This window comes from Chryseobacterium carnipullorum (genome assembly GCF_900142785.1).
GTDB classification, from domain to species: Bacteria; Bacteroidota; Bacteroidia; order Flavobacteriales; family Weeksellaceae; genus Chryseobacterium; species Chryseobacterium carnipullorum.
On the sequence record NZ_FRCD01000001.1, the window covers coordinates 115,344 to 172,710 of the forward strand.

Genomic DNA, 57,367 nt, shown 5'->3' on the forward strand with positions numbered 1-57,367 from the left:
GCGTAGGATGCTGGTGAAGGTATTCTGCGATGGCCCATGCAATGGAAACCCCATCGTAAGTAGATGTTCCACGACCGATTTCATCTAAAAGAATCAGACTGCGTTCCGAAATATTATTCAGAATATTGGCCGCTTCGTTCATTTCTACCATGAAAGTAGATTCACCCGCCGAAATATTATCGGTAGCCCCTACCCTTGTGAAAATTTTATCTAAAACCCCGATCTCAGCATACTTTGCAGGAACAAAACTTCCGATTTGAGCCAAAAGACACACAATCGCTGTCTGGCGCAGAATGGCCGATTTACCGGCCATGTTGGGTCCCGTAACCATAATGATCTGCTGTGAATCTTTATCTAAAAAGATGTCGTTTGGAATGTATTTTTCGCCTAAAGGAAGTGCATTTTCAATAATCGGGTGTCTGGCTTCTTTTAAATCGATAGCATATCCCTGATTAAGAACAGGTTTGGTATAGCTTTCAGAAACAGCCAGTTCCGATAGCCCTGCCGCTACATCAAGCTGTGCAATGATATGAGAATTTCCCTGAATCTGATCCATATAGACCATGGTTTCGGCACATACATTTCTGTACAGTTCATTTTCCAGAACCCCTATTTTTTCTTCGGCACCAAGGATCTGGCTTTCATATTCTTTGAGTTCTTCGGTGATATAGCGCTCTGCATTGACAAGAGTCTGTTTTCTTAACCATTCTGCAGGAACTTTATCTTTATGGGCATTCCTAACTTCTATATAATACCCGAAAACATTATTAAAATCGATTTTAAGGCTTGAAATTCCTGTTCTTTCTATTTCTCTCTGGCACATTTCATCCAGGAAACCACGGCCTTTATTCTGAAGGTTTCTCAACCTGTCCAATTCTTCAGATACATTTCCTTTGATGACATTTCCTTTTGAAATATTCACAGGAAGTTCTTCGTTCAGCTGGTTCTGTAAAAATTTGATCAGTTCCTCCATATCAAACAAAGGTTCCAGCCAGGCCAGGACATCGGCATGCGGATGAAGCAGGGCCTTTATCTGATGGATATTGATCAGACTCTGACGCAGATAGCCCAGTTCCTTCGGTGATATTTTTTCGGCAGCCAGTTTTCCCATCAATCGGTCAAGATCTGAAATAGATTTCAGGAGCTGGCAAATCTCATATTTCAGATGATCATTTTCATTCAGGAAATCGATCAGAGAGAGCCTTCTCATAATTTCATCCACAGATTTTAGCGGAAGAATAATCCTTCGTCTCAACAACCTCCCTCCCATCGGAGTAGATGTTTTATCTATAATATCCAGTAGCGACTTTCCCTGTGGGTTGCTTGGATATACAATTTCAAGATTTCTCAGGGTAAAATTATCCATCATCAGATAGTCTTCCTGCGGAATGATCTGAAGCTTTGTAATGTGAGCAAGGAGATTGTGATGGGTATCTTCTACCAGATAAGCGAAAATGGCTCCTGCTGCTGTAATAGCCAACGGAAGATTTTCTGTACCAAACCCTTTTAAAGAATTCGTTTTAAAATGGGAAGTCAGTTTTTCATAAGCAAAATTATACTGAAAGGCCCAGTCTTCCAGCTTAAAGGCACTTTTATTTTTAAGTTGTTCCGGCAATTGAACACTTCTCTGATAAACAATTTCGCTGGGATCAAAAGTATTAATGATGTGCAGGATCTTTTCTAAATTCCCTTCGCTTACTAAAAATTCCCCTGTGGAAACATCTACCATGGCAATTCCATACTTTTCCTTTTCTTTATGAAGCGAAAGCAGGAAATTATTCTTTTTCGAATTTAAAACCTGATCATTGAATGTTACTCCAGGTGTCACAAGCTCTGTAACCCCTCTTTTTACAATCCCTTTGACCATTTTAGGATCTTCCAGCTGGTCGCAGATGGCCACTCTCATTCCGGCTCTTACCAGTTTCGGCAAATAAGAATCTACCGAGTGGTGTGGAAATCCTGCAAGCTCTATATGCCCGTCTCCATTGGCTCTTTTAGTAAGAACAATCCCAAGGATCTGGGATGTTCTTACGGCATCCTGCCCAAAAGTTTCATAAAAGTCTCCAACTCTGAACAGCAGCAGTGCATCAGGGTATTTTGCCTTAATGGTATTGTACTGCGTCATTAGCGGAGTTTCCTTCTTCGTTTTTGCCATAATAAAAAATGAGCCCCAAATTTAAATAAAATAAATTCAGGGTTGGGATTTGTGATACAATTAATCTCGCTTTTGGGATCAAAAATCGTACTTATGTATTTCAGAACAAAATATTTATCGTATTTTTAAGTAAAATAATTGATATGATCTATCCGGTTTTAGAAACTGAAAGACTTCTTTTAAGACAACTGGCCCCCAATGACGCAGAAGATCTCTTCGAATACTTTTCTCTGGATGAAGTCATGGAATATTATGATCTGGAAACCTTTAAGAACCTGGATGATGCCCGAAATATCATTAATTATTTTAATACTGAATTTGAGAAAGGAAAAGGCTTCCGCTGGGCTCTGGAACTGAAATCTGAAAAGAAGGTGATAGGAACATGCGGTTATCACAATTGGTATCCTGACCATTTTCGGGCCGAGATTGGCTATGAGCTTAATCCTAAATTCTGGAGAAAATCTTACATGAAAGAAGCTATTCTCCCTATTCTGACATTCGGATTCGAAAGCATGAGACTTCACCGGGTGGACGCATTTACAAATCCCTCCAATCTATCGTCTGAGAAACTTCTCCAATCATTAAATTTTAAAGAGGAAGGAATACTCCGTGATTACTTTTTTGAAAAGGGAAAATTTGTAGATGCTAAAATTTTCGGACTTATTAATGAGTAGGATAGAAGATGGGGTCGGAAGATGGAAGTTCGGTATTGGAAACGGAAAACTTTGTGATTCAATTGAACTATCCATGTCAAGGTTTAAAACCTTGACATGGATCCCAACAGCAATTTGCAGCCTCGTTCTTCGTGCTTCCATCTTTTTATCTCCTTCCAGATTTACTCTTCTTTTCAAAAGCTTCCGTTCCTTTCTCATACGCCCACTTCTGTTTGTAATTCACCCACTTAGCCTTAAATATTTTACGAAGAAGCTTATCTGTATACCTCATGATAAAAACATGGTACATCATATTGGCAAATACACCGGGTTTATTGGGAAGTGCTCTGAGTGACATTGAAAAGCCAGGTTCCAGATAGCGGTTGAAATGCCAGAATGCACCCGGAATGAAGAGTGCATCCCCATGCTCCATAAAAATCTCGTACCCTTTTGCATATTGCAAGGCCGGAAACTTTTCATAATCAGGGTTTTCATAATCTATATCGTAAACAGTATGAACAGAAAGCGGTACCTTATATAAGAATGCAGACTGTTTCTGATCAAATAAAAGAATTCTCTTTTTTCCCTCGAAATGAATGTGAAGAAAATCTCCGAGATCAACATCGTAATGCATCAGTACGTGGGCATCACTTCCACCGAAAAAAAGTGTAGGAAGCCGCTTAAAGAATCTGATTCCCAGATCAGGATAGGTGAAGTTTTTCAGCAATTCAGGAAGTCTGTCCGTGATGATATAAAAAAAGATACGCAGATCCGAAGGTCCGCTTTTGATCCTGTCAATGTAATCCTTCATCTTCATGTTTGTCACCGGAGCGTCTGAACTTTTGGAAGCATCAGCCGGTTTATTGTCGTACAGAGGTACATTCTGGTCTCCTGCTTTTTCACGGATGTAGGCAAGATTCCATTGATCAAAGGCATCCCATCTGGCCGCAAAATTTTTGATCAACAGCGGCTTGTGCTTTTTGAAATAATTCTTCTGAAAATCATCTTTACTGATATCTTGAACTACATCTACGTTGTCGAGGATCATCTTATTTTGTTATTTAATGCAAAATAAAAATAGTATTTTTTTCAAATCTGTGAAAATTAAAAAATGGTATCGGGCACTTTGGAAGCCTGATTTAAATCACAAAAGTGACAAAAGTTTTTAAACACTTTAGTTATTTTAAGTAAAATGTATTGAGGATAAAAGTGCACTTAAGCTTGAAAAATCACAGATTTTTCTAATTGAACCATTAAGGAGAATTAAATTTTTAAGATCATTAAGAGAGCTTCGCTTTAAAGACTACAACTTAAAAAATCTTTAGATTTTCTCTTAACTTTTCTTACCACCTTCAATGCTCTTAATGTTTCAAAAAATGATTCGCAATCCAGAAATTTATGGCAAAAAGAAAACAAATCACAAAAGAAGCAATCGATTTTTAAGAAACTTGATGGTTTAGTCTCTTTCATCTTGCATAAGCCAATTCACCCTTTGCCTTTTTAAACTTATTTTAAGCTTCCCGATAAAGCAGAGCTCAAATGAAAAAATTATATTTGTAAGACTAAGCGAATTTATGAGAGCCTACAATACCAAACATTTCCTGAAAATCCTTTTCAGCTTACATAAAAGTGATACTTTGAAAATCCTTTTTCCAAGCATGATTCTTGTGGGGTTATATTCCTGGGGTATTCAATATTTGGAAGTAGAATATCTTCACCTCACGTCAAAATCAGGAGTAAGCAATGTAGGAATGATTCATTCTTTATTGGGTTTTGTACTTTCTTTATTATTGGTTTTCAGAACCAATACGGCGTACGACCGTTGGTGGGAAGGCAGAAAACTCTGGGGTAAACTGGTGAATGACACCCGGAATTTTGCGGTAAAAATCAATGCTATTTTAGGGGACGACCGCCAGAATGCAGAACAGATCTCAAGATATTTAAAATATTTCCCCCATTTCCTGGCCAAACATTTGTCTAAGGAATCTACAAGACTGGCTCTGGATGAAGATTATTCTGAAATTGAAAAGTCTCTTAAACATCATGGGCCAAGTGAAATTGTTATTCTTTTGACCCATAAACTCACGCAGCTGAAAAAAGAAGGAAAGATTTCAGATATCGAAATGTTGTACCTGGACGCTCAACTTTCAGGATTTCTCGATGTTTGTGGGGGTTGCGAGAGAATTAAAAATACCCCGATTCCCTATTCTTACTCTTCGTTTATCAAGAAATTTATTATTCTTTACGTTTTTGCTTTGCCGATTGCCTATGTCATCAACATCGGACTCTTCATGATTCCCTTAACAGTTTTTGTTTATTATGTATTGATGAGTCTGGAAATGATCGCAGAAGAAATTGAAGATCCATTTAATAATGATGAAAATGATATTCCAATGGAAGTACTGGCGCAGAATATCGAGAAAAATGTTCATCAGATTATGGGACTAAAAAAATAAAAAAATCAACCTTAAAGGCTGATTTCTTTGAGTTCTCCCTCTTGTTTTATTTCAACAAATTTACTCTCACGGTTTGCGGCAGAATATCCGTAGAAAAAAGTCTGGTAGATCGGTGAGGAATAAAGATATCCACCATAGGCATTGTAGGCATCGGATCTTCCGGTTTGCTGCTGATAACTTCCTGTTGCTGTAAAGTTTATAATGGTTTCGATATAATATTTCCCGGGTTTTAATTTTTCAAATTTAAATCTTCCGTAATCATCCGTCAGAGCTTCAAGTCTGTATTTAAAAGCATCTTCAGACATATATACCGTAGTTTTTTTATTCTCATATTTTCTTCTCATGCTGTAAAACTCATCGAAATAAGGAGTTACAGGAAAAAGCATAACAACAGTCCCTTTAGGAGCATAATGTTTTTCACCAAGTAAAGGCTTGATCCCGAATTTCCCTTTCTGTTTGGTGGATGCCACTCCTTCAATGGTAGAATTTCCGAAACTCAGCATCTCACGGGCCATCTTTTTATCGAAAAAAACTTGAGGGTAATAGGTGTTTTGGGCTTGTGTCAATATAAAAGTGAGTACCAACAGCAGTAAAGTGGATATTTTTTTCATATTCTATTTTTATTTCAAATATAAGTATTTTGCTATTTTTGAAATAAAAATATCTATGAAATACATTTTTCTGCTATTCATCGCTGCATCGTCGTGGGCAATAGCACAAAAACCGTGTGGGTTTAAAGACGGACTTCAGGAGGGATCATGTAAGGCCTTCTATGATAACGGACAGGTAAAACAGGTTCTGGAATGGAGAAAAGGAAAGGTGGATGGAGACGCTACTTATTATCATGAGAATGGAAAACTTCAGGCTAAGGGCGAATATAGAAAAGATTTTAAAGTAAAAGAATGGGTTTATTATAACAAAAACGGTGTTCTTACGTCTAGAGAAGTGTTCAGAAATGGTGATAAAAATATTTATGACAACAGCTTTACCGCAACTTTTTATACTCCTTCCGGCATCGTGTCGGAAATTTCTAATTATAAATTCGCTAAATTACATGGTGAAAGCAAAGTCTTTTATGAAAACGGGAAGTCGGTAAAGCAGATCGGGCAATATGAAAACGGGCTGGCTGTAGGAAAATGGAAAGCACTTTATCCATCTGGAAAGGTACAGCGTGAAACGGAATTCGCTAACGATAAATGGAACGGAACCAGGGTTCATTATCGTGAAGACGGAAGCGTGGAAAAGATAGAAATATATAAAGACGGAAAATTAATCTCAACAAAATAAAACAATTGGTACAGAAATTAAAACTGGAAGAACTTAACAGAATCGATGTAGAAACATTCAAGAAAGTTGAGAAAATTCCATTGGTCATCATTTTAGATAATCTCAGAAGCATGCATAATGTAGGGGCATCTTTCAGGACAGCTGACGCTTTTCTGATTGAAAAGATCATTCTTTGCGGTATTACTCCTCAACCCCCGCACCGTGAAATCCATAAGGCGGCGCTTGGAGCTACAGAAAGTGTGGACTGGAGCCACGAAAGTGATATCAATACGGCCATCAGCGATTATAAAAACCGTGGATACGAGATTATAGGAATCGAGCAGACGACAAACAGCATGATGATCACTGATTTCAGCATCGACCGCTCAAAAAAATATGCTTTAATTTTAGGCAATGAAGTGGAAGGAATAAGTGATGAGGCTCTTCCCCATATTGACACATTTTTAGAAATTCCGCAGTTGGGAACAAAGCACTCTCTGAATGTAAGTGTATGCGGTGGAATCGTGATGTGGGAATTTGCAAAAGCCCTAAAATAAAAAAACTGCATATGTCCTTAAAAGACAGTGCAGTTTGAAATAAATCTAATAAAAAGTAAAAATGAAAGGCGACAAAGGTACTTTTTTTTTCTTTACAAACAAATTTTAACATCATTTTTTTTAATTTTCACGAAAAAAAGTGATGTTTTGGGAAAATGTTTCATTTAATTTTTTATAAATTAGCACAATGTTTATCAAGGATTATATCTCAAAAGACTTTCCGTGTTTTAGCCTTACCGACTCAATAGAATCGGCAAGAAATACATTGGAAGATTTTGGATATTCCCATATTTTCATTAAAAAATCCCATCACTTCTACGGTGCTATCGCAGAAGATTTTCTTTATGAAGGCGATGGGATCTTGAAGGATCTTGAACATCAGATCGAACGTTTTGCTATTCTGGAAGACAATAATATTATGGACAGTATCCGTCTGTTTTATACTTTCAGTTCAAATGTAGTCCCCGTGATCAACAAAAATGAAAAATATCTCGGGTATATTACCTGCGAGGATATTTTTCAGAATTTTTCGCGTTATCCACTGTTTTCAGAGACCGGAGCTATCCTTACGGTAGAAATACCGGCGAGAAGATATTCGATGACAGAGATCGCCAATATCGTGGAAAGCAATAATTCGAAATTTTACGGTGGATTTATTACGTCCATGTCTGATGAAATGATCCAGATAACCATCAAGATCAGCAATGAAAATCTATCCTCTATAGATGCTACTTTTGACCGGTATGATTACAGAATTGTTCAAAAATACTATTCTGATGAAAAATCAGATCTGTTTAATGACCGGTTCGGATTTTTCCAAAAATTCATAGAAATATAACATGAAGGCAGCCATATATTCTCAGAAAAAAGACCTCGATACTTTTTTATATTTAAGCAAGTTTATTTCAGAACTTGAAACCAGAGGCGTAAAATCTGTTCTGTATGATGAAATGGCTGAAGCACTTCAGTTCTCCAAAATATTTGAAACATTCAACAGCAAGCAGGACCTTCTAGATAAAGAGGTAGACCTGTTCTTTACTTTTGGAGGAGACGGAACCATTGTGAATTCCCTGACCTTTATTGAAGACCTGGAAATCCCTATTGTAGGAGTAAATACAGGAAGATTAGGGTTTCTGGCCAGCTTTACGAAAGAAGAAGCATTCAAAGAACTTGACTCAATTTTAAAAGGTGATGTGAAAACAAGCCGCCGGGCAGTGATTGAAGTGGTTTCTCCAAAATCCGGCGATTTTTTCCCGTATGCACTAAATGATGTTACGGTATCCAGAAAAGAAACAACCTCCATGATCACGGTAGATTCATATATCAATGATGAATTTTTAAATGTTTTCTGGGGTGACGGGGTTATTGTTTCCACCCCTACAGGATCTACAGCATATTCACTAAGCTGTGGTGGACCTATCATTTCTCCAAACAACGAAAATTTTGTCATTACGCCTATCGCTCCTCACAATCTGAATGTGAGACCTTTAGTCGTGAATGACCGGGTGGAAATCAAGTTTAAGGTAGAAAGCAGAGTCCCTCAGTATTCTCTTTCACTGGACTCCAGATTGGTGCATATAGAAACCGACAAAGAAATTATCATCAAAAAGGCAAATTTCCAGATCCTTCTGGTACAGCCCAACCATTTGAGTTTCTACGAAACGATCCGTCAGAAGCTGCTTTGGGGAAGGGATAAAAGAAATTAGTAATTCCTCAAAAATGATTACCTTTACAGGAATTTTAAAAACGCCTAATAATTTAAAATAAAAAGTAAAACATGAGTAGAATTTTTCCGGCAGGAGTTGCCACAGGTCAATTAGTTACCGATATTTTTCAGTATGCTAAAGAAAACAAATTTGCACTGCCTGCAGTCAATGTAATTGGTTCAAGCAATGTCAATGCTGTTATGGAAACTGCAGCAAAATTAAACTCTCCTGTCATTATCCAGTTTTCAAACGGTGGAGCAGCTTTCAACGCAGGAAAAGGTTTAAGCAATGACGGGCAGAAAGCGGCTATTTTAGGATCTATCGCCGGAGCAAAACATATTCATACTCTTGCAGAAGCTTACGGAGCAACTGTTATTTTACATACAGACCACTGTGCCAAGAAGTTATTACCTTGGATCGACGGATTATTAGATGCCAGCGAAGAGCATTATAAGCAAACGGGAAAATCTCTTTATTCTTCTCACATGCTGGATCTTTCTGAAGAGTCTTTGGAAGAAAATCTGGAAATTTCAGCTCAGTATTTCGAAAGAATGGCTAAAATGCAGATGACTCTTGAGGTGGAGATCGGTGTTACAGGAGGTGAAGAAGATGGAGTAGACAATTCTGATGTAGACAACTCTAAATTATATACTCAGCCGGAAGATATCGCCTATACTTACGAAAAATTAAAAGCTATTTCTGACAACTTTACCATTGCTGCGGCTTTCGGTAATGTACACGGAGTTTATAAGCCAGGAAATGTGGTTCTTACCCCAAAAATCCTTGACAATTCTCAGAAATTTGTTCAGGAGAAATTCGGAACAACTGAAAAGCCAATCAATTTCGTATTCCACGGAGGTTCTGGTTCTACTTTAGAGGAGATCAGAGAAGCGATCGACTACGGAGTGATCAAAATGAATATTGATACTGACCTTCAGTTTGCTTACACAGAAGGAATCAGAGATTATATGGTGAACAATATCGATTATTTAAGAGCGCAAATCGGAAACCCTGAGGGAGAAGAAAAACCTAATAAGAAATTCTACGATCCAAGAGCTTGGGTAAGAAAAGGTGAAGAAACTTTCTCTGCAAGACTGGTTAAAGCGTTTGAAGACTTAAATAACGTAAATACTTTAAAATAATTTTTTGTAAAAAGTAAAATGTATAAAGTACAGAGTAGATTTAATGCTTTTGTCTTTATACATTTTACCTTTTACATTATACATTAATACAGACAAAAAATGGCATTCGACTGGTTTAAAAGAAAAGCAAAAAACATTACCACCTCTACTGATGAAAAAAAGGATGTTCCCAAAGGCCTTTGGCATCAGACTCCATCAGGAAAAATAGTGGAGCATGATGAATTGAGAAGAAACAGCTACGTTTCTCCTGAAGACGGATTTCACGTGAGAATAGGAAGTGCAGAATTTTTTGAAATCCTTTTTGACGAAGGTAAGTTCACTGAACTGGATGCCAATGTGGAAAGTATTGATATCTTAAACTTCAAAGATACAAAGCCTTATAAAGACCGTTTAAAAGAAGTAAGAGCAAAGACAAAGCTTACAGACTCCATCAGAAATGCTGTAGGAACCGTAAAAGGAACTGAAATGGTAGTTTCTTGTATGGATTTTGCTTTTATCGGTGGATCTTTGGGTTCTGTAATGGGTGAAAAAATCAGAAGAGCGGTAGACTACTGTATCGCCAACAAACTTCCGTATATGATCATCTGTCAGTCCGGAGGGGCGAGAATGCAGGAAGCCACTTACTCTCTGATGCAGCTTGCTAAAGTACAGGCTAAACTGGCTCAGCTTTCTGAAGCAGGCCTTCTGTACATCGCTTACCTTTGCGACCCTACTTTTGGAGGAATCACCGCTTCTTTTGCTATGACAGCCGATATTATCATGGCTGAACCGGGAGCGTTGATCGGTTTTGCAGGTCCCAGAGTGATCCGTGAAACCATCGGAAGAGATCTTCCGGAAGGGTTCCAGACCTCTGAATTCCTACAGGAAAAAGGATTTGTAGATTTCATCGTAAAAAGAACTGAAATTAAAGATACGGTAGCTAAAACAGTGAATTTATTAGCTGTAAACGCTTAAGATCTGTAACAAACACTATACAATCTCTCTCTAATTAGGGAGAGATTTTTATTTATGAGGACTTTCAAGATATTTTTTAATACCATCCGAAGCATGAGCCTGAAAAAGATCATGCGTTTGTTATCGTTGCTCCTTCCCCATCCACTTTTTGCATTATTAAGTTTTCATGCAACGGTACAGGCTTTTGCCATTGCTCAGAAAAAATTCCCCAAAACAGCCTCTAATAATGGCATTGGTAACGCTTTCAGACACGCGCTCTGGTGCTGTTTTATTATGATGTACTGCTGCAAGGTATCTTCTCCGGAAAAAGCACTGGATTTCTGCAAAAGAATAACGGATATGCATGAGGAACTTTTTCCCAATCAGCCTTTGGAAACCAAAATGGATCTTCACAACAACAAAATCGGCATGGACTATTTCATGGAGCTTCTTCCTGGAATCCACCGCCAGTTTTTTGAGAAAAGCTTTTTTATTGACAGCCTTGCTAAAAAAATGGATGATGCCAAGGTTTTAAAAAACCTGGATGATGACTTTGAGGGATATCTGGTTTATCTTGAAGAATAATTTCCTGTATTCAACCACAAACGTCTTATTCAAAATAACACTTTAGAAATTTTAACGGGTTTAATATAATTCTTGATAAGACGTCCCTATTATATGAAAATTTTAGATTTTCAAATACTTAAATGCTCTTATCAGTAGTATGACAGTAACTTTATAGAATCTTAAGTGTTTAAAAACTTATGCCTCTTTGTGGTTTAAAGTTTTTTTGATAAGTTTAACAATCTTAATTCAATAAAATGGTCCTCAGCAGAATTTGGTCGGCTTTTATTATCATTGCCATTGGCATTGCCAGCATTAAATACGTTTCGTCTGGCCACTACAAAACCATATTTAACGATATGGTGGTAGGAAAAGGCGGTGACACGGTTCAGATCGCTTCACAACCGATGAATTTGCTTACTCCGATGGTGAGGGACAGTCTCATGAAAAAAAATGATTTTGCAGACCGCAGGATCCATTATAAAACAGATTCTTTAAAACAGAATGTAAAAGTCTACAGAGTTCAGGAATCAGACGGGGTGATCGGGACTTCGGAAACCGCAGTGAAGATCTGTATCGGCCTGATCGGGATCATGACCCTTTTTATGGGATTCATGAGTATTGCTGAAAAAGCTGGCGGAATTAATCTTTTAAGCCGTTTTATCCAGCCTTTTTTCTCGAAGTTATTTCCTGATATCCCTAAAAACCATCCGGCTTTCGGGCATATGCTGATGAATTTCAGCGCCAATCTTCTTGGACTGGACAATGCTGCTACCCCGTTTGGATTAAAAGCCATGGAAAGCCTTCAAACGTTAAATCCCAATAAAGATACCGCCAGCAATTCACAGATCATGTTTCTATGTCTCCATGCAGGTGGAATGACGCTTATTCCGGTATCTATTATTGCCATCAGAGCCTCAATGGGATCTAAAACTCCGACTGATATTTTTCTTCCCTGCATGATTGCTACTTTTGCAGCGACAATGGCAGCTATGATCATTGTATCTCTTTACCAGAAGATCAATCTTCTCCGCCCGGTAGTGATTGCTTATGTAGGAGGAATTTCAGCTGTAATTGCTCTACTCGTAGTTTATTTGGTTCAATTAAGTAAAGATGAACTTGATACTTTCAGTAAGGTTTTAAGTAACGGATTAATTCTTTTTATTTTCCTGGCTATAGTTCTTGGAGCTGTTTATAAAAAAATCAATGTTTTTGATGCTTTTATTGAAGGTGCGAAAGAAGGATTTACAACCTGTGTTAAAATTATTCCTTATTTGGTAGGAATGTTAATTGCCATTTCACTGCTTAGAACGTCAGGAGTTTTTGATGTGATTATCGACGGAATGAAATGGGTGGCTTCTGTTGTGAATTTCGATCCCCGTTTTGTGGATGGCCTTCCAACAGCATTGATAAAGCCTCTCTCCGGTTCGGGAGCCCGTGGAATGATGGTTGATACCATGTCAACTTTTGGTGCGGATAGTTTCCAGGGCAAGCTTGCAGCGGTACTTCAGGGAAGCTCAGATACAACGTTTTATGTTATTGCAGTTTACTTTGGAGCAGTCGCTGTAAAGAATACGAGATACACGGTAATTGCTATGCTTCTGGCCGATTTAGTTGGGGTTGTTACGGCGATTGCGCTGGCGTATTTGTTTTTTGCTTAAAAAAAGGGGGCTTCGTATCAATATAATTTAAGTGAAGATATCATAAAAACGTACTCTCTTGTAGATGATTGAACCTTAAAAATCAGCAGATCAGAGTCCATCAGTTAAAAAATATTTAATAATAAAACATCATCAAAATTCAGGAATCAATCTTCTGCATTAATTTTAGACTATAAACTTCAAATCAATTATGATCACAGATAAAGAATTCACATTAAGATTAATACGTCAGCTAAGTCAGGCATTGGAAAAACTGATCTTAGATAAGCCTGAGGAAAGTTTGATGCAGAAAGAATTAGACTTCGATTCCTTGATGAAAGATATTTTCAAAATAGATTTCACCGAAATTTCTTCAAAATCAAAAGAAGAGATTATCGCCATTGTCAATGAAAGACAGGAAAGAGACCACAAAGATTATTACGAAATGCTGGGCAATCTTTTCTATTTTAAAGGCAAGCAGGATGGCAATAAAGACTTCTTAGACAAGTCCAAAACGTTCTATGAACTTTATCTCCAGACCAGCGGTATATTTGCGCTTCCTGTGATTAACAGAATCAACGAAATGAAAAAAGCACTTGAATAAAGTGCTTTTGTATGTTAGAATGTGATTTTATAAGTTCCGGTGGAGGATGTACTTGCTTTCTCCGCTTTTACATACTTTTTAACCCAGGATACTCCGGTAGAGGAAATACATGGATCTGATGCTCCTCCTGACCGTCTTGCAGAAACTACATTTCCAGCTTTATCCACCGTATAGGCAATAGTGATGGTTCCGCTTGCCGTACAGCTATTACTTGGCTGTGCACCACCTCTTCCCATGGTTCCGGGGATATATCCTATCAGCTTTCTATCGATTCCTACTTTGCTGTCTCCGTTTCCGTCACCACCTAATGGATCTCCGGCGTTTCCGATTCCTTCACCTGTTCCCTGGCTTCCGGCTTTTGTTCCTCTTCCTCTGATCAGATTTCCGATGGCTGCAGTTCCTTTTCCGTCACCGTTGCCTGTTTTAGAGTTAGCTGTTGCCGCACCTGATTTTTTAGTATTCTTGGAAGCACTTGAGCTTGTAGCGGTTTTATTATCTGTTTTTTTAGATTCTTCCTTTTTGGGAACGCTTACTTTAGAATTGTTTCCGGTAATCACCTTTTCTTTAACCTCTGTTTTCTTTGGTTCCGGTGCCGGTTCAGGTTTTACCACTGTTTTAGTTTCAGGAACCGGTGTTTCAGCGGGTTCGGGAGTTATTTCTTCAGTAGCGGCAGCTAAACTTCCCGGTTGATCTGCAGGTTCTTCTATACCCTTCCCGTTTCTGTTATCCCCAAAATTGACAAGCATGGTCGTCACGACTTCATCAGGCTGTTTGTCTAGCTCCGGTTTTAATTTATAAAGAAAAACAAAAAGCAAAATTCCAGACCAAATAAGGATAGAAAGTATCGCACTTTTTATCCTGTCTCTGTTTTGCTCGTTTTTGTTTACCGTGTAACTTTTCATTTTAAATGCTTGTTTCCGACTGTTTCGGAGTCATTATTTATCTTTAACTGTTGCGATCGCAATATTAAATTTATTCTTTTCCGCAATTTCCATGACAAAGACCACATCTTTATGCATGGTATTTTCATCTGCACGAATGGTAAAAGACCTGTTGGTTTGATTGGTTAATTTACTCACAATCAATGGTTCCAGTTGTTCTCTTGTCACAGGCGTATCATCTACAAAATAAGATCCGTCCGGTTTGATGCTCACTGTCAAAGGATTGGGAATATTATCTTCTACCGCTCCCGCTTTTGGTAACTTTACATCAATCGCACTTTGATTGGCGGCTGATGAAGTGATCATAAAGAAGATCAGCATCAGCAAGATAACATCGGTCATCGCTGCCAAACTGAATTCGGGATTCGCTTTATTTCTTCTCTGAATTTTCATCTGTTTACTTTTACTTTTTTATTGGTCAGATGGAATTGCTTAATCCCTTAGTATTTGAAAATATTCTGGTAAGCAATTTCATAAGAAAGATCTATAAAGGTTTGTTGATAAGGTCTAAGAATTCTCCAGACATATTCTGTGCTTTTAATACAAACCTGTCAATTCTGGTTAATAGGATATTGTAGAAAAAGTTAGCAGGAATTGCTACTGCCAAACCTACCGCCGTCTGCCCCAACGCCGTATAAATACCTTCAGATAATGTTTTCGGAGAGAATGAGCCTGTTGCATGAGATAGGTTAAAGAAGGCGATAATCATCCCGATAACCGTACCCAGAAGTCCCAACATCGGAGCGATACTTGGTACCACCGCCAAAAGGTTAAGATTTTTCTCCATATTGGCCACTTCTACCTGAGCCTGAGATTCCATGGCACTTACAATATCAGAAACAGGACGTCCCAGTCTTGAAATCCCTTTTTCCAGAATTCTTCCTTCCGGAGAGTTTTGCTTTTTAGCATAATCTGCGGCAGATTCTATCTTTCCTTCTCTGATAAAATCTTCAATATTCTCCATAAAATTGGCATCTGTTTTTGAAGTCAGTCTTTTAATAAAGAAAAAACGTTCAAAAAACAGGTACAGTGAAAACACACCTAAAGCCAAAACGACAAACATCACTATTTTAGCAAAAGCCCCTCCATGAAACATGATTTTCCAAAATGAAAATTCTAAATCGTCTGTTGCCACTGCAGGAGCAGTAATCTGTGCAAATAAAATCTGAGTAAGTTCCGTTAACAGCATTAATGTGAATTTTTATAAAATTTTAACGACAAATGTAGTGGAATATTATGAATTGCTCTCTTAAAAATTGCTTAAAAACAACTTAAAGTTTGTTATGATTATAAGACAGCAAATATCTTTCCAAAAGAAATTTTGAAAAGATATTCGATATAAAAAGGATGAGAAAACGACTAGTCCTCGTCTATATTGATAGCATCCTGCTTAAATTCGCATTTTAAACGGAATGGAATCGGTGTATCTGATCCTGTATAGAAATCGTCAATAGTCCCTTTCCATATGACCTGAAGCTCGCCTTCCTCGTTCGTCTCAAACAGGAGCTCATTATCATAGATAAAAGCATCCTCGTCATCGAATAAATCAACTTCGGTGTAGGTTTCTTCCTCAGAATCATCAATCCTGATTAATTTTCCTTCGATATCCTTCGAATCAATAGGGAAATCAAAAATTTCAAGTGAAAGCTGCGGAAAGTTGTACTGTAATGAATCATCATCTACATGATCCAAACTGTCATCCGTTAAAATTTCAACTTCTAAAAAGTGCTGTTGATTGCTGTAGACCGCCTTACAATAAGTGTTTCTAATATTGTATTTTAGGGTCTCCTCCGGATGGTAAATTTTTAAAATCCCTTTCATTATTTCTTAAAAAAGAGCTGTAATAATATGATTGTTAAATGTTATGGACAAAGATAAAAAATTGATTCAAAGTTGAAAATATTTTGAAAATTATTTTTTTAAATCATTATGATTGATTATTCCGTATAAGCCAATAATACTTACTTTTGCTGCATAAAGATTCTGAAAATGAAAAACATTTTATCAAAAGGTATTTTAGGACTGGGACTGATCATCAGCCTCGCAGCCTGTAAAAAATCTGATTCTCCACTGACGAAGGTAACCCCTACGAATATGGATTCTATAGCATCCAGCTATTACGAGCAGTATCTTAAATTATATCCACTGGAAGCTACTTCGCAGGGGGATACGCGATATAATGACCAGCTTCCCATCAATATAGACAAAGATTTTATTTCGGGAGAGGTGGCCTTTTACAACTCTGTACAAAAACAGCTGGAAAGTGTTGATTACAAAGACCTTTCAGACGACGATAAAGTAGTGTATGATGTGCTGGACTATACTTTAAAAGATAAAATTGAAGCTTATGCTTATCATCCGGAATACATCCCTTTTACCCAGTTTGGAGGACTTCCTCTGAATTTCCCTCTGTATGGAAGCGGAGAAGGAAGCCAGCCTTTTAAAACAGAAAAAGACTACAGCGACTGGTTGAAAAGAATGGAAAAATTCCCTGAATGGATGAATGCTGCCACAGAAAATTTCCGTGAAGGAATTAATAATAAGGTAGTTCTTCCTAAGAAACTGGTGGTAAAAATGATCCCTCAGATGAGATCAGAAGAGATCACAACCTCCGATATGGACAAAAATATTTTCTACGGACCGATAAAAAATTTCCCTAAAAGCTTTACAAAAGCTCAAAAAGATAAATATTCGGCGCTTTACGCGGATGCCATCAGCAAAAAGATTATTCCTGCCTACACCAAAATGGGGGTATTTCTGGAGAAAGAATACCTGCCAAAAGCCAGAGATACAGATGGCTACAATAGCCTTCCGAATGGAAATGAAATTTACAGATATTATACCAAAAGCTGGACAACAACCAAGAAGTCACCTGAAGAAATCAATAAGATCGGACAACAGCAGGTGGCTATGCTTCGGGCAGAAATGGAAAAAGTAAAGCAGCAGGTAGGTTTTTCAGGATCTCTGGAAGAGTTTATCAATTTTGTAAAAACAGATCCTAAAGCGATGCCTTACAAAACTTCAAAGGAAGTTCTGAATGGATTCAACAGTATTCTGGCTAAGATTACACCTAAGCTGAAAACAATGTTCAGCGTAACTCCAAAGACCAAATTTGAGATCAGACAGACCGAAAAATTCAGGGAAGCAAGTGCCAGTGCAGAATATATTCAGGGAACTCCCGATGGAAAAAGACCGGGAATATTTTACATGCCACTTCCGGATCCGGCCAAATTCAATGTAACTTCAGGAATGGAATCTCTTTTCCTTCACGAAGCTATTCCGGGACATCATTATCAGGTTTCTCTTCAGCAGGAGAATACGAAGCTTCCTAAATTCATGAGATTTGGATGGTTTGGAGCTTATGGAGAAGGTTGGGCGCACTATTGTGAGACGCTAGGTCCTGAATTCGGGCTTTATACAGATCCTTATCAGAAGATGGGCTATTTGAGCGATCAGATGCTGAGAGCCGTAAGATTGGTGGTAGATACCGGAATTCACACGGGAACGATGACCAGAGAGGAAGCGATCAAATATTTCCTGAGCAACATTTCGTATGATGAAGCCAGCGCTACTGCTGAAGTGGAAAGATATATGGCGATGCCGGGACAGGCTTTAGGCTACAAAATCGGATCTCTGAGAATCCGTGAGCTTAGAGAACAATATCAGAAAGAGCTTGGAAAGAAGTTTAATCTGGCAAGCTTCCATGACGAAATCCTAAGCCAGGGATGTCTGCCGCTTGATGTTTTAAACAGAAAGATGGAGCTTTGGGCTAATAAACAAAAATAGAAAACATTTTATATAAGGTAACAATGGTACAGATGGGATGATTAATTTTAATGTCCCATCTTTTTATTTATTTTTTGAGTGGGATGACGTAAAAATCACAAAGATCAACAGAAAAAAGTTCTCATTAAAATCAATTAATATGATCATAGCAAGCTTAAGATCTCTCTACAGAAGAGATTTAAATAAATTGAAAATCGAAATAGAGTCTTATCAGAATGAAAGTTCTCTTTGGAAAACGGATGAAAATATTTCCAACTCAGCAGGCAACCTTTGCCTCCATTTGGTGGGAAACCTCAACAATTTTGTAGGCACGGAACTTGGAAATACCAGCTATATCAGAAACAGGGAACTCGAATTTTCATTAAAAGATATTCCAAGATCAGAACTTATTGAAAAGGTTGCAGCAACAACATCCATGGTAGATGATGTTCTTAGCCAGCTGACACCGGAAGACCTTGAAAAAGAATATCCTCTTATCGTTTTCGAAGATAAAATGACCACGGGCTACTTTTTAATTCACCTGATCACGCATCTGGATTATCATTTGGGGCAGATTAATTATCATCGAAGACTATTGGATATTTGATGATCTTTATTAACTACCCCGTCTTTCTACTGCGCAAAAATCCATCCCTTCACTGAAGTGGAATTAGTGCACAGTAAAATTATTTTTCAAACAGCATTTTCGTAATAAAATCCTTCTCTCCTTTTCCTCTGGCCGGCGAGTATTCTCTTCCGTAGAAGATGATCTGCAAATGAAGCTTGTTCCAAACTTCTTCGGGAAATATTGCCTTTGCGTCTTTTTCCGTTTTTACAACGTTTTTCCCTGTGGTAAGCTTCCACTGTGTCATCAGTCTGTGAATGTGTGTATCGACCGGAAAAGCAGGAAATCCGAAGGCCTGGCTCATGACAACAGAAGCGGTTTTATGGCCTACTCCGGGAAGAGCTTCAAGTTCTTCATAAGTTTGGGGAACAATACCATTATGTCTTTCCAGTAAAAGTTCAGCCATTCGTTTAAGGTTTTTGGCTTTTGTGTTAGACAAACCTATCTCTTTGATCAGTTCTTTGATTTCAAACTCTTCCAGTCTGGCCATCCTTTGCGGGGTTCCTGCCACCTCAAAAAGATAAGGAGTCACCTGATTTACTTTTTTGTCGGTCGTCTGTGCAGAAAGGGCTACTGCAACCATTAAGGTATATGGATCCGTATGATCTAAGGGAATAGGTACGGTAGGGTATAATTTTTCCAATTCTTTCTGAACGAGTTCAGCTCTTTGCTTTTTTGTCATTTAACCGTTAAATTTGAACAAAATTAATTCATTATGTTGAAAGTTGGAGATAAATTACCTGAATTTGAAGGAACAAATCAGGACGGGGAAATCATATCCTCATCAAATCTGATGGGAAAGAAATTAATCATTTTCTTTTATCCTCAAGCCAGTACACCTACCTGTACCGTGGAAGCCTGTAACCTGAGCGACAATTACTCAAAGCTTACAAAAGAAGGCTTTCAATTGCTTGGAATAAGTGGAGATGGCATAAAGAAGCAGAAAAATTTTCATAGCAAATTTGCTTTTCCTTATGATCTTATTGCTGATGAAAAGCACGATGTCATTGAAAAATTTGGTGTTTGGCAGGAAAAAAAGACATTTGGAAAAACGTATATGGGAATTGTAAGAACAACGTTTATTTTTGATGAAAACGGAATCTGTTCAAGAGTAATAGAAAAGGTGACTTCAAAAACGGCGGCCGAGCAGATTTTGGAGGGATAATATAACCTTATATAAGTTCAACCCTTGATCATCTTCATTCAACCTGTTAAGATGATCAGGGCTTATTTTTTTCAAATCACATTCATCGTGATCAACACCACTGAAAGATGAATGAAATCTATTCCGTTTCGTAATACATCAGTTCTTCCTCATCATCAGGAATTGTAACATAATTTTTGAATGAAAGTCCCAGTTTTACAATAAGATTCTGGGAAGAAAAATTATCTTTGGTCGTAATGGCAGAAATTTTATGTAAGCCGAAGATATCCATCCCGATAGATTTTACCTTTTGAGCCGCTTCAAATGCATAGCCTTTCCCTTCAAATTCCTCCAGAAGTGAAAATCCTATATCCACCACATCAAGACCTTCTCTTTCAAAGATCCCGACTGCCCCAATTTTTTCGCCTTTATCTTTTGTCAGAATCAGATAGTTCCCGAAACCTAATCTATCAAATTGCGGAAGAAATCTGTTTTTGATATAGTTTTCTGCATCAGAAATGGTATTGATCCCACGGTCACCGATGTATTTGATGAACTTTGGTCTGTTGTAAAGTTCAAATACAAATTCTTTATCATCCACTGATATCTTTTGGATCATCAGCCTTTCCGTTTCATAAACGTTATTTTCGTTGGGTAGATTTTTTAGGCTCATCTTTTGGTTCTTCTTTTTTCTGGATTTTTAAGAGTCTGGGGTTATTGGCGCACTTTTTATTGTACAATTCAATGTAAGTTCCGTTATCTTTTATCTTGGAGACAGCTCCTGAAGACTTATTGACCGTAAGCGTAAAATGGGTTTTCTGGTAAGGACATTCCTTTGAGGTAAGCTTTCCCAGATCTAGGTAATAATTGGCAGGATCCTCATAATAGTTTCCTGCAACATCTTTAAATTCCTCATCAACCATATAGCCTTCCGTTGTCAGAACAATAGCTGCTTCTTCGGCATTGTCAATTTTTCCAACGAATTTCTTCAGACCTTCAAGATCTGTAATATAATTCATCTTTCCTCCCGTAAAATAAGCGATATAATAAAAGCTGTCTTCGCTTGGGAACAGATTGAATCCTGAAAATTGCGGAGTATAATCTTTTTTCCCGCCGGACGTTCTGATCTCCTGGTTTTTTCCATAACTGTTATAAACCAGTACCCAGGAATCTATCCTGTCGTTGGGAATGATTTGCTGTAAAATAGTCGGAATATTGGAAAAATTTTTCTTATCCTGAGAATACCCAAAGAATCCCAGAAGAATAAATAGAAGAATCGTTGATCGGATAGCGGTTTTTATCATACTTTAAAAATCAGCAGAAAGATAACCATTATTTTACATGAATTTATCTCCTTTTTTGAAACTTTTCAGGTCAAGAACATAGTCTTTGATCAGCTGATCATTGTCTCTAGGGCAAATCAGCAATGCTTTATCCGTATCTACAATAATAAAATCTTCAAGCCCGTCAATAATCACGGCTTTATTATTATTCTTCATGCGGATAATATTTCTCTTCGAATTATAGTTAAGGAAATGCTTGAGTCTTACCGCATTTCCGTCTTTATCTTTTTCAGTATTTTCATAGACGGAAGTCCACGTCCCAAGGTCACTCCACCCCAGGTCTGAAGGAATTACGTATACATTTTTGGCTTTTTCCAGAATTCCGTTGTCAATAGAAATCTTTTGAACTTTAGGATAAATGGTTTCAATGCAGCTGTCTTCCTTTTCAGAATTATACTCGCAAGCCATAAAATGCTGCATCATTTCAGGGAGATACAGTTCAAATGCGTGATGAATACTCTTCACATTCCAGATAAATATTCCGGCGTTCCAAAGGAAATCTCCGCTTTCTAAAAAGCTTTGTGCAATCTCAAGAATAGGTTTTTCCGTAAACGTTTTTACTTTAAAATAATCTGAGCCTTTTTTTTCTACAAACTGAATATATCCGTATCCTGTATCAGGCCTTGTAGGCGTGATTCCAAGGGTAACCAGATACTCATGTTTTGCAGCAAGATCAAAAGCTAACTCTACTTTTTCCAGGAAAATATCTTCCTTTAAAATCAAATGATCGGCCGGAAGCACAATCATCGTAGCATTGGGATTAATTTCAGCAATCTTGTTGGCCATGTACAGGTTACAGGCCGCTGTATTTTTCATCAGAGGTTCTCCCACAATATTTTCTTCAGGAATTTCCGGAAGCTGCTGGTGCGAAAGCGCGACGTATTCTTTATTCGTGATCACGAATATCTGTTCCTTAGGAATGATCCGACTGATTCTGTCATAAGTCTGCTGAATCATGGTACGCCCGGTTCCTAAAATATCCTGAAACTGTTTTGGAAATTTCTGTGTACTCATTGGCCAGAACCGGCTGCCGATTCCTCCCGCCATGATGACACAGTATCTATCTGATTTTAACATTCTTGCCTACATTTTTCAACCCTTGCCAGAGGCTTGAAAGAATACTTCCTTCCCGTAGCCAGGTTCTTACAAAGATAGTTTTTTTTAATCAGACCTTCTAATAAATACTTTTCGTTCCGATACATAAAAAATTCTCCCTTTTGAAGTTCTTCAATAAAGAGCAACCTATCATCTTGTTTCTCAGTATGAAAATATCTTACAAGATCCGGACTTGCCATAAAATTGGCCTTTGGAGATTTTGAAAACCTGACGATAATCGGTTTTAGATCGTCGTCATACACTTCAAGACTTTCAAGAAGCATGTTTCTGAATGTTTCCTTCCACTCGATTCCGTGTGGTGATATTCTACGTCCATATTTTTCAAAGGCGATCAAATGAGCCAGTTCATGCGTGAGAACGAAGAAAAAAAGCGGTGGAGTCAATGTTGAATTCACCGTTATTTCATGGGATTTATCGGGAAGTTTTCTGTAATCTCCCAATTTAGAGTTCCTGCTGCGCGTCACTTTAATATGAATAAAATGATCTGCAAACCAAACCTTTAGGTATTTTAGCGTATTTTGAGGTAAATATTTTTCTAATGATTGGATAGGCATTTTACAAAGCTAATGGAATTCCTGCATAGAAGTTCAGCAATTTAAGACTGAAAAGATAATTGTATTTCGCCTGTGCAACCGATCCCTGAGCGTTGGCATAATTATTTCTGGCTACATTCACATCGTAAATCGTGGTTCTTCCTGCGGTATAACTTTTATCAGCAAACTCTAAAGCCAGCTTTGTACTCTTCTCTGTTTCAACGGCTGAAAGGAAGGTCTCATAGTTGGCGTCTACATCAAACTGTGCCTTCTGTACATTTTGTCTCACCGTCTGTTTCTGTTGTTCCAGAGTGATCTTTGCCACACTTTCGTTTATTTTAGACTGTTCTACCTGCAGCTTCGTAATTCCTTTATTAAAAATAGGAACGTTAAGTGAAATGCTAGCCTGTTGTCCAAAATTATCTTTATACTGTCCGAATAAATTTCTTTCCAATACAAGATTTCCTGCAGAATCAATTCCTGTGGTATTGGTAGTTAAAAGATTATTGTAAAAACTTCCTATTCCCACACTTCCCGTAAGCGTCGGCCAGAAAGCCGTTTTGCTCACTTCTGTCTGAGCTATGGCAGAATTAATCCTGCTTTCTGCCGCTTTTACCTGTGGCTGGTTTTCAAAAGCTGTGGTAAGAACTTCATCCACTGATTTTAATTGGGGTTGCAGCTGGTCCGGAACTTCTACATATTCCACATCAAAATCTTTATAATCAGGAAGCTGTAAAAGTTGTGCCATAGCAAAAAGACTTCTCCCGACATTAATTTCAGCAGTCTTAAGGTTTTGTTTTTCTCTCGCCAATGCCGCTTCTGCTTCCGCCAAAATAGTTTGCGCTGTAGTTCCCACCTGCGTTGTTATTTTTGCTCTGTCGTATTGCTTTTGAGCATTCTCCACGGCACTCTCCGAAATCTTTACGATTTCTCTGTTCAGCAAGGTGGTAAGATATTGTTGCGCAATCTGTAGGGAAATATCATTTTTAATCGTTTCTACATCATATTGACTGGCCTCAACATCAAACTGGGTTTTTCTGATTGTTTTCTCCAGTCTCCCGTTGTTGTACAGTAAAATATCTGCTCCCAGATTAGCACTGTTGCTGAATCGGTCGTTCCTCAAACTTCCTGTTCCGAATGAAGTTTGTCCAAAACTTACGCTGTTCGACATACTTCCGGATACTGAAGGGAGATACTGATTTTTTGCTATTTTAAGATTGGAATCCTGAATCTGTTTAGAATATTGATTTTGGATGACCTGAAGATTATGCTCCACGGCATAGTCTACACATTCTCTTAAGGACCATTTTTTCTGAGCGCTTAGTCCCAGATAACTCAATCCAAAAACGATAATCCAAACTTTTTTCATATTAATAATTTTCAATATTAGACGAGCCAAATATAAAAAAGTTACAGTTTTAATAATTAATATTTTATTTTAAAAAAACTTTTGTGAATTTTGCACCATGACAAACGGACAATATCAGGAAGCTGTAGACTGGCTTTTCGTACAGGCTCCCAACTATCAGATCGACGGCCTGAAGGCCTATAAACCTGGATTAGAAAACATTACAAAGTTGTGTGATTTTTTTGGAAATCCTCAGGAAAAAATAAAATGCATCCATATCGGTGGCACAAACGGCAAAGGATCCTCCAGCAATATGCTGGCATCTGTGCTACAGGATGCCGGCTATAAAGTAGGTTTATATAATTCCCCGCACCTTATTGACTTCACAGAGCGGATCAAGATCAACGGGAAAAACTGTGATAAAGAGTTTGTGTATCATTTTATTCAGAAACTACAAACCCTTCCCGAAGATATCCTCCCTTCTTTTTTTGAATTTACAACCATCATGGCTTTTGAATATTTTTATCAGCAGAAGGTAGATTTTGCTATTATTGAAGTGGGACTTGGCGGAAGATTAGATTCAACGAATATTATTAAACCTTTGGTTACAGCTATAACGAATGTACAGTTGGACCACCAGAATATTTTAGGAGATACGATTGAAGAAATTGCTTCAGAAAAAGCAGGAATTATAAAGCCTCACATTCCTATCATTTCTGGAGAGGAAACTGATCTGGTTAAGAATATCATCAGACAAAAAGCTGAGAACGAAAATGCGCCTTTTATAGATGCTACAACCATACAAACAGACCTCATCTCCGATCTTAAAGGAAACTATCAGAAAAAAAACATCCGCGTAGTTCTTGGCTTGATCGACGAGTTAAAAAAATTAAATATCCCTGTTTCTGACAAAAATATAGAGAACGGATTATTGAATGTGTACCAAAGCACGGGCTTTATCGGCCGATGGTTTGAGTTTTCCAAAGATCCGCTTACCATTTGTGATACGGGCCACAATCAGGCCGGACTGGAGTATGTATTTTCGCAATTAAATTCTATTGACAGGCATAAGCATGTCATTCTGGGATTTGTGAATGACAAAAAAATAGATGAAGTCATGGCTCTTCTTCCTGAAAATTCTGAATTTTATTTTGCAAAACCTTCCATCAACAGGGGAAGACACCCGGAAGATTATGAAAATCTACTGCAGGAAGCAAAAATTTTTTATAAAATTTTCGATTCGGTACAGGAAGCGTATCTTTCTGCAAAACAACAATGTACAAATGAAGAAATGATTTTTATTGGTGGAAGTAATTTTGTTGTGGGAGAATTTTTAGAAAAAAATTTGGAGATTTCTGAATAAGTCGTATATTTGCACCACTCTAAACGAGGAAACAAGTATAGGGGCTCTTAGCTCAGTTGGTTCAGAGCATCTGGTTTACACCCAGAGGGTCGGGGGTTCGAATCCCTCAGGGCCCACACAAAGGTAACTGAAGCCTTTCAAAAAAAATTCAGGGCTCTTAGCTCAGTTGGTTCAGAGCATCTGGTTTACACCCAGAGGGTCGGGGGTTCGAATCCCTCAGGGCCCACAAAATCTCTCAGGAAACTGGGAGATTTTTTTATTTACAGATATTCTTTACCTTTGCCCTCTGATAGCCTAAAATACGTTGTTTTTGAAAGAACTCCATCTTATAGCATTCAATTACCCCTATCCTCCCTCTTACGGAGGTATTATTGATGTTTATTATAAGATTAAAGCGTTGTCAGATCTTGGCGTACAGATCCATCTTCACTGTTTTGTAGACGATATCCCAGAGAAAATTGATCCGGAAATTAAAAACATTACGGAAAATGTTTTCTTCTACAAAAAAAAGAAAAATCCACTTCTCTATTTTTCACGAGTTCCTTTTGCTGCTGTCATAAGAAATTCCGAAGATCTTCTCAAAAAACTGGCGAGCATAAAAGCGCCTATTCTTTTTGAAGGACTGCAAACCTCCAATAGTATCAACGGACTAAAAGATAAAGGTTACAAGCTTTATCTGCGCTATCACAATAATGAAGCTGAGTATTATAAAGGCCTATCTTCTTCAGAAAAAAATATATTCAAAAAGATCATTTACAAAATCGAATCTTTTAAGTATTCTACCTATCAAAAAAGAACTTTAAAAGAATTTGAAGGTATATTCTGCCTTTCCGAGAAGGAATTTAATGAGGTAGATTCATATTCGAAAAATGCACATCTTATTCATATTTTCCATGGTAACGAATTGATAAAAAGACTGAACAAAAAAGGAGATTATTTTCTTTTCCATGGTGACCTCAGTGTGTCTGATAATAAAAAAGCATTGGGGGAAACCATAAGCTTGTTCCAGAACCTTCCCCAGCACAAACTTATCATAGCATCCGATCGTGCAGGTAAAGACCTAAAGAAGAAGATCAGCAGTATCGCCAATATAAGCCTCGTTCCTATTGAAACCACAGACAATCTTCATCGTCTTTTTGAAAATGCCCATGCTAATATTCTCCTCTCCTATCAGAATTCCGGCACGAAAGTAAAGTTATTTAATGCACTCTATAACAGCAGATTTGTCATCATCAACGAAAATATAACAGATGACAGGACTTTAATGAGTTTGTGCTATCTGGGTTGTACCTCCGAAGAGATCCGCGAACAAATCATTGCTACAGCAACAAAAGACTATACTGAAAATGAGACCAGAAGCGAAGTTCTGGAAAAGAAATATTCTGACTATTCAAAAGCTGTAGAAATGGTCAAAATTATTTTCAAAGATTGACAGTCTGTACGATTTTCTGTACATTAAGCTCTTCAAGGCAAGCCCAATCGCCACGATAGCATTCTTTATCTCCAAAAACAGAACATGGCCTGCAAGTGAGATCTACTACCTGAACCACATCATTTTCGCTCTGGCCGAAGCCTAAAAATCCAGCGTAAGGATGCGTAGCTCCCCAAATAGAAACACATCTTGTTCCCATAAGACTGGCAAGATGCATATTGGCAGAATCCATAGAGATCATCAATTCCAGTTCTGAGATCTTGATAAGCTCTTCTGAAAGGGTTAATTTTCCGGAGAGACTCTTGGTGTTGGGAATCTCACTTTCCCACTTCTCAAGGGTTTCGGTTTCTTTTTTTCCACCTCCAAAGAAATAGATGGGATGTTTTTGCGCTAAAATTTTAGCCAGTTCATACGTTTTTTCCAGCGGAAGCATTTTTCCTTTATGCTGTGCGAAAGGGGCTAATCCTATTCCGGATTTCGGTACCTGCAAAGGCCTCAGCTTATGAGAAAGCTCTACTTTAAACCCCATGGCACGGAAAACATCCGCATAACGCTCAACCGTCTTTTTCAACTGTACTTTATTCAGGTTCCAGACATCAGTCAGTTCTTCCTTTTCTTCTTTTCCTTTATTTATTTTAAAAACTTTAAGTCCTTTTCTCCTGTTGATCTTATCCAGGATCTTTGTTCGGATCACATCATGAAGATTGGCAACAAAATCAGGGTTAAATTCATTGATCAATTCATTGGCGAGCCTCCTCAGGCCAAATAGACCTTTATATTCATCAAGATTGACTCCTTTAAAAGTAACATTTGGAATATCAGCAAATAAGCTTTCAAAATTTTTCCTGGAAACCATGATAATTTCCACATCAGGATTCTGCTCCAGAAACTCCCTGAAGACAGGTGCGGTCATCGCAACATCACCAAAAGCGGAAAAACGATATGCTAGAATTCTGGTCACGGCTAAGATTTTAGCTGGTAGGCAACTGCGTAAAACTTAATCTGCTTGGTCATCGCCATTAATCCATTGGCTCTGGACGGCGAAAGAAATTCCTGAAGTCCGATTTCTGAAATAAACTCAAAATCAGAATCTAAAATTTCCTGCATAGAATGCCCACTGTAAATGCTTACTAACAGAGAAACGATTCCCTTAGGAAGAATTCCGTCTGAATCGGCATCAAAAAAAAGCTTTCCATCTTTAAATTCAGCATCAATCCAAACCTTACTCTGACAGCCTTTGATGAGATTGTCATCGGTCTTTCTGTCTTCGGGGAGACCTTTCAATTCTTTACCAAGATCAATAATATATTCATACTTTTGTTCCCAGTCATCAAGAAATGCAAATTCTTCGATTATTTCCTGCTGTTTTTCTTTAATGGTCATGTTTTAACAATTATCTTCTGCAAAGATAACCATTTTTATAAAGATTAATATTCTGATGCTTTTTCAAATACTTCCAAAAGTTTCACTTCTTCATTTTCCCAGCAAAGTGCTTTCGACGCTTTTTGAAGTTCTACCTGGTAGTTTTTCCTTCCCTTATTCAGAATTTTATGAACCGAAATGGCAATATTTTCTGGTTGATGGTCTTGGATTATTTCTCCTACATCAAATTGCTTTTTGATATTTTGCATCTCCGGCAGATCTGCCAATAATACAGGAACGCGTGATTGAATATAATCCAAAACTTTATTAGGCAGAGAATACAGATAGCTTTCTCCTCCGTTTTCCTCTATGCTCATACCCACATCTGCCACTGCCGTAATCTTCCTTAAATCTTCAGGCTTCAGTTGGCCCAAAAACTTAACTTTATGCTGAAGATTTTCTTTCAGTACAAGATTTTCATATTCTTTTTTTCTTGGTCCGTCTCCCGCTATCTTTAAAACTACTCCATCGAGATGATGCATTGCCATGATAGCCTTATCGATACCGCGAAAAGGATTAATGGATCCCTGATATAAAAATATTTTAGGGTTGTTTTCAGGAATTTCACAGATAAAATCTAAACTTCTCGGTGCATTCTGAACCACAACAGCACTCACTCCATATTTTTTGTGGAACCATTTTGCATAACTTTCACTAGCAGTAATCATCCATTTAAGCCTGGGAACGATTTCTTTTTCTAAATACCTCCACAATTTTTGTGACATTTTGCCCTGAATAGCAGGCATTTCTGAAAAAATCTCATGGCTGTCAAAAACAAGCGGAATATTGAGTTTTTTAGAAATGAGATAATTGGGAAGCAAAGCGTCAAGGTCATTGGCATGAAGAATGGTATTATGATCGGCTTTTTTCTTTAATTGATGGTACAGTTTCCAGTTAAACTCAAAATAAGCTGTTTTCAAACTTTTAGAAGTTAAATGTATCCTGGAAAAAGGATAAGGACGCTCCATTTGTTCTGCCCCTTTCCAGTCATTCCCGATCAATTCTATCTCATATCCATTTTCGTAAAGGGTCCGGCATACCTTCTCTATACGCTGGTCTGTATACAGATTACTGAAAGCCGAAGTAATGATCTTTTTATTCATTACTTTTTCTTTCCGGCCATCAAATAATACACCTGAATAAAGCAGATCAGTCCGTTCGGAATGATAACAGGCCAAAGCATTCCATTGAAGATACCATAAATGACAAAGCAGATACACCCTATCATATTGACTATTCTAATTTTTCTTACATCTTTCAGTATAAAACTAAGTACTATAAAAATTGATGCAGAATATCCAATATAAGTCGTAATTTCGGGATTCATGGGGAAATTTTAAAGGATAACAAACTTAATCATTTTCAATAAGATAATAAAATTTTTTCTGCCATAAAGTCATTAATTGATTTTTGGTAAAATATTTGTAATTTAGATAATGAATAATTGGCACCGCAGCCATTATTCTAATGAGATATATTATGGATTATAAGTTTTCACAAGGTTTGAGCCAAGTGTTCAAACAAAGCAAGAGCGAAGCTAAAAGGCTGAAAAGTGAATTTCTTAATACAGAACACCTACTTTTAGGTATTATAAAAACGGAAAACTCTGCAAAAGAAATCCTTCAAAGCCTTAATGCGGATTTAACACAAATCAGAAGAAAAATTGAAACTTTAAATACAGCAAGTCTTAATCCTATTTCTGAAGAGGTTACCAATATTTCTTTCACCAAGATGGCAGATCATGCGATCAAACGTGCAGAGCTCGAATGCAGACAATATAAAAGCAATGAAATTAATACCGTTCATCTGCTTTTAGGCATTCTTTATAAATATGAGGATCCTACTTCAAATGTTTTAGGCGCTTACGATATTGATTATGAAGGAGTTTCAAAAGAATACCAGACCATGCTTAAAAATTCCGGTCAGGCACCCCAAATGAGTGCTTATGACGATGATGATGACAGAGAGGAATTTGAGCAGATGAGAAAGCCTACAGGAAATTTAGGCTCTGCAAAAAGTAAAACTCCTACATTGGATAACTTTGGCAGAGACTTAACTTCTTTGGCCAGAGACGGAAAATTGGACCCTGTTATTGGTCGTGAAAAAGAAATTGAGCGAGTTTCTCAGATCTTATCACGAAGAAAGAAAAACAATCCCCTTCTTATCGGTGAACCCGGAGTTGGTAAATCTGCTATTGCAGAAGGACTGGCTTTAAGAATTCAGCAGAAGAAGGTTTCAAGAGTTCTTTACGGAAAGCGTGTCATTACTTTGGATCTTGCGAGTTTAGTAGCAGGAACAAAATACCGTGGTCAGTTTGAAGAAAGAATGAAAGCAATCATGACTGAGCTGGAAAAGAACAGAGACGTCATCTTATTCATCGATGAGCTTCACACTATTGTAGGTGCCGGAAGTTCTACAGGAAGTCTGGATGCATCGAATATGTTCAAACCTGCCCTGGCAAGAGGTGAAATTCAATGCATCGGGGCAACAACCCTGGATGAATACCGTCAGTATATTGAGAAAGATGGTGCTTTGGAAAGAAGATTCCAGAAAGTAATGGTAGAACCTACCAATATTGAGGAAACCATTCAGATTCTGAATCAGATTAAAGATAAATATGAAGAGCATCATAATGTAGTGTATACGCCTGAAGCGATTCTGGCTTGTGTCAACCTGACATCAAGATATATTACAGACCGTTTCTTACCGGACAAAGCTATTGATGCCATGGATGAAGCGGGATCCCGTGTTTACATCAAAAACATGAAGGTTCCTACCGAGATCATTGATTTTGAGAAAAAAATTGAGGAGATCAAAGAAATGAAGCAGAAAGCTGTCAAAGCTCAGGATTATCTTGAGGCCAGAAAGCTTAAAGATGAAGAGGAACGTCTTCAGATGGAACTCAATTCTGCTCAGGATAAATGGGACAAAGATGTAAAAGAGAAAAAAGAAACCGTAACGGAAGAAAATGTAGCGGAAGTGGTTTCTATGATGAGTGGTGTTCCGGTAACGAAAGTGGGTAAGAATGAGCTTGATAAGTTAGCTCAGATGGATGAAAAACTAAACGGAAAAGTGATCGGTCAGGAAGATGCTGTGAAAAAGGTTGTGAAAGCAATTCAGAGAAACAGAGCGGGACTTAAAGATCCAAACCGTCCGATTGGTACCTTTATTTTCCTTGGTACAACCGGAGTTGGTAAAACTGAGCTGGCTAAAGTAATGGCAAGAGAGCTTTTCGAATCTGATGAATCTCTGATCCGGATTGACATGAGTGAATACATGGAGAAATTTGCCGTTTCAAGATTGGTGGGTGCGCCTCCGGGATACGTAGGATACGAGGAAGGTGGACAGTTAACTGAAGCGGTAAGAAGAAAGCCTTATGCTGTGGTTCTTTTGGATGAGATTGAAAAAGCTCACCCAGATGTATTCAATATTCTGTTGCAGATCCTGGATGAAGGTCACGTTACGGATAGTTTAGGTAGAAAAATCGACTTTAGAAATACGATTATCATCCTAACATCCAACATTGGAACAAGAGATCTTAAAGATTTCGGAGACGGTGTAGGATTCGGAACTTCGGCTAAAAAGACAGGGACTGATACAAGAGCAAGAAGTACCATTGAAAATGCCCTTAAAAAAGCATTTGCACCGGAATTCTTAAACAGAATTGATGATATTGTGATCTTCAACTCTCTGGTACAGGATGATATCAAGAAAATTATCGATATCGAACTGAACAAGCTTTACGGCAGATTGGAAAAGTTAGGATACAAAGTTGAATTAACTGAAGATGCCAAAGACTTTATTTCTGAAAAAGGATGGGATAAGGACTTTGGAGCAAGACCATTAAAACGGGCAATCCAGAAATATATTGAGGACTTATTGGCAGAAATGCTGGTCAACAAACAATTAAATGAAGGAGAAACCGTGGTTCTTGAAGTGAATGAAGCTAAAGACGGCCTGACCGGAAAAACGTCAAAGCCTAAAAAAACAGCTGAAAAGTCTTCTTAGATTAAAACAAATAATATAACAATAGTGAAAAGCACCGGAATTTTTCCGGTGCTTTTTTGCTTTTAAGTGTTTTGGTTAATTCAATTTTTTATCAGCAGATGGACAAAAATAAAACAGACTGAAGCCCGTTTCATTCTATATAAATCTGCTATTTCATTATCACAGATTTTTTATCGGGAGCTTAGGAAGCTATAATCCTACCACAAAACCTATGTTCGGAACCAGCCCACTCGAGAATACACTAGAATTTTCTTTCCAAAGTACATTATACATCAAACCCAGCTGCATAAAGGAGTTCCCTCCTATTCTTTGCATATATCCGCCACCAAGATATAAAGCGGTTTCCTGCTCGTTCACTTTATAATTGTAAAACTTGTCTTTATAATTGATAAAATACTGCTGAAGATTGGCTCCTACATAAAATGATCTGGCAAAATAATAATTGGCGAATGGCCCTACACCCAACATCGTAGATTTATAATAATTAGAAGTCTGCCAGGAAACGCTGCCTACAACACCTGCCTCTAGATCATCAGTAAGTCTGTATCCCACTCTTGGTGAAGCCTGCAGATAGAATGCGCTGTTGCTTCCGAAACCCAATCCAATTCCTCCACCAAATGTCCAGCGGTTAACTTCTGATGTTGGTGTTCCTACTGAAACCTGGGAAAATAAAGATAGGGAACACAAAATAGATAAGGTAAGAAATGTTTTTTTCATAGGGTATGATTTGGTCTTACAAATTACTAAAATTTAGGTAATCAGTTTTTCTTTTTATTTTTCATTTTAAATAAGTACCATCCATTTCCTATTTCCCGGATAAAAAGCATACCGCCAGGATCCATGACCGGGATTTCATTCTTCTTATCAGTATAAAGATATCCTACCGCATTATTTTCCATATTACAGATCACAAATGCCAGTGTATTTCTTGTAAAAGGAAGGTATTCATTAATATCAGAAATGGTCAGTTGATAATACGTGTTCATAAACTTCTGACTCTTTTGTAGATCAGTATCATCTTTATTTAAATTTCTAAATTTTATAAATTCTTCTTTTAAAGCATTGAATTGCGGTTTCAACTTGACAAAGTGGTCTATCAGTTCATCGTCAGACCGGTTTCCAAGGTCATCTATCCTTTTTATATAACTAAATTGTTTTCCGGAGGTAAAAAGTTTCTGCTCATCTTTACTTTTCAATACATCTTCCACCTGTTCTTCGGTAAGATCTCTTGCAAAAGCTACATAAGCAAATGTGATGTTCGGAAGTTTTTGCGCCTCAAAGATTTTTCAGTCATTTTTAACTTTCCTGAAATACAGGTAGAAATCATATTGCGTCCCGTTTTTATCTGTTGCTGTAACATCTATAACCTTGTAGTTTTCACCGGCATTAAATTCTCTGTAGCCTAATCCGTAATTCGTATTTTTATCTCTTTCATACTGCAATTCAATATCCCTGTTATCAAAAAGATACTTCTGGTATTTTTCCTTCTGGTCCCGATTGGACAATATCAACTTTGAGATTTCTATAGGCGTATTTTGAGCAGAAAACCAGCCGGAAATCAGACTTAAGATGATAATGAGTATGTTTTTCATGAAAAATTTGATCAACTATCGTTTTTATCGATGGTTAAAATTATGGTTTTTTTACGAATTTTTTTAATCGTATTTTTGCCGGGTCAAACTAAGAACTCCCGTTAAGAGTTTCGTAAAATTGAAATAAAATGAAAGTAGTAGTAGGATTATCTGGAGGTGTAGATTCCAGTGTTACAGCGTATTTGTTACAACAACAAGGCCATGAAGTGGTCGCTTTGTTTATGAGAAACTGGAATGATGCTTCGGTAACGCTGGAGGATGAATGCCCGTGGATTGAAGACAGTAATGATGCCCTGATGGTAGCCCAGAAGCTGGGAATTCCTTTTCAGGTGATTGATATGAGCGAACTTTACAAAGAGCGCATCGTAGATTATATGTTTGATGAATATCAGAAAGGAAGAACTCCGAATCCTGATGTTTTGTGCAACAGAGAAGTAAAATTTGACGTTTTCATGAAAACTGCCATGTCTTTGGGCGCTGATAAAGTAGCTACAGGACATTATGCACAGGTTAATTCCACTTTTGATGAAAACGGAAAGGAAATTTTTCATCTTTTAGCTGGAAAAGATAATAATAAAGACCAGTCGTATTTTCTATGTCAGCTGAGCCAGGATCAGTTGTCGAAAGCTTTGTTTCCTATCGGAGAGCTTACAAAACCTCAGGTAAGGGAAATCGCTAAAGAGATAGGACTTGTTACTGCAGATAAAAAAGATTCTCAGGGATTATGTTTTATTGGAAAGGTAAGTCTGCCTCAGTTTTTACAGCAGCAGTTGGTTCCCAAAGAAGGAGAAATTGTAGAAATATTCAAAGACTCCCCTTTATTTTCAGTGGAAAAACCTGAGTTTTCTTCAAAGGAGGAAGAACTTGAGTTTTTAACCCGGAAAATCGATTATAAAAAAACGGACGGTAAAGTTATCGGAAAGCATCAGGGTGCCCAATTTTTCACGATCGGACAAAGTAAGGGACTTGGTATAGGCGGACATAAGGAAAGCTGTTTTATCATCTCCAGAGACATGGAAAACAACATTATATTTGTAGGTGAAGGTCACAGTTCTCCAGGTCTGCACAAAAAAGCATTAAAAATTGACAATTCAGAATTGCATTGGGTTCGTGAAGATTTGAAGCTGGACAATGGTGGTTCTATGGAAGTCATGGCAAGATTCAGATACAGACAGGCTCTTCAAAAAGCGGTTCTGTATCATTTTGAAAATGCATCTTATATTGAATTTGAAGAACCTCAGTCAGCCATAGCAGAAGGTCAGTTTGCAGCCTGGTATCTTGATGATGAATTGATTGGAAGCGGCGTTATTGCATAATAAAAGGTTTTTGAAAATTTTATGTAACGAATTTTGAGTTGTTAGATTGACTCTGTCATAACAATAAAAAATACTCCTGTGAAAACGACTTCAAAAAACGACTCTGCATTGATCAATCTCTTTTTAATGCCGCTTGTCACTGCCGTTTTTGGCTATAATTTTTACCCGGTGATGATACATCCGTAAAAATCAAATATTGCAGAAGCCCTTATTCTTGTAGTGATCATTTCTTTGATGGTCCGCAAATAGGGATCCAAGCCTTTAAAAGAAGAATACAAATAATAAATCAATCTCATTGATCTCTATAAATCCCGAAGCATTCATGTTTCGGGTTTCTTTTTTTATTAATGAGTATTTTTAGGTTTGATCTTATGCTTGAAATCAGTTGACATAAACATCATAAATACAATAATTTCCGCAACAAGAATACTGATTAAAACTCCCACTGGCCGGTCTATACTTAGTCCTCTGATTAATTTCACGACACCCAGAATGAAAATAAACAACATGAAGTACAGAGAAACAGTTGAACGATTTTCTCTGAAGAGTTTTAAACAGAAAACAGAGATGTAGAATCCTAAGAGCATTATTACATAAAACTTCAGGAATTCCGGGCCTCTTACCATAATAGGATTGAGCGTATGGCAGAATATTTCCAGCCCTGTAAAGCTCACCACGATAGGTACAGAATGAATGATCATCTTTTTCATAGCGCTCCATTTTTTAACCTCCACATCCTCCACCGCAACCTCCACAACCGCCGCCGCATCCACTACTGCATCCACTTCCTCCTCCATCTCCGCTGCAACCGGAACTTCCTCCATCACTGCTTCCTCCGATACTGCCGTCATCTTTCTTTTTACTGGTATTATTTTCGATGTCGACCTGAAATGCGCCCACAACATGAAAGAAAATGAAAAAGCCTATGAAGGGTAATGCAAATAATGTTAATGATCCCAGAACTTCTCCCAGACAGGACGACAACATGAAAGGCGCGATCAATAACGGGATGATCCTCAGTCTTTTCAGCCAAATTGTCAGAATTCCTTTTTTTTCTTTTTCATACCAGATCTCTTTGGGAGCTTCCTGCTGAAAAACGTCACGATAATTTTTCAAAGTATCTGAAAACCATTTCTGATGTTTGTTTTTTTCTTTAAAACCACCTTTTGAAGGATGGTGATGAAGGGATCTTTTAAGGACCTTAGGACAGAATTCTTCCCAGTAGTTCTGGGTGTAAATCAGGTGCATATGCCATACTTTATCGACGGTTTCGCTTGGAGACGCTCCATTGGGAAGGATGCAGCAGAGGTACACAAATTTTTTATACTCCTGAATGGCTTTCTGGGCAAAATCTAATGTCCAGCGTTCTTCTTTAGCCAGTTTTTTTGAAAAAGGAAAATCAGCATCCGAAGCATCCAGTGAAAAGCTTTGAATCCTGTTCCAAAGGGTTTCGTCTTTTAATAAGATTGTTGTTTCCATTGTGTTAACTTTTATTTTTCTACTCAAATATCATTTGATTTCAAAATATAAAAGTCTTTCATCCATCTTATGTAGATGTATAAAAATCTTATATTAGTCTTATAAAATAAAAGAATGAAAAAGGAAGATATTCAGCATCTGGAGAAACTGATGAACTTTTTAAGTCAGCATTTTTTAAAGAAAAATCATTGGGAAGGGGTGACCAAGACGGAATGGTCCTACATCAGCGCAGAACTCAACGATTTGATTATTAATGATCATTCGGACAAAGGCATCAAAAAAGAACCGGATCTCCTGGGATCAAACTATCTCTATGAACATCTGATCATCAATAAATTAAAGAAATACAAGCAGCATGAAAATGCAGTTTTAAGCAGGCCAAATCTAGCTAAATTAAGTCAGATCGTAAAAGTTTTAGGGTATTCCCATTACATTGATTTCATTAATTCCAACACAGACGCATTCAATTTCAATGATCTGAGGATCGATATGAATAATGTGAATCAGAATACAGCCCTTTTAGACCGCCTGACGGGCTGCTGGTATTCCTACAACAGAAACCTTCCGGAGAACCCTTTAATGGCAAGGGAAGAGCGTATATGGAGGCCTGCAATGGAAATCTACAAATCTGAAACTACCGGTGAGTATTTCATCGAAAGAAGTGGCGGAGATCACCATAAATATTTCGGAAAAGTAACGGCGTACTCAGATTATGTGTTCATTATCATGAACAGCAATACGTTTATTCGCCAGCGACATTTTATCTCAAGGATAAAAGATATCAAGGAAAAACTCAAAAATCCAGAATATAAGCTCCATGAAGTTCATTTTATAAGTACATGTATTAGTTTTAATCAGGAGCCGATAGCCCTGTTTGAAATATTTCAGAAAGCAGACCGAAAAACTTTTATTTCTGACTCGATCAGCTTCCCGATTGACAGTGATGAAATCCCACCTTCTATTATAAAACAACTTGAGGACACTGAGTCTAACAGAATAGATTACAGATAGGTAATTTTGATGTTTTGGAAAGTGATGAGTTCTTTGGTGCAGGATTTGGAATGACTTCCTATCACATTTCACCAGTGTCGTAAAATTGCCCAGTGACGCTCCTCAACCTCAACCTAAAATCGGACATTTACATAAAAACTCACCATTTAATTGCAAAGCAAAATTCACCATTGACGTTCATCAATCTAAGCCTTAACTTAAATGTCTGAAATCTGATGTCTTGTGTATGATATCTATAATCTTACTCTACCCCACCAGCCATTCCTTAAAATCCTTAACCCTATCTCTGCTCACGGTTATTTCTTCCTGTGGCTGAAATTCCATCTCGACTTTATAATAAGGAGAAGTATGGATGTTTTTTATGTAGTCCGAATTGATAATAAACTGTCTGTTGACACGGAAAAACTTCTTTTCTTCGAGAATGTCTTCCAGTTCATCGAGTGTGAAATCTGACGGATAAACTCTCTCGTCCGTCTGGAGATACACAATTTTGTTTTCACTGAAAAAACAGCTTATTTCCTGCGTCTGAACAATCTTCAGGTTGTACCCTATCTTTACCAGAACCCTTGAAAGGGTAGATTTCTCTTTTCTGATGAGCTGTTTAATATCTTCAGAACCGGCTGTATTATTGGATGGAATGAAGGATTTAAACTTCTCCACGGCCCCTGAAAGATCTTCTTCCAGAATAGGCTTCAGAAGGTAATCGATGCTGTTTAATTTAAATGCTTTCAGCGTATACTGATCAAAAGCTGTTGTATAAATGATAAACCCTTTTGTAGGTACTTTTTCGAAAATATCGAAAGAAAGGCCATCTCCCAGAACGATGTCAGAAAAAATCAGTTGCGGGTGCTCATTTTCAGAGAACCAAGCGACCCCTTCTTCTACTGATTCAATTTTGCCAACCACTTCTATTTCAGGAAAATTACTCAGCATTCTTTCTAATTTTCTTGAAGCCGGTTTTTCGTCTTCGATAATGACAGTTTTGATCATTGAGTGACAGTTTTTAGTTTAATTCGGGAATAAAAGTAGATAAAAAATAAACAGCTTAAAAATCAATGTTCTTTTTGCCCTTTCTCATCTCTTTTTCCATAACCGTTCTTTCCCATTCCGCGTCCAGCAGAAATAGCTTTACCGCCTTTACCGTTAGAAAAATCCCCCAAATGACCAGAATAAAAGATCCATCAAATAAAGAGAAATTAAGTGATCCGTTTTCAAAAAGGTCATCAAAAAAGATAATTCCGGCCACTATTCCAAACCAAAGAAGGCTTTTGTAAAATTTTTTCAGTTGGGTGACTCTTTCGTAGGCGCTGTTGTAATCCATGATCGTTATTTTTTTATCCGTTAATTATAATGTTTTTGTCTTTCCCTGATCCTGTCCCATCAATTCCTTGATCTTTTTTTCTTCCCACGTTTTCCCGATGCCAAATACATTCACCGCGTGCGCTACAATTCCTATTCCCCACCCCAGCATTGGCCAGTAAAACCATAAATGACCGGGAGATGTTAATAAATTCAATGCAACTAAGAAAGGAATAACAAGACAGTATGAAGTAAGATTACCATAGAATCCTTTCAGCTCTTTTACTCTTCTGACTGCTTTTTTGTAAGCCTGCGTTTCTTTTGTGTATCCTATTGTTTCCATAATTTTAATTTTAAAAAAGGTTAGTTTATCTTTTTGTTGAATCAAAGGTAGATCAGAAATGGGCCATCATTCAACTTTATATAACTGAGCCGTAGAATATGCTTTCTGAATGGTAAAAAGTTGGATTCAGCAGTTATTGGCATAAAGAAAGACGTATTTTTTCTTTTATAAATTGTATCGAGCATAAAATCCTTGAGTCTTTAACGTTTAGCCAACATACACCACATTAATTTTAATCTCCCACAGATTTTGCGGATTACGCAGATCATTGCGTTGGAATGATTGATTTTGAAAATGGGATCAGTAAATGAAAGGAATGAGTTTTTTCGTCTTTTTTCTATATTCTAAGTACTCATCTCCAAACTTTTCAACCAGAGCCTGTTCTTCCACTTTTATCCGGTATAGGAAAGCAAAAAATGGTGGCAGGAATGCAAGAAACAGGGAAAACCAGTTATTAAGATACAGACCCAATCCTAAAGAAGTCAGCAGTGAAAAGGCATAGGATGGATGTCTCAGATATTTGTAAAAACCTTCCTTTTTGATCTGATGATCGTTTTTTATCGTTACGTCAACCGTAAAATACTTACCTAAAGACCTGATAATAATCCATCTGAGGACAATTCCGATGAGAATGAATGCTTCGCCAATATAGAAGATCCAGACCTCTTCAGCTATTGGAAATCTCGTCATATAAGATGTTGATACAGAAGCCGCAATAGAAAAAGGAATCGCCAGCCATAAAATATTCAGGGTAGATTTATCTTTGTCCTTCTTATCTTCTTTACCGGATTTTAGCATGTTCTTATACAGGATTTCGGTAAAAAACCAAACAACCATTGAAATGTAAAACAGGATTTGTAATGAATGCATACTTTTTATTTTAAGATTAAAACATCAATCGGTTTCTGAACCTCATCACTCCACAACCATTTACTTTTTATTTTTTTCCATCAGTTTCCTGATTTTCTTTTCTTCCCAGTTTCTTACAAAGCCAATATTGGGTAAATAAACCGCTATCGCATGAGCGGCCAGACCTATTCCCCAGAATGTAGCTGTAAAGAAATTTTTGAACTGAAAATAGCTTTCTCCCGGTTCCAAATGCCTGATATTATAGACCACAATCATTGCATTCACGGCAATGTAGGCAAATAAGTGTCCGTAAAACCCTCTCAACCGCTCCACCTGCCTTCTGGCCTGCTCGTAACGGATATTATTTTCATCAGAAATTTCCATTATCTCTATTTTTTTGTTTATTCATTATTTCCCTGATCTTCTTTTCCTTCCAGGATTCTCCAACCCCAAAAACCTGAAATGCATGAGAAATCACCCCAATTCCCCATCCCAGCATCGGAAAATAAAACCAAAGATTTTTAGGAGACGTAATCAGGTTTAAAATGATCAAAAAGGGAATGATCGTACAGTAGGAAATCAGATTTCCATAAAAGCTTTTCAACTCCTTTACCCTTTTTTTAGCTTTTTCGTAGGATTCGTCGTCATCTTCAGTTTTTACACTGATTGTATTGGGTTTACTGGAAAGTATCGGAACTTTTACTTTAAAATAATCAGCCGATTTTTCAATGAAAACATTCTTTTTGGTAAGAAGGGCATAACGCTGAACAATATTGGCCAGTCCAATTCCGGCACTTTCCTTCATCTGCTCTCTTGCCTGGAGGTTATTTTCAATACAAAGCGTATCATTATCTGAAAATATTTTGATGATTAAAGGTTTTGAAGAAGTAGCAAAATTATGTTTGATACAGTTTTCCAGCAACAGCTGAAGTGATAACGGCACTACATACCTTTTGTATTCTTCTTTTTTTACATCAAAAACAAAATCTACACTGTCCTCAAATCTGGTTTTCAAGAGGTCACAATAGGTTTTCGCAAATTCGATTTCGTCTTCCACCGTTACCAGCTCTTTATCTTTCTGTTCAAGTACATACCGGTAAATCTTTGACATAGAGGCCGTAAACTTCTGCGCCTGATTTGGATTTTCATCAATGAGAGAACTTAAAACATTCAAAGAATTAAAGAGAAAATGAGGGTCCAGCTGATTTTTCAGACTTTCAAACTGTGCATTGGCCGACTTTGCGATCAGCTTCTGTTCCACCACTTCTTTTCTGGAAGTCTTCTTGAGCTCTTCCATGAATCCTTTTGCATGAAGAAACGCCGAAATCAAAAGAGCAATATTGATCATGAACCAGTTGGTCGTAGCATATTCTTTAGAAAAAAAGGCCTCTGCTGTAGCCACTTGCTGAATCTCAACAAAATTGATATAGTTGCATACATAAACCAGAATAAAATTTCCTGCAATGATAGAAACCACACTTAAGGCAGTTCTTATTCCTGTTGTTTCAGACCAGGGAAACTTTTTATTAAGAAAATCATTAATAAAACCATTTCCGCATCCCAGAACAAAAGAATACATGGTAGAGATCGAAAGCGAAATCAAAAAATTGTGGAAATTCTTCTCTTTTGTAAAAAATAAGAAGAAAAATAACGCTGTTCCCAACGATACCCAAAGTAAGATTATAAGTCCTTTACGTTTCATTATCGATTTTCTTGGTTCAAAATTAGTCTTTAATAAAGGTATCAAAAATTATTATTTACTGAAGGGCATCTTTTTCTTTCTGAATGGAATAAAAAAGCCTTCCGTTTAAAGAAGGCCTGAATTCTATTGTTATTTTTCCTGCATACTCAGGAAATATTCCGCTTCTGCTTTACCCCAGTTAGGATCTAAAGATGTTTTTGGCTTGTAAGCGTTAAATTTTGCCAGTGCCTCTTTAAACATTTCCATTCCTTTTGTCTTGCTGCCGCCGTACTGTTCAGGTGTGAAATAAATGTCTTCTGCTTTGATAAGAGCGATTCTTGGGTTGGCCGGATCCAATTTCTCTGCAATACCAAGTTCTTCCGTAGCTTTAGCACCATCGGTCATGTAACGCTGAGGAGGGTTCACCATCATTCTTAGAGATGCTGCCATTTTTCTCAACAAATGGATCTCTGCATTATCCGCTCCGGCAAGGTTTTGAGCACTTGCCAAATATTTATCTGCCTGTTCAGCGGTTTCATCCAGCGCCTGCATATTTCCGCTTCTCATCATCAGTCTTCCTTTTTGAATTTGTGAAAATGCAGCATAATAGGGAGGAAGCCATTTTGAACTTTCTTTGCTTCCAATTCTTTGAAAATCGTTCGCTAATGTCTGAAACTCTTCAGGCGTTTTACACGTTTCTGTTTTGGCGATTTTTTCAGCCATTATTTTTTCGTAATCTGTCTGTGCAAAAGCTGTTAAACTCATAAAAGCTAAAGCAAAGCTTAATAGGTATTTTTTCATTGTATCAATTTTTTAAAGTTAGTTAATTGTAAATCCGAAGTTATGTATTTTGTAATGATTGTGAGATTCGTTGTTTCTATTTATAAATTATTATTGATGGCATCCTGGGTTCTGTCTACTCCAAAGCTAATGAAGGCTCCCACAAATACAAAGGTATTGACTGGTGGAACTACGGATGAGCTTCTCGTTCCGTCGAGAGAAAAATTATAGCCGTAAATATTTTTTGATCCTAAAACATTGGAAACACTTAATACAAGAACAGTAAATGCTTTCGCATCTTTCTTTCCCAGGTTTGGAAGATAATTAAAGCTGATATTAAGGGCATTGTAGTCTTTTAATTTTCCTTCATTTCTGATGTAATTGACCACATTGCTGTTTTCCGTTTTCGTTGCAATGTCATAGTAAGGGCGTCCTTTAGAATAGGTATAAGATAAATTGACCCCTAATTTCCATTCCGGAATAAATCTTTTGGCAACAGCAGAAAGAGTATGGGCAGAAGCGAAATTTGGCCTTAAGCTTACCGGATAATTGGTAAAGTCTCTTTTTGAATCAAGGAAGGAATAACTGATCCAGTAATCAATGTTTTCAAGCGTCTTTTTATCTCTCCAGAAAAGTTCCAGTCCTTTGGCGTATCCGTAACCATTATTGTTCAAAGCAGTTTGTACCTGCTGATTCTGTTCCTTATTCGGCGTGATATTATAGGTCTTGATCAGCTGGTCGTATTTTTTATAAAAAGCTTCAAAACGAAGGTTTCTTCCTTCTGATGATCTTTGAACCTGGAAAATATAGTGTTGTGACTTCTGAAAGTCAAGATCTGCCGGTCCGTTGATGTATTTACTTTCAGGATTCTGATAAAACAATCCGTAGGCGAAGGAAGTCGTCCAGTCTTTTGCAAGGCGGTAAGCCAGTGCGAAACGTGGAGCAATATTACTTTTTTCCAGAAAAGAAGAATGTTCTGCCCTTAGTCCTATTTTTGCAGACAATGCATTGCTGAATCCAAGATCTGTCTCTACAAAAGCAGCGGATATCAGATCTTTATAATCTTTCTGTACTTGTCCAAAGTTCAGTTTTTCATCCGTATTATTCATTTCAAATCCTGCTCTTAACGCACTGATTTTATTCATTTTCCTTTCAAGAACAGCTTTAAAATTAATATAATTTCCATCTGTTAATAGTTTCGTTGCTTCTGACTCGATGTCATTCTTTTCTGTAGAAAAGTTAAGGTCCGATCTGTTGTAAGAATAAGAAGTTCCTGCATTCAGAAGATACTTCCCGAATTTCTGTTTAAAAGAGAGGTTGTGGTACGTATTCTTTCCTTTCAGCCTTATAAGAGCAAAATCATATCCCGGTTCTAATCCTTCTGTTCGCACTCCCATTTTGTTGGAGTCATACATTCCATAGTATTTGAAAAATCCCCCGGATTTGGTTTTGATTCTGAAATTAAAATCACCGTTTAAGCCTTGTGGAGCATTGATAAAGTCTGTATTAAAATTAAAAACCTTCTGCATAACACTTAGCAGTGAATAGCCTAAACTCGCTCCGAAAGAATGGGTTTTATCATCACTGAGTTTCTGAAATCCTGCATTCAGAAAAATAGGAGAAATTCCCAGATCATAAGAACTCTGGTCAGGAAGATCTACACTTTCCAGCATCAGCGCGCCTGAAAGCGCCTGACCGTATAATGCAGAATATCCGCCACTTGAAAAAACATTCCCTTTGAAAAGAGAGGTATTGAAACGGTCTCTTCCTGCAATTCCCGGAACGGAGTTGGAAAAATAATTGTTGATCAGGCTTCCATCCATAAAGATCTTGGACTCTGTTCCTGTTCCTCCTCTGATGAAAAGCCCTTCTGTTTCGCCCACTTTCTGAACGCCCGGAAGGTAATTTAAAGCCGAAGAAATCTGGCCATCAGCTCCTGCCGTCGTGTAGATATCAATTGGAGTAAGCAATGCGGTGGCTCTCTTCTTGTCACTGGCTTCTATAGAACCTGCAGAAACGACGACCGCATCGATTTCGCTGATCTGTTCTTTAAGTTCTGCATTGACTGAAATATCCTGATGATCAATTACTATTGATTTTTCAACATTCTGGTACTTGGGATGGGTAAATGTCAGAACATGATTTCCCTTTTCTGAGGTCTCAAAAGAAAAGTTTCCCTGTGCATCAGTGGTAGCCCCATCATAGGTGTCTTTTAAGGTTACATTGATTTCATTGACCCCTTTACTTTTAAAAGTGACCTTTCCTGAGATCTTAATCTGCGAATATCCTGCAATAAAGGATAGAAATGCAATCAGAAGTAAAAGTTTTTTTCCTTGTGTGTTCATGGAGTTAATTTTCGGATCAAAAATAGGACGCAACAGGCCTTTCTTTATAATAAATTTTACTGAAAGGCATACTTTGACCACTGAATGGTAAATTAGTGAATGGGGATGCAGAAATCTACCTGCATTTTACCTTCGGGATGTTCTTTAAAATTTGAATGATAGATCTCAAAAGGGAACGATTTTCTCATGGAATAGTGATGCTCGTTCATCCATAAAAACAGGGAAACCCAGCATTGTTCGAAGTCATCAAGTGTACATTCTCCGCTTCCTACAATATATTTCCCGGCATCAGTGGTCTCTGAAAAAACAACTCCATTCTGCTCCTCCAGTTTTTCATCCAAAAGCATACACGCATGAATTCTTACCTTGTCAGCGGGAGTTACTTTGAAACTATCATGGTACACGGAAATCATTTTGACATTGTCACGGGGAAATAAATGTTTCTTTTTCGCCCATTCTATGAGCACATTAAAAGAAGATTCCACATTAGCAACTCCTAAACTCATTACTGAAGCCAGATTCATTTCCGGCAGTTCTTTTACTTCAATCTTTAAATTCATTTTTGTCCATTTTAACAGGTTTTCGACATGGCAAATGTATTGACTGAAAACTGTATCAACGTGTCCGTTTTTGCCAGATATCTGTAAAATCTTGTGAAACGTTTCGGGAGCTGAGTTCCGGAATGCAGAAGGAGCCATTCCATAGTATTTTTTAAAAGTTTTACTGAATACAGAATGATTGGAAAATCCAAGATCAAGATAGATCTCTTTCATTTTCATATCCTTCTTTACAGATAAGTAAAAGGCGCTTTTTTCTGTTTTCTTTCTTATGATATAGTTCTGGAGCGTCTCTCCGGTAATAAGCTTAAATATCCTGTGAAAATGGAAGGAAGAATACATCCCGATTTCTGCAATTTTTTCCAAAGAGAGATCATCCTCCAGATGATTATCAATATAACGGATCGCTTTTATGATTCTTTTTTTGTGTTCTTCCATTTTAAAAAGGTGCTGATGGGTAAAGGTATCAAGATACACAGAATTTCACTTGTCCTATATTGCTGTTTTTGAAAAAAGGATTGAAATCATAAAGTGTTTCGGAAAATGTTTTATAAATTTAACGGTATAATCACTTTAAAATCATTTAAATGAAAGTACAAACATTAGGACTATTGGCGGGTTGTGCGTTTTTAGCGGCTTCATGCTGCACGACAAAAACGTACAATGTCAACGCTAAGAGTGGAACACAGACTGGCGGAACCGCCAAGTTTACCCAAAAAGGAGAAGAGGTGATCATGAAACTTGAAGTAACAAGTCTTACCCCAGGTATTCATGCCGTACATATCCATGAAAAAGGCGACTGCTCTGCAGCGGATGGAACTTCTACAGGAGGGCACTGGAATCCAGCTAAAGACGACCACGGAAAGTGGGGTGCTGAGCATTTTCATATGGGAGATATAGGAAATTTAACGGCTGACCAGAGTGGAAAGGCTGTCCTTACTTTCAAAACGAATAAATGGTGTCTTGGATGTACGGATGAATCTAAAAACATCATCGGAAAAGGCCTTATCATCCATGCTGCGGCAGATGACTTCCATACCCAACCTACAGGGAATGCAGGAGGAAGAGTGGGATGTGTAGAAATTAAATAATACCTCTATGCCATAAAAAAAACCGCTGATTTCCATCAGCGGTTTTTTTGTTTTTATGATTTTGTTCCCATATCGGAAACGATATTCATTGCTTCCTGCAGGTATGGATCTTTTTTGAGATTTTTGATCCACATTTCAGATTTTTTCTTGAAAGCTTCATCTTTTTTCTCCCTTTCGATCTCGCCAGGGAACATCGTGAACTTAAGACCGTTCTCAAACTTGCTTAAAGCTTTGAATTTCTCGATCTGAGCTTTTCTCTGCTTCATCAGTTCATTGAACTTATTGATATTAAGCGTGATGTTTTCTTCTTTATCAAGCTTTTCTCTCCACTGGGCAGATTCAAGAAGAAGCTGATAGTTGTTATTTTTAGCCATTCTGTCGGCACTTGCTTTTTCCAGAGCCTGAATATTAAAATAATTCAGTTTTTGGAATTTAGTTCCCGGAATTTTATCCCATGCTAAGGCAAAATCATCATATCGCTCTCCTACTTCTGCATAGGTAAAGAAATCTTTCATCTGGATATCAGAAACAATTCCTTTTCTCTGCGTAGATTCTCCTGTGATTCTGTAGAACTTCTGAATCGTCAGTTTTAAAGATCCGAAATCATCTTCTGTATTTAAGAATCTGTTCAGATCTACAAAAGTCTGTACGGTTCCTTTTCCGAATGACTGTGGCGAACCAATGATCATTGCTCTGCCGTAATCCTGCATTACTCCTGCCAGAATCTCAGAAGCTGAAGCGGAAAGCTCATTCTGCATAATCACCAATGGTCCGGTCCAGATAGGCGTTTCATTTTTATTCTTCAAAGTCTGGATCTTTCCGTTACCGTCTTTTACCTGAACATAAGGTCCTGCATCCATGAAAAGTCCCATGATATCCCCTACTTCAGTTAATGATCCTCCTCCATTATTTCTAAGGTCAAGAACAATTCCTTCAATATTCTGTCCTTTCAGTTTAATGATTTCATTTTTGATGTCGTCCGAAGCATTTCTTCCTTTAGCATCTTCAAAATCAGCATTAAAGCTTGGTAAATTGATAAATCCGTATTTCTTGCCGTTTGGAGAGTTCACTACAATACTTCTTGCGAAGGTATCTTCAATCGCTACTTCCTCACGGATCATGGTAACATCTTTTGTTGTTCCGTCTTTTTTCTGAACAGTAAGGGTTACAGGTGTTCCTTTTTCTCCTCTGATCAGTCTTACTGCTTCATCGGAAAGCATTCCTACAACATTGACGGCGTCATCTTTCGGCTTCGATTTTACTTTTAAGATCTTGTCCCCCTCAGAAAGCTGTTTAGATTTCCAGGCTGGTGCACCAATCGTTAAAGCCCCGAGATACAGATTTCCTTTTTTCTCCTGAATAATAGCTCCGATACCAATCACTTTTCCAGTGAATTGAGTATCAAAATCTTCTTTATCTTTTGGAGAATAATAGTTCGTGTGCGGATCGAAAACTTCTGTATATGCATTCATATACACGGTAAACCAATCCATTTTCTTTCTCTTTTTGAACCTTGTGAAGGTGTCTTTTACAAGGTCTTTCACTTCATCAGTTGCCTTTTTGATCTTCTGATCCTGGGTAAGCGGCTGATACTTGATTGTATCTTTCAACTTGTATTTCTGAACAGAATCTTTCTTCTCTTTCTGAGCTTCTTCTTTGCTGTTCATAGACTCAACCTCCTGAAGAATATTATACTTAATATATTTTCTCCACTCATTATACTGTTCCTGCTTATTGGCAGGTACTTTTTTAAGCTTCGGTTCAAGCGTCAGTGATTCTTCTTCCTGAAGATTGATGGGCTTGCTGAAAATATCCTGAGTTATCTTATCTATTTCATCTACCCTCTGATACAATCTGTCGATGGTCAGTTTATAGAATATCAGATCTCCCTGGCTGATATAGTCGTCAAGCTTTGTTTCATGCTTGCCGAATTCGTCCATATCCGACTGAAGGAAATATCTTTTTGCGGGATCTACCAGCTCAAAATAATGTTTATAAACGTCCTTGGAATAGGCATCATTGATGGGTTTCGGGCTGTAATGTAAATAAGAAAGTGTATTCTTTACACTCACCATGATCGTCTGCATCTTTTCATCGTCATTCTTTGGCGAGTTGAAACAAAACATTAGACTTGTCAATGGAATTAGGAGTAAAAATTTATTCAGTTTGAAATTTTTCCACATAAACTGTCTTTATTTATTGATTTTTTTAAAAATATATACTACAATTAGTAGCAGCAATTAATTCGCTGTTACAAACTATCAAATTTAATACCTTATTTACAATTATCGGATAGTTTTGAATGTTTTTTATTAAAAGCAGAGCAGTGCAATAACTGTTATTTGAAACTTATTGAATTACTGAACTTATAATCAACAGATTATAAACCATTTGAATCAATTCTTAATATTTTCCCGATCTGTTGATCATTAGTGAATTCCAAATATTTATTCATCAGATAAGTTTAGGCTAAATACAATCTTAAACCTATTAAAAAGACTCTTTTCCACCATTGCTTTTTCATTCTTTTTCCTGTCCGGGACAAACGTATATTTTATGAAATTGCATTTATCTTCAAAACTTTTTAATTAAATTTGAAGGGTGGGAATTTTTCTTTTCTGTCAAAAAAGACAGAGGAAAGGTCCTTATCTGAGCAATTTATGCTAAAATTAAACTTATTTTATGGAAAGACCGCTTATTCTGGTTACTAATGATGATGGAATTACCGCACCAGGTATCAGAAACCTTATACAATTTATGAACGAGATAGGAGATGTTATTGTCGTTGCTCCTAACTCTCCCCAAAGTGGAAAAGGCCACGCTATCACAATCAATTCTACCTTAAGCTACGAAGAAGTAACGCTTGATGGTCCGCAAACTGATTTTTCATGCAGCGGAACGCCTGTTGACTGCGTAAAAATGGCTCTTGACAAGATCCTGACGAGAAGACCGGATATCGTGGTTTCAGGAATTAATCACGGCGCGAATTCTTCCATTAATGTGATCTATTCCGGAACGATGTCTGCCGCTGTTGAAGCAGGTGTAGAAGGAATTCCTGCGATCGGATTTTCACTCATGGATTTTAGCTGGGAAGCTGATTTTTCACAAGCCAAAGATTATATCCAGAATATAGTAAAAAGAACGCTTGAAAATCCAATGCCAAAAGGAATTGTACTTAATGTAAATATCCCGAAACTAACGGCTGGAGAAATTAAAGGCGTGAAGGTCTGCAAGCAGGCGAATGCAAAATGGGAAGAAAGCTTTGACGAAAGAGTGAATCCTCATGGAAAGAAATACTACTGGCTGACAGGATATTTCAACAATATGGATGAGTCTGAAGATGCTGACGAAACAGCATTGGCCAACGGATATATTTCAATCGTTCCCGTAAAGTTCGATCTTACTGCTTATGAATACATGAAAACGCTTGAGGAAGTAATGAAATTTGACTGATGTACGAGAAGCTAGACAATCCTGTTTATCATTCCCTTAATGAATATCATGAAAAGTTCTGCTTCAATTTTGGAGAAACGAAATTTTATAATCCTGAAGTAGCCTCTTTTGGCGGAGCAGCAAAGCTTTCAAGAGAAAAAGACATCACAGACTATGCAAAAATCTGTGATGATTTTCTGATTTTCGGAGCTCAACCGGATCTTGGAAATCTAAAGACTGATCTTTCCAGGCTTGTCTGTGATCAATATGTCCTGGAAAATCCTATTCAGATGGATTTCACTGAGGAAATTATTGAACTGAAACAAGAAAATCATGAGGAACTTCTGGCTTTCATTATGAAGTTTTATCCTTACTACTTTAAATCAAGAACTCCTGAATTAGGACGGTATTTCGGTATTTTTAAAGATCATCAACTTGCTGCAGTTACCGGCGAAAGAATGCAGATGAATGATATGACGGAAGTAAGCGCAGTGATCACCGGTACAGATCATCTGGGAAAAGGTTTAGCCAGGCAATTGGTGGCTTTTGTTTCCGGAAAGATTTTTGAAGATAATAAAACGCCTTTTCTGCATGTTGCAGAAAGTAATACAGGAGCCAAAAAACTGTATGAGAAACTTGGTTTTATACATCGTGGAACGATCAACTTATGGGGCGTGAAAAGCTAATTTTTCAGCCCTTTACTTTTTCATATATTTCATAAATTCTCACCCTTCATTTTATTGTACCAATCACTAATTTCACGCTCAAGTCATTCTGTTTACCTCAGAAATTTTCCTTTCCAGGCTTCAAGCATCATCACTTTTTCAAAAGCAGGTTAAAAAATTTATAAAACCTCCCCTTTTCCATTTTCCCTTGAAAGTTTTCCCTACATTTATTCTTATTAATTTTTTCCAGATTATGAGAATAGAATATGATATAAAGCTTGGATTCAAGGATGTAATGTTCCGTCCCAAACGTTCTACATTAAAATCCCGGTCAGAAGTGAATCTCGAAAGGGAGTTTACCTTCAAGCATACGAAAAAGAAATGGAGAGGTGTTCCCCTGATCGCAGCGAATATGGATACGGTAGGAACTTTTGAAATGGCGGTAGAACTGGCCAAAGACAAGATTATTACAGCCGTTCACAAGCATTATACTCCTGAGGAATGGAGTGAATTTCTAAACAGCCAGCCTGAAAGCATCCATCAATATATTGCATTAAGTACAGGTACCGGAAAAGCTGATGAAGAGAAGCTAAGAGTGATCCTTGAAAAGCACCCAAAAATCGAGTTTCTCTGCATCGATGTAGCGAATGGTTATTCTGAGCATTTCGTTGGATTTGTGAAGAAAGCAAGGGCTAATTTCCCTGACAAGATCATCATGGCAGGAAATGTTGTGACCGGAGAAATGGTGGAAGAGCTTCTACTGGTAGGCGCAGATATTATTAAAGTAGGCATCGGGCCCGGATCGGTATGTACAACGAGGGTAAAAACAGGAGTCGGATATCCGCAACTTTCAGCGATTATTGAGTGTTCTGATGCGGCACACGGTCTTGGAGGACATATCATTGCTGACGGAGGCTGTAAAGTTCCCGGAGATGTGGCCAAAGCTTTTGGCGGAGGCGCAGATTTCGTGATGCTGGGTGGAATGTTCGCCGGACATGATGAAAGCGGCGGCGAGATCATTGAAGAAAACGGGAAGAAATTCCGCCTTTTTTATGGGATGAGTTCCAAAACAGCCATGGATAAGCATTCCGGAGGCGTAGCAGAATACCGTGCTTCAGAAGGAAAAACGGTAAAAGCGGTTTATAAAGGTCCGGTTTCCGAAACGGTGAAAGATATTTTGGGTGGTGTACGTTCTACCTGTACGTATGTGGGGGCTTCCCAACTTAAAGAATTGTCTAAGAGAACCACTTTTATCAGGGTTCAGGAACAGGAAAACCAGGTTTTTAACGATTAGAAAAAAGAAGCTCTGACAAATTGAGCTTAATTTTAATCTTTTGTAATAAAAAACAGGCTGTACAATTGATGTACAGCCTGTTTTATTTTATAATTAAGTCAGCATTCCGCCGTCTACGTTCAGGGTTTGTCCTGTGATGTAAGAAGACATTTCGCTTCCCAGGAAGATACACGCATTGGCCACATCTTTGGTCTGTCCCGCTCTCTTCATCGGAATTCTGTCTCTCCACGCCTGAAGGGTTTTTTCATCCAGATCTGCCGTCATTTCAGTTTCTGTGAATCCAGGAGCTACAGCATTACATCGGATACTTCTTGATCCTAATTCCAACGCAATAGATTTTGTAAATCCTATTACTCCGGCCTTGGAAGCTGCATAGTTGGATTGTCCCGGATTTCCGCTGATTCCTACTACGGAGGTCATATTGATAATAGAACCTGATTTAGCTTTCATCATCGGCTTGATCACCGCTTTTGTAAGGTTAAATACAGAATCCAAATTGATTCTCATTACCTGATCCCAGTCATCTTTGGACATTCTCAACAGCAGGTTATCTCTTGTAATCCCTGCATTGTTGATCAGAATATCGATTTTTCCAAACTCCTCCATCACATCATCGATGAGCTTTTGAGCTGCATCATAATCTGACGCGTCAGACTGATATCCTTTGATCTTGGTTACAGAACTTAAAGCCGCCTCTAATGCTTGAGCTTTATCTACAGAGCCGGCATAGGTAAATGCTACCTGTGCGCCCTGTTCAGCGTACATTTCAGCAATTTTCTTTCCGATTCCTCTTGTAGCTCCGGTGATTAGTGCTACCTTTCCTTCTAATAGTTTCATCATATCTCTTGATAATTATATTCTTAGTAAATACTTCCGTCTTTAAAAAAACGGCAATTTAGCACATTTAATTTTATACAAATTAAACGGTCCGCAAAGATATTATAAATTGTTATTCAATGCATTCCAAATCATCAAATTAGTGAAAATTTTTCGCTGTTTTTTATCATATTTTAAAGACGGTTGCCACTGTTTTTAAATCTTGTAAAATAAAGAACATCCGATTTTTTGTCTTTATCCAGCTTGAGAACCTCCTTCTGCCAGTAGTATTTATCGTAAATAATATCCTTCAGAGGCTCATTCTGAAAATTCACCACACCATATTTATCCTGCTTCTTTACGACAATTTCATTCTCAGAATTTTCAAATGCAATGATATCGTCATAAATAAAAGGAACAATCTCCTTCCCTTTTTCATCTATGATTCCATACAGATTGCTGGTGTTTCTGCATACGACAGGTTTTGAATAAAGATTGAGGATATTGAAAAAATTCGTCTCCTGCTCTTTAATGGAAACAATGTCTTTCATCGGAGCAACAGATTGATCGGTCACAGAGAATTTATAATATGCTTCCTGCTTTTTAATGATAAGCAGGTCAGGATAGAAAGCAATGATCTGTGTATTTTCTTCCAGAATGTTGTTTAAATCTTTATCCAGAAATTTTTCTTCCTTTCCCTTTTTGAGATAGATAAAGTCTTTTCTTGAAATCCTGAAGCTCTGTATAAAATCGTATTCCTGAGGAACAATGGTTTCCCCGTTAAGATTGACCACTCCGTTTTTCTTTAGCTTATCACTGTAAACGGTGAAAAGATCATTAAATAAAGGGGTAAGATACTTGAAATTGTTCGGATAAAGTTTTCTGTCCTTCTTTTTAAAAACCGTTGCTTTTCCTTTCTTTCTCAGATAAACATATTCTTTTGTTCCAAAATATTCCGGTTCAGCATCATCAAAAATCTCTTCCGCCAGTCTGTTTTCATCGGCGTCAACCAAGCCATATTTTCCTGTTGTCCTGTTTTTAGTAATCAGATAAGGATAGGAAGCCAGACTGTAGATCTGTGCTGAAAACTGATGTAATTTTTGTCCGTCTTTCCCAATGATTTCGCTTTGATGGTCTTCATTGATGATCAGGGCTTTGCCATTTTCGAAGTGATAATCTTCTTTAAATTCACGGTTGCTGACCTGCTTTCCATCCAAATCATATAAAAACCATGATTTATCTTTCAGGACCAAAAAACGGTCTTCTGCAACAAAGCGGATCCTATCTGAATAGGAAATGATCTCTTTTCCATTATAGTCATACACTGCTTCTTTCCCCTCTTTTGAAGAAATAATACATTTTTTGCTGAGCCAGGGCGTATTAAAACTCTGGTCATCTAAAGGAAGGATTTGATTTCCTTTTTCATCGATGATGGTAGATTTGGTCTTATTATCAGATTGTCTGACTGTAAGAATAAACCGGTTTTTAAAGATCTGAGAAATATTGTGGGGCGATTCAAACGTGATATTTCCTAATGAATCTACAATACTTTCTTTCTTATTTTTTGAATCATAAATCTTACCATATCCTTCGGAATAGGAATAAACTTCCATTCCTGTCTTTTTTGATAAAAGGATCTTTGTATACTGATTGGTCTGGGCCATACACACTGACGAACACAGTGCGAAAACTAAGTTTTTCAATGAATTTAGATAGAATTATTGACAATAAGAACGATCTCTCCTTTTAAAGTTTTGCTTTTGGAAAATTCAATTAATTCATTGATTGTTCCTCTCTTGGTTTCTTCAAACTTTTTAGAAATCTCACGGCTCAGACTGGCTTTTGTTTCTTCTCCGAAGAATTCTTTGATCTGCTCCAAAGTGGTATTGATCTTGTGTGGGCTTTCGTATAAAACAATGGTTTTTTTCTCTTCCGCAAGTTGCTTAAGCTTGGTCTGTCTTCCTTTTTTCTGCGGCAGAAATCCTGCAAACAGAAACTCATTATTTGGAAGTCCCGAAACCACAAGGGCCGGAATTAATGCTGTAGCGCCGGGAAGACATATCATTTCAATGTTATTGTCCGATCCTGCTCTCGCCAGCAGATAACCGGGATCTGAAATTCCTGGTGTGCCTGCATCGGTAATGATGGCAATATTCTGTCCGCTTTGAAGATCACCAATCACCTTTTCGGTAGCCTGATGTTCATTGTGAAGGTGATACGATTTTAAAGGTTTGGAAATCTCATAATGCTTTAAAAGTATTCCTGATGTCCTTGTGTCTTCACATAAAATATAATCAACTTCTTTAAGGACTTTTATAGCCCTGAAGGTCATATCTTCCAGGTTCCCAACGGGTGTGGGAACAAAATATAAGATTCCGCTCAAAATTATAAGAATTTATTTTCTACCAATATCCAGAGTCTCTGGGCATATTCATCTACTTTACTCCACTTTCTCTCGTAATAAAGATCGCTGAGATACTCTTTTGCTTCTTCCAGATTCCTGAATCCGTTCAGATGAGACACGGTTTCGTTCAGATCCGACTGACTTCCGTTGAAGAGCATTTTTGAAAAGGCAATTCTGTCATTCAGATCCAGTCTGAATTCGGGTTTTACCTTATCTGCCTCCATAAAGTTGGTAGGAATGTTGGTTTTCAAAATACCTCCCTGCTCTTCTTTTACTTCAGGCACTGGTTTTTGCTTTGGCGTTTCTCTTTCCAGAGGATCGTCATCAAAAAGAGTCTGAACTGCTTTTAATCCTTTGATATTGGCCAGTTTTATTTTTTTCTCCTGCTGATAAGCATCGAGATCTTCGAAGCTTTCATCAGAAGCATGTTTTTCTGTTTCGTGGAAAGGTTTGTCTATCTCTACAATTTTTCTTCTGTCATATACTTCCGCAAGAATGGTTTCCTCTTTTTCTTCTAAAGGAAAGTCATTTTTTATCTCGCTCAGGATATTTCCTACATTGGAAGTTTCTGTAAGCATTTCTCCCTGTTCCATCATGACATTGGATGCCACAAACTGCTCTTCATTTTCCTCGATCAGTATTTCGTCTTCCAGCATTTCAGTATCAAAAATACTTGGAATTTTTTCTGTCGGTTCTTTTGCCTGATCTGAACCCTTTTGGGAATTCAATTCTTCTTTTTCAAGATCATTTGCATCATTTGTTTCATGTGAAACCTTTTCTTCATCTTCCTCCATTTCATTAAGCTGATGATTAAAAATCACCTCCTCTTCTGTCGTTTCAGTGGTGAATAAATCTTCATTCAGATCTTCATCATTGTCCGGTTTTGCATCAGCAAGGATCCTTTCTTCATCTACGAAACTCAATACTTTTTCGTTCCCATTGAAAGATTCATTTTCTTCGATCTCATTCAGCTGGCTATTGAAAACATCTTCTTCCCCGTCAACGGCATTGTGAGAAACTTTTTCCTGAATCTCTGCCATTGACCTTTGTCCGTAGTTTTCTTCTGCAAAGCTGACAATATTCTCGTGGAATTCATTTTCTACAATCTCATCAAGCTGATGGTTAAATATTTCCTCTTCATCAGATGACGAATTAGTATAATTTTCACCTTCATTTTCATCAATTTCATTAAACTCATTATTGAAGATGGCCTCTTCCTCTGTCACCTCATGGTTAGATTCGTGACCTTCATCCAAATTCAATGAAACATACTGGCTTTGTGAGTACTGCTGGGAATGATCCGTAATGAAGTATTCCATATTTTTTTCAAGTAATCTTAAAAAAGATATCCTGTTCGCAAGCTCATCTACAAGATCCTGCTTGGAAAGTAATTCGTCTACGTTGTTGATTTTATCCAGGATATCAATGATATTCTTGGATTCAAAAAAAATTTTTTCCTTTAAATCTTGGATGTTCTGCATAATAAGAATCTTATTAAAATTGCTTACTTTTGATCTTAAAAATATACGGCTAATTTAACAAATGTTTTTAGAAAATACAATTAATCATTCCAAACAAAGTGGTTGGATGGAAGTTATTTGTGGCTCTATGTTTTCGGGGAAAACCGAAGAGCTGATCCGACGATTGCGAAGAGCTGAAATGGCGGGACAGAACGTGGAAATTTTCAAACCGAGACT

At 37.5% G+C, this 57,367-nt stretch carries 60 protein-coding genes and 2 tRNA genes (2 of these 62 only partly in view); 26 read left to right on the forward strand and 36 right to left on the reverse strand.

From position 1 onward, the window contains the following. Positions 1-2,155: the 5' portion of a DNA mismatch repair protein MutS gene (gene mutS, locus BUC06_RS00480; protein WP_073328313.1), read on the reverse strand. It extends 434 nt beyond the left edge of the window; the window shows 2,155 of its 2,589 coding nt (coding positions 1-2,155); its start codon is at positions 2,153-2,155; its stop codon lies beyond the left edge, outside the window. Positions 2,156-2,298: 143 nt separating this feature from the next. On the opposite strand from mutS, the gene BUC06_RS00485 reads away from it, so the two are divergent. Then, positions 2,299-2,829 carry a GNAT family N-acetyltransferase gene (locus BUC06_RS00485; RefSeq protein ID WP_073328316.1) on the forward strand — a complete coding sequence of 177 codons (531 nt, stop codon included), beginning with the start codon at positions 2,299-2,301 and terminating at the stop codon, positions 2,827-2,829. A 145-nt stretch (positions 2,830-2,974) separates the two neighbouring features. Here BUC06_RS00485 and BUC06_RS00490 read toward each other — a convergent pair whose 3' ends face one another. Next, complete coding sequence (locus tag BUC06_RS00490) at positions 2,975-3,856, reverse strand: cupin-like domain-containing protein (protein WP_073328318.1); 882 nt, start codon at positions 3,854-3,856, stop codon at positions 2,975-2,977. A gap of 526 nt (positions 3,857-4,382) precedes the next feature. Here BUC06_RS00490 and BUC06_RS00495 point away from each other — a divergent pair. Continuing rightward, positions 4,383-5,264 carry a bestrophin family protein gene (locus BUC06_RS00495; protein WP_073328321.1) on the forward strand — a complete coding sequence of 294 codons (882 nt, stop codon included), beginning with the start codon at positions 4,383-4,385 and terminating at the stop codon, positions 5,262-5,264. An 11-nt stretch (positions 5,265-5,275) separates the two neighbouring features. Here the strand turns inward: BUC06_RS00495 and BUC06_RS00500 are convergent, their stop codons facing one another. Further along, positions 5,276-5,875 (reverse strand): hypothetical protein, encoded by a 600-nt coding sequence (locus tag BUC06_RS00500; protein ID WP_073328323.1) that lies wholly within the window; start codon positions 5,873-5,875, stop codon positions 5,276-5,278. A gap of 55 nt (positions 5,876-5,930) precedes the next feature. Between BUC06_RS00500 and BUC06_RS00505 the strand changes: the two genes are divergently transcribed. The 9 genes from BUC06_RS00505 (at position 5,931) to BUC06_RS00545 (ending at position 13,676) form a co-directional block, all read left to right on the forward strand. Continuing rightward, a complete protein-coding gene (locus BUC06_RS00505) occupies positions 5,931-6,551 on the forward strand; it encodes a toxin-antitoxin system YwqK family antitoxin (protein WP_073328326.1) in 621 nt (206 codons plus the stop codon). A gap of 5 nt (positions 6,552-6,556) precedes the next feature. Then, positions 6,557-7,087: an RNA methyltransferase gene (locus BUC06_RS00510; RefSeq protein ID WP_073328328.1), complete on the forward strand. Its 531-nt coding sequence runs from the start codon at positions 6,557-6,559 to the stop codon at positions 7,085-7,087. 187 nt (positions 7,088-7,274) lie between these two features. Continuing rightward, entirely contained in the window at positions 7,275-7,925 is a 651-nt protein-coding gene (locus BUC06_RS00515) for a CBS domain-containing protein (protein ID WP_073328331.1), read from the forward strand. A 1-nt stretch (position 7,926) separates the two neighbouring features. Then, a complete protein-coding gene (locus tag BUC06_RS00520; RefSeq protein WP_073328334.1) occupies positions 7,927-8,793 on the forward strand; it encodes an NAD kinase in 867 nt (288 codons plus the stop codon). A gap of 71 nt (positions 8,794-8,864) precedes the next feature. Continuing rightward, entirely contained in the window at positions 8,865-9,935 is a 1,071-nt protein-coding gene (gene fbaA / locus BUC06_RS00525; protein ID WP_073328338.1) for a class II fructose-bisphosphate aldolase, read from the forward strand. A gap of 99 nt (positions 9,936-10,034) precedes the next feature. Next, the gene (gene accD / locus BUC06_RS00530; protein WP_034739627.1) at positions 10,035-10,889 is read left to right on the forward strand and encodes an acetyl-CoA carboxylase, carboxyltransferase subunit beta; all 855 of its coding nucleotides are present in this window, start codon (positions 10,035-10,037) and stop codon (positions 10,887-10,889) included. Positions 10,890-10,943: 54 nt separating this feature from the next. Further along, on the forward strand, positions 10,944-11,453 hold the full coding sequence (locus tag BUC06_RS00535) for a DUF6973 domain-containing protein (RefSeq protein WP_073328340.1): 510 nt from the start codon (positions 10,944-10,946) through the stop codon (positions 11,451-11,453). A 236-nt stretch (positions 11,454-11,689) separates the two neighbouring features. Continuing rightward, positions 11,690-13,093: a nucleoside recognition domain-containing protein gene (locus tag BUC06_RS00540; RefSeq protein WP_073328343.1), complete on the forward strand. Its 1,404-nt coding sequence runs from the start codon at positions 11,690-11,692 to the stop codon at positions 13,091-13,093. Positions 13,094-13,283: 190 nt separating this feature from the next. Continuing rightward, a complete protein-coding gene (locus tag BUC06_RS00545; RefSeq protein ID WP_073328345.1) occupies positions 13,284-13,676 on the forward strand; it encodes a hypothetical protein in 393 nt (130 codons plus the stop codon). Between the two features lie 14 nt (positions 13,677-13,690). Here BUC06_RS00545 and BUC06_RS00550 read toward each other — a convergent pair whose 3' ends face one another. The 4 genes from BUC06_RS00550 to BUC06_RS00565 form a co-directional block, all read right to left on the reverse strand. Beyond that, complete coding sequence (locus BUC06_RS00550; protein ID WP_073328348.1) at positions 13,691-14,578, reverse strand: energy transducer TonB; 888 nt, start codon at positions 14,576-14,578, stop codon at positions 13,691-13,693. Between the two features lie 33 nt (positions 14,579-14,611). Further along, entirely contained in the window at positions 14,612-15,010 is a 399-nt protein-coding gene (locus BUC06_RS00555) for an ExbD/TolR family protein (RefSeq protein WP_073328351.1), read from the reverse strand. 91 nt (positions 15,011-15,101) lie between these two features. Further along, positions 15,102-15,806 (reverse strand): MotA/TolQ/ExbB proton channel family protein, encoded by a 705-nt coding sequence (locus BUC06_RS00560; protein ID WP_073328353.1) that lies wholly within the window; start codon positions 15,804-15,806, stop codon positions 15,102-15,104. A gap of 170 nt (positions 15,807-15,976) precedes the next feature. Beyond that, the gene (locus BUC06_RS00565; protein ID WP_073328356.1) at positions 15,977-16,438 is read right to left on the reverse strand and encodes a hypothetical protein; all 462 of its coding nucleotides are present in this window, start codon (positions 16,436-16,438) and stop codon (positions 15,977-15,979) included. A gap of 168 nt (positions 16,439-16,606) precedes the next feature. On the opposite strand from BUC06_RS00565, the gene BUC06_RS00570 reads away from it, so the two are divergent. Next, complete coding sequence (locus BUC06_RS00570) at positions 16,607-18,403, forward strand: DUF885 domain-containing protein (RefSeq protein ID WP_073328359.1); 1,797 nt, start codon at positions 16,607-16,609, stop codon at positions 18,401-18,403. 139 nt (positions 18,404-18,542) lie between these two features. Beyond that, positions 18,543-18,989, forward strand: coding sequence for a DinB family protein (locus BUC06_RS00575; RefSeq protein WP_073329086.1), 447 nt, complete (start codon positions 18,543-18,545; stop codon positions 18,987-18,989). A 79-nt stretch (positions 18,990-19,068) separates the two neighbouring features. Here the strand turns inward: BUC06_RS00575 and nth are convergent, their stop codons facing one another. Further along, the gene (gene nth, locus BUC06_RS00580; protein ID WP_073328361.1) at positions 19,069-19,689 is read right to left on the reverse strand and encodes an endonuclease III; all 621 of its coding nucleotides are present in this window, start codon (positions 19,687-19,689) and stop codon (positions 19,069-19,071) included. 33 nt (positions 19,690-19,722) lie between these two features. Here nth and bcp point away from each other — a divergent pair, with 33 nt between their 5' ends. Beyond that, on the forward strand, positions 19,723-20,172 hold the full coding sequence (bcp, locus tag BUC06_RS00585; RefSeq protein ID WP_073328364.1) for a thioredoxin-dependent thiol peroxidase: 450 nt from the start codon (positions 19,723-19,725) through the stop codon (positions 20,170-20,172). Positions 20,173-20,290: 118 nt separating this feature from the next. On the opposite strand, the gene BUC06_RS00590 is transcribed toward bcp, so the two are convergent. Genes BUC06_RS00590 through BUC06_RS00610 form a run of 5 tightly spaced genes read right to left on the reverse strand, consistent with a single transcriptional unit; the run spans position 20,291 to position 24,512 of the window. Further along, the gene (locus BUC06_RS00590; RefSeq protein WP_073328367.1) at positions 20,291-20,824 is read right to left on the reverse strand and encodes a GNAT family N-acetyltransferase; all 534 of its coding nucleotides are present in this window, start codon (positions 20,822-20,824) and stop codon (positions 20,291-20,293) included. After that, a complete protein-coding gene (locus BUC06_RS00595) occupies positions 20,793-21,455 on the reverse strand; it encodes a hypothetical protein (protein ID WP_073328369.1) in 663 nt (220 codons plus the stop codon). Before BUC06_RS00595 ends, BUC06_RS00590 begins: the two co-directional genes overlap by 32 nt. A 33-nt stretch (positions 21,456-21,488) precedes the next feature. Then, a complete protein-coding gene (locus BUC06_RS00600; RefSeq protein ID WP_228423595.1) occupies positions 21,489-22,571 on the reverse strand; it encodes a mannose-1-phosphate guanylyltransferase in 1,083 nt (360 codons plus the stop codon). Then, positions 22,565-23,164, reverse strand: a complete 600-nt coding sequence (locus BUC06_RS00605; protein ID WP_073328372.1) for a SprT-like domain-containing protein — start codon at positions 23,162-23,164, stop codon at positions 22,565-22,567. Before BUC06_RS00605 ends, BUC06_RS00600 begins: the two co-directional genes overlap by 7 nt. A gap of 1 nt (position 23,165) precedes the next feature. After that, on the reverse strand, positions 23,166-24,512 hold the full coding sequence (locus tag BUC06_RS00610; protein WP_073328374.1) for a TolC family protein: 1,347 nt from the start codon (positions 24,510-24,512) through the stop codon (positions 23,166-23,168). A 97-nt stretch (positions 24,513-24,609) separates the two neighbouring features. On the opposite strand from BUC06_RS00610, the gene BUC06_RS00615 reads away from it, so the two are divergent. The 4 genes from BUC06_RS00615 to BUC06_RS00630 all read left to right on the forward strand — a co-directional run bounded on the left by BUC06_RS00615 (position 24,610) and on the right by BUC06_RS00630 (position 27,286). After that, positions 24,610-25,854 carry a bifunctional folylpolyglutamate synthase/dihydrofolate synthase gene (locus tag BUC06_RS00615; protein WP_073328377.1) on the forward strand — a complete coding sequence of 415 codons (1,245 nt, stop codon included), beginning with the start codon at positions 24,610-24,612 and terminating at the stop codon, positions 25,852-25,854. Between the two features lie 41 nt (positions 25,855-25,895). Beyond that, positions 25,896-25,970 (forward strand) — tRNA-Val (locus BUC06_RS00620). Between the two features lie 35 nt (positions 25,971-26,005). Further along, a tRNA-Val gene (locus BUC06_RS00625) sits at positions 26,006-26,080 on the forward strand. An 84-nt stretch (positions 26,081-26,164) separates the two neighbouring features. Further along, positions 26,165-27,286, forward strand: coding sequence for a hypothetical protein (locus BUC06_RS00630; protein ID WP_139263242.1), 1,122 nt, complete (start codon positions 26,165-26,167; stop codon positions 27,284-27,286). On the opposite strand, the gene BUC06_RS00635 is transcribed toward BUC06_RS00630, so the two are convergent. The 4 genes from BUC06_RS00635 to BUC06_RS00650 are packed head-to-tail and all read right to left on the reverse strand — an operon-like array spanning position 27,276 to position 30,035. Continuing rightward, complete coding sequence (locus tag BUC06_RS00635) at positions 27,276-28,247, reverse strand: glycosyltransferase family 9 protein (RefSeq protein WP_228423596.1); 972 nt, start codon at positions 28,245-28,247, stop codon at positions 27,276-27,278. The genes BUC06_RS00630 and BUC06_RS00635 overlap by 11 nt on opposite strands. Positions 28,248-28,249: 2 nt before the next feature. Further along, complete coding sequence (locus BUC06_RS00640; protein WP_073328384.1) at positions 28,250-28,669, reverse strand: SufE family protein; 420 nt, start codon at positions 28,667-28,669, stop codon at positions 28,250-28,252. Between the two features lie 44 nt (positions 28,670-28,713). Next, positions 28,714-29,811, reverse strand: coding sequence for a glycosyltransferase (locus tag BUC06_RS00645; RefSeq protein ID WP_073328387.1), 1,098 nt, complete (start codon positions 29,809-29,811; stop codon positions 28,714-28,716). Further along, positions 29,811-30,035, reverse strand: a complete 225-nt coding sequence (locus tag BUC06_RS00650) for a uroporphyrinogen decarboxylase (protein WP_073328390.1) — start codon at positions 30,033-30,035, stop codon at positions 29,811-29,813. The genes BUC06_RS00645 and BUC06_RS00650 overlap by 1 nt, the downstream gene beginning before the upstream one ends. 152 nt (positions 30,036-30,187) lie before the next feature. Between BUC06_RS00650 and BUC06_RS00655 the strand changes: the two genes are divergently transcribed. Next, positions 30,188-32,716 carry an ATP-dependent Clp protease ATP-binding subunit gene (locus tag BUC06_RS00655; RefSeq protein WP_073329091.1) on the forward strand — a complete coding sequence of 843 codons (2,529 nt, stop codon included), beginning with the start codon at positions 30,188-30,190 and terminating at the stop codon, positions 32,714-32,716. A 189-nt stretch (positions 32,717-32,905) separates the two neighbouring features. Here BUC06_RS00655 and BUC06_RS00660 read toward each other — a convergent pair whose 3' ends face one another. The 3 genes from BUC06_RS00660 to BUC06_RS00670 all read right to left on the reverse strand — a co-directional run bounded on the left by BUC06_RS00660 (position 32,906) and on the right by BUC06_RS00670 (position 34,308). Continuing rightward, on the reverse strand, positions 32,906-33,433 hold the full coding sequence (locus BUC06_RS00660) for a hypothetical protein (RefSeq protein WP_073328392.1): 528 nt from the start codon (positions 33,431-33,433) through the stop codon (positions 32,906-32,908). Between the two features lie 41 nt (positions 33,434-33,474). Next, positions 33,475-33,912, reverse strand: coding sequence for a hypothetical protein (locus BUC06_RS00665; RefSeq protein WP_139263244.1), 438 nt, complete (start codon positions 33,910-33,912; stop codon positions 33,475-33,477). 90 nt (positions 33,913-34,002) lie between these two features. Further along, on the reverse strand, positions 34,003-34,308 hold the full coding sequence (locus BUC06_RS00670; protein ID WP_073328398.1) for a hypothetical protein: 306 nt from the start codon (positions 34,306-34,308) through the stop codon (positions 34,003-34,005). A gap of 128 nt (positions 34,309-34,436) precedes the next feature. On the opposite strand from BUC06_RS00670, the gene mnmA reads away from it, so the two are divergent. Continuing rightward, positions 34,437-35,624, forward strand: coding sequence for a tRNA 2-thiouridine(34) synthase MnmA (gene mnmA, locus BUC06_RS00675; RefSeq protein WP_073328400.1), 1,188 nt, complete (start codon positions 34,437-34,439; stop codon positions 35,622-35,624). Between the two features lie 344 nt (positions 35,625-35,968). Here mnmA and BUC06_RS00680 read toward each other — a convergent pair whose 3' ends face one another. Continuing rightward, positions 35,969-36,334: a hypothetical protein gene (locus BUC06_RS00680; RefSeq protein ID WP_083563873.1), complete on the reverse strand. Its 366-nt coding sequence runs from the start codon at positions 36,332-36,334 to the stop codon at positions 35,969-35,971. 13 nt (positions 36,335-36,347) lie between these two features. Beyond that, a complete protein-coding gene (locus BUC06_RS00685; protein ID WP_073328403.1) occupies positions 36,348-37,103 on the reverse strand; it encodes a glycine-rich domain-containing protein in 756 nt (251 codons plus the stop codon). A 114-nt stretch (positions 37,104-37,217) separates the two neighbouring features. Between BUC06_RS00685 and BUC06_RS00690 the strand changes: the two genes are divergently transcribed. After that, complete coding sequence (locus BUC06_RS00690; protein ID WP_073328405.1) at positions 37,218-38,114, forward strand: hypothetical protein; 897 nt, start codon at positions 37,218-37,220, stop codon at positions 38,112-38,114. 246 nt (positions 38,115-38,360) lie between these two features. Here BUC06_RS00690 and BUC06_RS00695 read toward each other — a convergent pair whose 3' ends face one another. The 9 genes from BUC06_RS00695 to BUC06_RS00735 form a co-directional block, all read right to left on the reverse strand. Next, complete coding sequence (locus tag BUC06_RS00695) at positions 38,361-39,104, reverse strand: LytR/AlgR family response regulator transcription factor (protein ID WP_083563876.1); 744 nt, start codon at positions 39,102-39,104, stop codon at positions 38,361-38,363. 55 nt (positions 39,105-39,159) lie between these two features. Then, complete coding sequence (locus tag BUC06_RS00700; RefSeq protein ID WP_073328408.1) at positions 39,160-39,435, reverse strand: 2TM domain-containing protein; 276 nt, start codon at positions 39,433-39,435, stop codon at positions 39,160-39,162. A 24-nt stretch (positions 39,436-39,459) separates the two neighbouring features. Further along, the gene (locus BUC06_RS00705; protein ID WP_073328409.1) at positions 39,460-39,756 is read right to left on the reverse strand and encodes a 2TM domain-containing protein; all 297 of its coding nucleotides are present in this window, start codon (positions 39,754-39,756) and stop codon (positions 39,460-39,462) included. A gap of 300 nt (positions 39,757-40,056) precedes the next feature. Next, on the reverse strand, positions 40,057-40,626 hold the full coding sequence (locus tag BUC06_RS00710; RefSeq protein ID WP_073328412.1) for a methyltransferase family protein: 570 nt from the start codon (positions 40,624-40,626) through the stop codon (positions 40,057-40,059). Between the two features lie 60 nt (positions 40,627-40,686). Then, positions 40,687-40,989 (reverse strand): 2TM domain-containing protein, encoded by a 303-nt coding sequence (locus BUC06_RS00715; RefSeq protein WP_073328414.1) that lies wholly within the window; start codon positions 40,987-40,989, stop codon positions 40,687-40,689. Further along, the gene (locus BUC06_RS00720; protein WP_073328417.1) at positions 40,976-42,307 is read right to left on the reverse strand and encodes a 2TM domain-containing protein; all 1,332 of its coding nucleotides are present in this window, start codon (positions 42,305-42,307) and stop codon (positions 40,976-40,978) included. Before BUC06_RS00720 ends, BUC06_RS00715 begins: the two co-directional genes overlap by 14 nt. A 129-nt stretch (positions 42,308-42,436) precedes the next feature. Beyond that, positions 42,437-43,087 carry a hypothetical protein gene (locus tag BUC06_RS00725; protein WP_073328419.1) on the reverse strand — a complete coding sequence of 217 codons (651 nt, stop codon included), beginning with the start codon at positions 43,085-43,087 and terminating at the stop codon, positions 42,437-42,439. Positions 43,088-43,167: 80 nt separating this feature from the next. Next, positions 43,168-45,411, reverse strand: coding sequence for a TonB-dependent receptor (locus BUC06_RS00730; protein WP_073328422.1), 2,244 nt, complete (start codon positions 45,409-45,411; stop codon positions 43,168-43,170). A 92-nt stretch (positions 45,412-45,503) separates the two neighbouring features. Continuing rightward, positions 45,504-46,406 carry an AraC family transcriptional regulator gene (locus BUC06_RS00735; RefSeq protein ID WP_073329099.1) on the reverse strand — a complete coding sequence of 301 codons (903 nt, stop codon included), beginning with the start codon at positions 46,404-46,406 and terminating at the stop codon, positions 45,504-45,506. 149 nt (positions 46,407-46,555) lie between these two features. Between BUC06_RS00735 and BUC06_RS00740 the strand changes: the two genes are divergently transcribed. Next, positions 46,556-47,059 carry a superoxide dismutase family protein gene (locus BUC06_RS00740; RefSeq protein WP_073328424.1) on the forward strand — a complete coding sequence of 168 codons (504 nt, stop codon included), beginning with the start codon at positions 46,556-46,558 and terminating at the stop codon, positions 47,057-47,059. 53 nt (positions 47,060-47,112) lie between these two features. Here BUC06_RS00740 and BUC06_RS00745 read toward each other — a convergent pair whose 3' ends face one another. Next, complete coding sequence (locus tag BUC06_RS00745; protein ID WP_073328427.1) at positions 47,113-49,242, reverse strand: carboxy terminal-processing peptidase; 2,130 nt, start codon at positions 49,240-49,242, stop codon at positions 47,113-47,115. Positions 49,243-49,741: 499 nt separating this feature from the next. Between BUC06_RS00745 and surE the strand changes: the two genes are divergently transcribed. From surE to BUC06_RS00760, 3 genes are all read left to right on the forward strand, one after another. Beyond that, positions 49,742-50,512: a 5'/3'-nucleotidase SurE gene (gene surE, locus BUC06_RS00750; RefSeq protein ID WP_073328429.1), complete on the forward strand. Its 771-nt coding sequence runs from the start codon at positions 49,742-49,744 to the stop codon at positions 50,510-50,512. Then, complete coding sequence (locus tag BUC06_RS00755) at positions 50,512-51,177, forward strand: GNAT family N-acetyltransferase (protein ID WP_073328432.1); 666 nt, start codon at positions 50,512-50,514, stop codon at positions 51,175-51,177. Before surE ends, BUC06_RS00755 begins: the two co-directional genes overlap by 1 nt. Before the next feature lie 232 nt (positions 51,178-51,409). Beyond that, the gene (locus BUC06_RS00760; RefSeq protein WP_073328435.1) at positions 51,410-52,450 is read left to right on the forward strand and encodes a GMP reductase; all 1,041 of its coding nucleotides are present in this window, start codon (positions 51,410-51,412) and stop codon (positions 52,448-52,450) included. Positions 52,451-52,543: 93 nt separating this feature from the next. On the opposite strand, the gene fabG is transcribed toward BUC06_RS00760, so the two are convergent. From fabG to BUC06_RS00780, 4 genes are all read right to left on the reverse strand, one after another. Then, positions 52,544-53,287, reverse strand: a complete 744-nt coding sequence (gene fabG / locus BUC06_RS00765) for a 3-oxoacyl-[acyl-carrier-protein] reductase (protein WP_034724743.1) — start codon at positions 53,285-53,287, stop codon at positions 52,544-52,546. Between the two features lie 173 nt (positions 53,288-53,460). Next, on the reverse strand, positions 53,461-54,969 hold the full coding sequence (locus BUC06_RS00770) for a WG repeat-containing protein (protein ID WP_139263246.1): 1,509 nt from the start codon (positions 54,967-54,969) through the stop codon (positions 53,461-53,463). Positions 54,970-54,974: 5 nt separating this feature from the next. After that, entirely contained in the window at positions 54,975-55,649 is a 675-nt protein-coding gene (gene rsmI / locus BUC06_RS00775; protein ID WP_073328440.1) for a 16S rRNA (cytidine(1402)-2'-O)-methyltransferase, read from the reverse strand. A 2-nt stretch (positions 55,650-55,651) separates the two neighbouring features. Next, a complete protein-coding gene (locus tag BUC06_RS00780) occupies positions 55,652-57,151 on the reverse strand; it encodes a hypothetical protein (RefSeq protein WP_073328442.1) in 1,500 nt (499 codons plus the stop codon). A 61-nt stretch (positions 57,152-57,212) separates the two neighbouring features. Here BUC06_RS00780 and BUC06_RS00785 point away from each other — a divergent pair, with 61 nt between their 5' ends. Next, positions 57,213-57,367: the 5' end (the start) of a thymidine kinase gene (locus BUC06_RS00785; RefSeq protein ID WP_073328445.1), read on the forward strand. Its footprint extends 436 nt past the window's final position; only the first 155 of its 591 coding nucleotides appear in the window; the start codon lies at positions 57,213-57,215; its stop codon lies beyond the right edge, outside the window.

Bases quoted from the DNA above. Each gene is read 5' to 3' on its own strand.
- BUC06_RS00760 (WP_073328435.1), top strand. From the start codon at position 51,410: ATGAGAATAGAATATGATATAAAGCTTGGATTCAAGGATGTAATGTTC.
- BUC06_RS00690 (WP_073328405.1), top strand. From the start codon at position 37,218: ATGAAAAAGGAAGATATTCAGCATCTGGAGAAACTGATGAACTTTTTA.
- BUC06_RS00615 (WP_073328377.1), top strand. From the start codon at position 24,610: ATGACAAACGGACAATATCAGGAAGCTGTAGACTGGCTTTTCGTACAG.
- BUC06_RS00645 (WP_073328387.1), bottom strand. From the start codon at position 29,811: ATGAATAAAAAGATCATTACTTCGGCTTTCAGTAATCTGTATACAGAC.
- BUC06_RS00780 (WP_073328442.1), bottom strand. From the start codon at position 57,151: ATGCAGAACATCCAAGATTTAAAGGAAAAAATTTTTTTTGAATCCAAG.
- BUC06_RS00650 (WP_073328390.1), bottom strand. From the start codon at position 30,035: ATGAATCCCGAAATTACGACTTATATTGGATATTCTGCATCAATTTTT.
- BUC06_RS00555 (WP_073328351.1), bottom strand. From the start codon at position 15,010: ATGAAAATTCAGAGAAGAAATAAAGCGAATCCCGAATTCAGTTTGGCA.
- BUC06_RS00705 (WP_073328409.1), bottom strand. From the start codon at position 39,756: ATGGAAACAATAGGATACACAAAAGAAACGCAGGCTTACAAAAAAGCA.
- BUC06_RS00740 (WP_073328424.1), top strand. From the start codon at position 46,556: ATGAAAGTACAAACATTAGGACTATTGGCGGGTTGTGCGTTTTTAGCG.
- BUC06_RS00500 (WP_073328323.1), bottom strand. From the start codon at position 5,875: ATGAAAAAAATATCCACTTTACTGCTGTTGGTACTCACTTTTATATTG.
- BUC06_RS00545 (WP_073328345.1), top strand. From the start codon at position 13,284: ATGATCACAGATAAAGAATTCACATTAAGATTAATACGTCAGCTAAGT.
- BUC06_RS00495 (WP_073328321.1), top strand. From the start codon at position 4,383: ATGAGAGCCTACAATACCAAACATTTCCTGAAAATCCTTTTCAGCTTA.
- BUC06_RS00735 (WP_073329099.1), bottom strand. From the start codon at position 46,406: ATGGAAGAACACAAAAAAAGAATCATAAAAGCGATCCGTTATATTGAT.
- BUC06_RS00715 (WP_073328414.1), bottom strand. From the start codon at position 40,989: ATGGAAATTTCTGATGAAAATAATATCCGTTACGAGCAGGCCAGAAGG.
- BUC06_RS00490 (WP_073328318.1), bottom strand. From the start codon at position 3,856: ATGATCCTCGACAACGTAGATGTAGTTCAAGATATCAGTAAAGATGAT.
- BUC06_RS00590 (WP_073328367.1), bottom strand. From the start codon at position 20,824: ATGAGCCTAAAAAATCTACCCAACGAAAATAACGTTTATGAAACGGAA.
- BUC06_RS00640 (WP_073328384.1), bottom strand. From the start codon at position 28,669: ATGACCATTAAAGAAAAACAGCAGGAAATAATCGAAGAATTTGCATTT.
- fabG (WP_034724743.1), bottom strand. From the start codon at position 53,287: ATGAAACTATTAGAAGGAAAGGTAGCACTAATCACCGGAGCTACAAGA.
- BUC06_RS00485 (WP_073328316.1), top strand. From the start codon at position 2,299: ATGATCTATCCGGTTTTAGAAACTGAAAGACTTCTTTTAAGACAACTG.
- BUC06_RS00540 (WP_073328343.1), top strand. From the start codon at position 11,690: ATGGTCCTCAGCAGAATTTGGTCGGCTTTTATTATCATTGCCATTGGC.
- accD (WP_034739627.1), top strand. From the start codon at position 10,035: ATGGCATTCGACTGGTTTAAAAGAAAAGCAAAAAACATTACCACCTCT.
- BUC06_RS00700 (WP_073328408.1), bottom strand. From the start codon at position 39,435: ATGGATTACAACAGCGCCTACGAAAGAGTCACCCAACTGAAAAAATTT.
- BUC06_RS00505 (WP_073328326.1), top strand. From the start codon at position 5,931: ATGAAATACATTTTTCTGCTATTCATCGCTGCATCGTCGTGGGCAATA.
- BUC06_RS00660 (WP_073328392.1), bottom strand. From the start codon at position 33,433: ATGAAAAAAACATTTCTTACCTTATCTATTTTGTGTTCCCTATCTTTA.
- BUC06_RS00710 (WP_073328412.1), bottom strand. From the start codon at position 40,626: ATGCATTCATTACAAATCCTGTTTTACATTTCAATGGTTGTTTGGTTT.
- BUC06_RS00520 (WP_073328334.1), top strand. From the start codon at position 7,927: ATGAAGGCAGCCATATATTCTCAGAAAAAAGACCTCGATACTTTTTTA.
- BUC06_RS00755 (WP_073328432.1), top strand. From the start codon at position 50,512: ATGTACGAGAAGCTAGACAATCCTGTTTATCATTCCCTTAATGAATAT.
- BUC06_RS00535 (WP_073328340.1), top strand. From the start codon at position 10,944: ATGAGGACTTTCAAGATATTTTTTAATACCATCCGAAGCATGAGCCTG.
- BUC06_RS00595 (WP_073328369.1), bottom strand. From the start codon at position 21,455: ATGATAAAAACCGCTATCCGATCAACGATTCTTCTATTTATTCTTCTG.
- BUC06_RS00745 (WP_073328427.1), bottom strand. From the start codon at position 49,242: ATGTGGAAAAATTTCAAACTGAATAAATTTTTACTCCTAATTCCATTG.
- BUC06_RS00600 (WP_228423595.1), bottom strand. From the start codon at position 22,571: ATGTTAAAATCAGATAGATACTGTGTCATCATGGCGGGAGGAATCGGC.
- mnmA (WP_073328400.1), top strand. From the start codon at position 34,437: ATGAAAGTAGTAGTAGGATTATCTGGAGGTGTAGATTCCAGTGTTACA.
- BUC06_RS00515 (WP_073328331.1), top strand. From the start codon at position 7,275: ATGTTTATCAAGGATTATATCTCAAAAGACTTTCCGTGTTTTAGCCTT.
- BUC06_RS00570 (WP_073328359.1), top strand. From the start codon at position 16,607: ATGAAAAACATTTTATCAAAAGGTATTTTAGGACTGGGACTGATCATC.
- BUC06_RS00670 (WP_073328398.1), bottom strand. From the start codon at position 34,308: ATGAAAAACATACTCATTATCATCTTAAGTCTGATTTCCGGCTGGTTT.
- bcp (WP_073328364.1), top strand. From the start codon at position 19,723: ATGTTGAAAGTTGGAGATAAATTACCTGAATTTGAAGGAACAAATCAG.
- BUC06_RS00605 (WP_073328372.1), bottom strand. From the start codon at position 23,164: ATGCCTATCCAATCATTAGAAAAATATTTACCTCAAAATACGCTAAAA.
- BUC06_RS00575 (WP_073329086.1), top strand. From the start codon at position 18,543: ATGATCATAGCAAGCTTAAGATCTCTCTACAGAAGAGATTTAAATAAA.
- BUC06_RS00680 (WP_083563873.1), bottom strand. From the start codon at position 36,334: ATGAAAAAGATGATCATTCATTCTGTACCTATCGTGGTGAGCTTTACA.
- fbaA (WP_073328338.1), top strand. From the start codon at position 8,865: ATGAGTAGAATTTTTCCGGCAGGAGTTGCCACAGGTCAATTAGTTACC.
- BUC06_RS00550 (WP_073328348.1), bottom strand. From the start codon at position 14,578: ATGAAAAGTTACACGGTAAACAAAAACGAGCAAAACAGAGACAGGATA.
- BUC06_RS00725 (WP_073328419.1), bottom strand. From the start codon at position 43,087: ATGAAAAAATACCTATTAAGCTTTGCTTTAGCTTTTATGAGTTTAACA.
- BUC06_RS00730 (WP_073328422.1), bottom strand. From the start codon at position 45,411: ATGAACACACAAGGAAAAAAACTTTTACTTCTGATTGCATTTCTATCC.
- BUC06_RS00565 (WP_073328356.1), bottom strand. From the start codon at position 16,438: ATGAAAGGGATTTTAAAAATTTACCATCCGGAGGAGACCCTAAAATAC.
- BUC06_RS00610 (WP_073328374.1), bottom strand. From the start codon at position 24,512: ATGAAAAAAGTTTGGATTATCGTTTTTGGATTGAGTTATCTGGGACTA.
- BUC06_RS00560 (WP_073328353.1), bottom strand. From the start codon at position 15,806: ATGCTGTTAACGGAACTTACTCAGATTTTATTTGCACAGATTACTGCT.
- surE (WP_073328429.1), top strand. From the start codon at position 49,742: ATGGAAAGACCGCTTATTCTGGTTACTAATGATGATGGAATTACCGCA.
- BUC06_RS00685 (WP_073328403.1), bottom strand. From the start codon at position 37,103: ATGGAAACAACAATCTTATTAAAAGACGAAACCCTTTGGAACAGGATT.
- BUC06_RS00695 (WP_083563876.1), bottom strand. From the start codon at position 39,104: ATGATCAAAACTGTCATTATCGAAGACGAAAAACCGGCTTCAAGAAAA.
- BUC06_RS00720 (WP_073328417.1), bottom strand. From the start codon at position 42,307: ATGAAACGTAAAGGACTTATAATCTTACTTTGGGTATCGTTGGGAACA.
- nth (WP_073328361.1), bottom strand. From the start codon at position 19,689: ATGACAAAAAAGCAAAGAGCTGAACTCGTTCAGAAAGAATTGGAAAAA.
- BUC06_RS00655 (WP_073329091.1), top strand. From the start codon at position 30,188: ATGGATTATAAGTTTTCACAAGGTTTGAGCCAAGTGTTCAAACAAAGC.